Source organism: Congregibacter sp., from assembly GCF_047617445.1.
Lineage (GTDB): Bacteria > Pseudomonadota > Gammaproteobacteria > Pseudomonadales > Halieaceae > Congregibacter.
Genome location: NZ_JBLGBE010000018.1, coordinates 1 through 51,103, shown reverse-complemented (window position 1 = coordinate 51,103; position 51,103 = coordinate 1). Strand labels below are relative to the sequence as shown.

At 54.3% G+C, this 51,103-nt stretch carries 47 protein-coding genes; 20 read left to right on the top strand and 27 right to left on the bottom strand.

All coding sequences use genetic code 11. The features are described 5' to 3' along the window. From folK to ACI9KD_RS06485, 7 genes are all read right to left on the bottom strand, one after another. On the bottom strand, positions 1-490 hold a 490-nt coding region (gene folK / locus ACI9KD_RS06515), incomplete at its 3' end, for a 2-amino-4-hydroxy-6-hydroxymethyldihydropteridine diphosphokinase (protein ID WP_414980353.1). Further along, positions 487-1,770 carry a polynucleotide adenylyltransferase PcnB gene (gene pcnB, locus ACI9KD_RS06510; protein ID WP_414980352.1) on the bottom strand — a complete coding sequence of 428 codons (1,284 nt, stop codon included), beginning with the start codon at positions 1,768-1,770 and terminating at the stop codon, positions 487-489. The genes folK and pcnB, both read right to left, overlap by 4 nt. A gap of 500 nt (positions 1,771-2,270) precedes the next feature. Next, positions 2,271-3,719 carry a sigma-54-dependent transcriptional regulator gene (locus tag ACI9KD_RS06505; RefSeq protein ID WP_414980351.1) on the bottom strand — a complete coding sequence of 483 codons (1,449 nt, stop codon included), beginning with the start codon at positions 3,717-3,719 and terminating at the stop codon, positions 2,271-2,273. A gap of 46 nt (positions 3,720-3,765) precedes the next feature. After that, positions 3,766-4,896 (bottom strand): sensor histidine kinase, encoded by a 1,131-nt coding sequence (locus tag ACI9KD_RS06500; RefSeq protein ID WP_414980350.1) that lies wholly within the window; start codon positions 4,894-4,896, stop codon positions 3,766-3,768. Positions 4,897-4,980: 84 nt separating this feature from the next. Beyond that, positions 4,981-5,847, bottom strand: a complete 867-nt coding sequence (gene gluQRS, locus ACI9KD_RS06495; RefSeq protein WP_414980349.1) for a tRNA glutamyl-Q(34) synthetase GluQRS — start codon at positions 5,845-5,847, stop codon at positions 4,981-4,983. A gap of 23 nt (positions 5,848-5,870) precedes the next feature. Then, a complete protein-coding gene (dksA, locus tag ACI9KD_RS06490; protein WP_414980354.1) occupies positions 5,871-6,356 on the bottom strand; it encodes an RNA polymerase-binding protein DksA in 486 nt (161 codons plus the stop codon). Positions 6,357-6,574: 218 nt separating this feature from the next. Next, positions 6,575-6,898 carry a Rieske (2Fe-2S) protein gene (locus ACI9KD_RS06485; protein ID WP_414980348.1) on the bottom strand — a complete coding sequence of 108 codons (324 nt, stop codon included), beginning with the start codon at positions 6,896-6,898 and terminating at the stop codon, positions 6,575-6,577. An 87-nt stretch (positions 6,899-6,985) separates the two neighbouring features. Between ACI9KD_RS06485 and ACI9KD_RS06480 the strand changes: the two genes are divergently transcribed. Further along, the gene (locus ACI9KD_RS06480) at positions 6,986-7,717 is read left to right on the top strand and encodes a M15 family metallopeptidase (RefSeq protein WP_414980347.1); all 732 of its coding nucleotides are present in this window, start codon (positions 6,986-6,988) and stop codon (positions 7,715-7,717) included. A gap of 29 nt (positions 7,718-7,746) precedes the next feature. On the opposite strand, the gene ACI9KD_RS06475 is transcribed toward ACI9KD_RS06480, so the two are convergent. Continuing rightward, complete coding sequence (locus ACI9KD_RS06475; protein ID WP_414980346.1) at positions 7,747-8,385, bottom strand: inorganic pyrophosphatase; 639 nt, start codon at positions 8,383-8,385, stop codon at positions 7,747-7,749. Positions 8,386-8,544: 159 nt separating this feature from the next. Then, positions 8,545-9,822 (bottom strand): 6-phosphofructokinase, encoded by a 1,278-nt coding sequence (locus tag ACI9KD_RS06470; protein WP_414980345.1) that lies wholly within the window; start codon positions 9,820-9,822, stop codon positions 8,545-8,547. Positions 9,823-9,942: 120 nt separating this feature from the next. On the opposite strand from ACI9KD_RS06470, the gene mpl reads away from it, so the two are divergent. From mpl to ACI9KD_RS06455, 3 genes are read left to right on the top strand one after another with little or no spacing between them, the layout of a single operon-like run. After that, a complete protein-coding gene (mpl, locus tag ACI9KD_RS06465; protein ID WP_414980344.1) occupies positions 9,943-11,319 on the top strand; it encodes a UDP-N-acetylmuramate:L-alanyl-gamma-D-glutamyl-meso-diaminopimelate ligase in 1,377 nt (458 codons plus the stop codon). A gap of 4 nt (positions 11,320-11,323) precedes the next feature. Beyond that, complete coding sequence (locus ACI9KD_RS06460) at positions 11,324-13,939, top strand: efflux RND transporter permease subunit (RefSeq protein WP_414980343.1); 2,616 nt, start codon at positions 11,324-11,326, stop codon at positions 13,937-13,939. Next, entirely contained in the window at positions 13,936-14,526 is a 591-nt protein-coding gene (locus ACI9KD_RS06455) for an LON peptidase substrate-binding domain-containing protein (RefSeq protein WP_414980342.1), read from the top strand. Before ACI9KD_RS06460 ends, ACI9KD_RS06455 begins: the two co-directional genes overlap by 4 nt. A 48-nt stretch (positions 14,527-14,574) precedes the next feature. On the opposite strand, the gene rnt is transcribed toward ACI9KD_RS06455, so the two are convergent. Beyond that, complete coding sequence (gene rnt / locus ACI9KD_RS06450; protein ID WP_414980341.1) at positions 14,575-15,204, bottom strand: ribonuclease T; 630 nt, start codon at positions 15,202-15,204, stop codon at positions 14,575-14,577. 3 nt (positions 15,205-15,207) lie between these two features. Next, entirely contained in the window at positions 15,208-16,257 is a 1,050-nt protein-coding gene (gene pyrC / locus ACI9KD_RS06445) for a dihydroorotase (protein WP_414980340.1), read from the bottom strand. Positions 16,258-16,391: 134 nt separating this feature from the next. On the opposite strand from pyrC, the gene ACI9KD_RS06440 reads away from it, so the two are divergent. From ACI9KD_RS06440 to ACI9KD_RS06410, 7 genes are all read left to right on the top strand, one after another. Next, entirely contained in the window at positions 16,392-17,612 is a 1,221-nt protein-coding gene (locus ACI9KD_RS06440; RefSeq protein ID WP_414980339.1) for an argininosuccinate synthase, read from the top strand. An 87-nt stretch (positions 17,613-17,699) separates the two neighbouring features. Beyond that, complete coding sequence (locus ACI9KD_RS06435) at positions 17,700-19,190, top strand: flavin-containing monooxygenase (RefSeq protein WP_414980338.1); 1,491 nt, start codon at positions 17,700-17,702, stop codon at positions 19,188-19,190. Between the two features lie 207 nt (positions 19,191-19,397). Beyond that, positions 19,398-19,964 carry a peroxiredoxin gene (locus ACI9KD_RS06430; protein ID WP_414980337.1) on the top strand — a complete coding sequence of 189 codons (567 nt, stop codon included), beginning with the start codon at positions 19,398-19,400 and terminating at the stop codon, positions 19,962-19,964. A gap of 500 nt (positions 19,965-20,464) precedes the next feature. Beyond that, positions 20,465-21,100 (top strand): alpha-ketoglutarate-dependent dioxygenase AlkB family protein, encoded by a 636-nt coding sequence (locus ACI9KD_RS06425; RefSeq protein WP_414980336.1) that lies wholly within the window; start codon positions 20,465-20,467, stop codon positions 21,098-21,100. Between the two features lie 42 nt (positions 21,101-21,142). Then, entirely contained in the window at positions 21,143-22,567 is a 1,425-nt protein-coding gene (gene ppnN, locus ACI9KD_RS06420; protein WP_414980335.1) for a nucleotide 5'-monophosphate nucleosidase PpnN, read from the top strand. 49 nt (positions 22,568-22,616) lie between these two features. Beyond that, on the top strand, positions 22,617-23,750 hold the full coding sequence (locus ACI9KD_RS06415) for a PQQ-dependent sugar dehydrogenase (protein WP_414980334.1): 1,134 nt from the start codon (positions 22,617-22,619) through the stop codon (positions 23,748-23,750). Positions 23,751-23,860: 110 nt separating this feature from the next. Continuing rightward, a complete protein-coding gene (locus tag ACI9KD_RS06410) occupies positions 23,861-24,862 on the top strand; it encodes a proline iminopeptidase-family hydrolase (RefSeq protein ID WP_414980333.1) in 1,002 nt (333 codons plus the stop codon). Positions 24,863-25,067: 205 nt separating this feature from the next. On the opposite strand, the gene ACI9KD_RS06405 is transcribed toward ACI9KD_RS06410, so the two are convergent. The 3 genes from ACI9KD_RS06405 to ACI9KD_RS06395 form a co-directional block, all read right to left on the bottom strand. Beyond that, the gene (locus ACI9KD_RS06405; protein WP_414980332.1) at positions 25,068-25,670 is read right to left on the bottom strand and encodes an MSMEG_1061 family FMN-dependent PPOX-type flavoprotein; all 603 of its coding nucleotides are present in this window, start codon (positions 25,668-25,670) and stop codon (positions 25,068-25,070) included. A 22-nt stretch (positions 25,671-25,692) separates the two neighbouring features. Then, the gene (locus ACI9KD_RS06400; RefSeq protein ID WP_414980331.1) at positions 25,693-26,100 is read right to left on the bottom strand and encodes a PaaI family thioesterase; all 408 of its coding nucleotides are present in this window, start codon (positions 26,098-26,100) and stop codon (positions 25,693-25,695) included. A 151-nt stretch (positions 26,101-26,251) separates the two neighbouring features. After that, a complete protein-coding gene (locus ACI9KD_RS06395; RefSeq protein ID WP_414980330.1) occupies positions 26,252-29,362 on the bottom strand; it encodes an error-prone DNA polymerase in 3,111 nt (1,036 codons plus the stop codon). A 184-nt stretch (positions 29,363-29,546) separates the two neighbouring features. Here ACI9KD_RS06395 and ACI9KD_RS06390 point away from each other — a divergent pair, with 184 nt between their 5' ends. The 3 genes from ACI9KD_RS06390 (at position 29,547) to ACI9KD_RS06380 (ending at position 32,201) form a co-directional block, all read left to right on the top strand. Then, complete coding sequence (locus ACI9KD_RS06390) at positions 29,547-30,392, top strand: family 16 glycosylhydrolase (RefSeq protein ID WP_414980329.1); 846 nt, start codon at positions 29,547-29,549, stop codon at positions 30,390-30,392. Positions 30,393-30,457: 65 nt separating this feature from the next. Then, positions 30,458-31,015, top strand: coding sequence for a DUF1415 domain-containing protein (locus ACI9KD_RS06385; protein WP_414980328.1), 558 nt, complete (start codon positions 30,458-30,460; stop codon positions 31,013-31,015). Beyond that, complete coding sequence (locus ACI9KD_RS06380) at positions 31,008-32,201, top strand: NAD(P)/FAD-dependent oxidoreductase (RefSeq protein WP_414980327.1); 1,194 nt, start codon at positions 31,008-31,010, stop codon at positions 32,199-32,201. The genes ACI9KD_RS06385 and ACI9KD_RS06380 overlap by 8 nt, the downstream gene beginning before the upstream one ends. Before the next feature lie 38 nt (positions 32,202-32,239). Here the strand turns inward: ACI9KD_RS06380 and ACI9KD_RS06375 are convergent, their stop codons facing one another. Together ACI9KD_RS06375 and ACI9KD_RS06370 are read right to left on the bottom strand one after the other, a co-directional pair. Next, positions 32,240-33,139: a neutral zinc metallopeptidase gene (locus ACI9KD_RS06375; protein WP_414980326.1), complete on the bottom strand. Its 900-nt coding sequence runs from the start codon at positions 33,137-33,139 to the stop codon at positions 32,240-32,242. A 55-nt stretch (positions 33,140-33,194) separates the two neighbouring features. After that, positions 33,195-33,974 (bottom strand): SDR family NAD(P)-dependent oxidoreductase, encoded by a 780-nt coding sequence (locus ACI9KD_RS06370; protein WP_414980325.1) that lies wholly within the window; start codon positions 33,972-33,974, stop codon positions 33,195-33,197. A 93-nt stretch (positions 33,975-34,067) separates the two neighbouring features. Between ACI9KD_RS06370 and ACI9KD_RS06365 the strand changes: the two genes are divergently transcribed. From ACI9KD_RS06365 to ACI9KD_RS06340, 6 genes are all read left to right on the top strand, one after another. Beyond that, on the top strand, positions 34,068-34,910 hold the full coding sequence (locus ACI9KD_RS06365; protein ID WP_414980324.1) for a lipase family protein: 843 nt from the start codon (positions 34,068-34,070) through the stop codon (positions 34,908-34,910). Then, a complete protein-coding gene (locus tag ACI9KD_RS06360) occupies positions 34,907-35,728 on the top strand; it encodes a class I SAM-dependent methyltransferase (protein ID WP_414980323.1) in 822 nt (273 codons plus the stop codon). The genes ACI9KD_RS06365 and ACI9KD_RS06360 overlap by 4 nt, the downstream gene beginning before the upstream one ends. A gap of 91 nt (positions 35,729-35,819) precedes the next feature. After that, positions 35,820-37,220, top strand: coding sequence for an MBOAT family O-acyltransferase (locus ACI9KD_RS06355; RefSeq protein ID WP_414980322.1), 1,401 nt, complete (start codon positions 35,820-35,822; stop codon positions 37,218-37,220). A gap of 3 nt (positions 37,221-37,223) precedes the next feature. Continuing rightward, positions 37,224-38,420, top strand: a complete 1,197-nt coding sequence (locus ACI9KD_RS06350) for a hypothetical protein (protein WP_414980321.1) — start codon at positions 37,224-37,226, stop codon at positions 38,418-38,420. A 375-nt stretch (positions 38,421-38,795) separates the two neighbouring features. Continuing rightward, positions 38,796-39,254, top strand: coding sequence for a methyltransferase family protein (locus tag ACI9KD_RS06345; RefSeq protein ID WP_414980320.1), 459 nt, complete (start codon positions 38,796-38,798; stop codon positions 39,252-39,254). Between the two features lie 69 nt (positions 39,255-39,323). After that, a complete protein-coding gene (locus ACI9KD_RS06340) occupies positions 39,324-39,899 on the top strand; it encodes a lipocalin family protein (RefSeq protein WP_414980319.1) in 576 nt (191 codons plus the stop codon). Between the two features lie 83 nt (positions 39,900-39,982). On the opposite strand, the gene ACI9KD_RS06335 is transcribed toward ACI9KD_RS06340, so the two are convergent. The 11 genes from ACI9KD_RS06335 to ybeY form a co-directional block, all read right to left on the bottom strand. Beyond that, positions 39,983-40,363: a hypothetical protein gene (locus ACI9KD_RS06335; RefSeq protein WP_414980318.1), complete on the bottom strand. Its 381-nt coding sequence runs from the start codon at positions 40,361-40,363 to the stop codon at positions 39,983-39,985. 279 nt (positions 40,364-40,642) lie between these two features. Further along, positions 40,643-42,070, bottom strand: a complete 1,428-nt coding sequence (locus ACI9KD_RS06330; protein ID WP_414980317.1) for a Y-family DNA polymerase — start codon at positions 42,068-42,070, stop codon at positions 40,643-40,645. A gap of 83 nt (positions 42,071-42,153) precedes the next feature. Beyond that, on the bottom strand, positions 42,154-42,360 hold the full coding sequence (locus ACI9KD_RS06325; RefSeq protein WP_414980316.1) for a DUF2788 domain-containing protein: 207 nt from the start codon (positions 42,358-42,360) through the stop codon (positions 42,154-42,156). A gap of 204 nt (positions 42,361-42,564) precedes the next feature. Next, a complete protein-coding gene (locus ACI9KD_RS06320; RefSeq protein WP_414980315.1) occupies positions 42,565-43,002 on the bottom strand; it encodes an OsmC family protein in 438 nt (145 codons plus the stop codon). A gap of 82 nt (positions 43,003-43,084) precedes the next feature. Continuing rightward, a complete protein-coding gene (gene imuA, locus ACI9KD_RS06315; RefSeq protein WP_414980314.1) occupies positions 43,085-43,978 on the bottom strand; it encodes a translesion DNA synthesis-associated protein ImuA in 894 nt (297 codons plus the stop codon). A gap of 277 nt (positions 43,979-44,255) precedes the next feature. Beyond that, entirely contained in the window at positions 44,256-45,290 is a 1,035-nt protein-coding gene (gene holA / locus ACI9KD_RS06310) for a DNA polymerase III subunit delta (RefSeq protein ID WP_414980313.1), read from the bottom strand. A gap of 9 nt (positions 45,291-45,299) precedes the next feature. Beyond that, complete coding sequence (gene lptE / locus ACI9KD_RS06305) at positions 45,300-45,824, bottom strand: LPS assembly lipoprotein LptE (RefSeq protein WP_414980312.1); 525 nt, start codon at positions 45,822-45,824, stop codon at positions 45,300-45,302. Positions 45,825-45,839: 15 nt separating this feature from the next. Further along, on the bottom strand, positions 45,840-48,299 hold the full coding sequence (gene leuS / locus ACI9KD_RS06300; protein WP_414980311.1) for a leucine--tRNA ligase: 2,460 nt from the start codon (positions 48,297-48,299) through the stop codon (positions 45,840-45,842). Positions 48,300-48,408: 109 nt separating this feature from the next. After that, the gene (gene lnt, locus ACI9KD_RS06295) at positions 48,409-49,944 is read right to left on the bottom strand and encodes an apolipoprotein N-acyltransferase (protein WP_414980310.1); all 1,536 of its coding nucleotides are present in this window, start codon (positions 49,942-49,944) and stop codon (positions 48,409-48,411) included. Then, positions 49,941-50,783 (bottom strand): HlyC/CorC family transporter, encoded by an 843-nt coding sequence (locus ACI9KD_RS06290; RefSeq protein ID WP_414980309.1) that lies wholly within the window; start codon positions 50,781-50,783, stop codon positions 49,941-49,943. The genes lnt and ACI9KD_RS06290 overlap by 4 nt, the downstream gene beginning before the upstream one ends. Next, positions 50,780-51,103: rRNA maturation RNase YbeY (ybeY, locus tag ACI9KD_RS06285; RefSeq protein ID WP_414980308.1), on the bottom strand; the 324-nt coding region annotated here is incomplete at its 5' end. The genes ybeY and ACI9KD_RS06290, both read right to left, overlap by 4 nt.

Genomic DNA, 51,103 nt, shown 5'->3' with positions numbered 1-51,103 from the left:
TCCAATCCAGCGTGGTCGGCGTTAAATCATTGCGAGGGCAGGCATCAAGGCGCTGGGCAAGGCTTGAGCCGTCTGCGAACTGCCAGTATTCCCCTGCAATGTCTGCAAGAGGACGAAGTACGAAATTGCGCTCAAACATCCGCGGGTGAGGAAGCGTCAGACGGTCGGAGTTCAGCACTGTGCTGCCATATATCAAGATATCGAGGTCCAGCGTTCTTGGGCCCCAGCGAAGACCGCGCTGTCGGCCGGCATTCTGTTCCAGCGCCTGCAAGTTCAAGAGCAGGGCCAGCGGTTCCAGTGTGGTGTCCAGCGCTACCACGGCGTTGAGATAGTCAGCTTGGTCTTGAGGACCCACAGGGGCTGAACGATAAATTGGGGAGCGTCCTGCCGCATGGGTCGCTGGTAGCTGCTCCAGGTCATTTGCCGCCTGCTGCAGCGCTTTGTGGCTGTTGCCTAGATTTGCGCCAAGACCAATAAAGCAGCGTGTCACTCGGCAGGATCCGGACGTCTGCGGCCACCTCGGCGACGGCGGCGAGGAGCGCGGTGTTCTTCGGGTGAATCGACAATCTCGATGGGGCCGTGTTCTTCCTGGAGGCGCGTCCAGGTCTCTCCAAGTCCTGCGCAATCTTCCCCGGCTTGCTCTCTTAATAGGAGGAAGTCGTAGGCGGCGCGGAAGCGACGTTTACTCATGAGCTCTAAAGCTCGCTTGCCCTCAGTGCGGGGAAGGCGCAGCTGCATTTCCCAGATTTCACGCATGGGCATGCTAAAGCGACGCGGGATAGCGATGCGCTGACAGGCCTGAGCAACGATCTCCTGCCCAGCGCTGTGCATTGCTGGAACGGGCTTTTCTCCCTGGCTCTCAAGTTGTTGGCGACGTTCGCACACAGCGGGCCATAGTACGGCGGCGAGGATGAACGCGGGAGTGACAGGCTTTTCCTGTCGAATACGGAGGTCGGTATTGCCCATGGCAGCGTCAAGTAATCGATCGTAGAACGGATCGTCGTCGGCTAGTCGGGCGCTATCGGGAAACAAGTGGTCGAAGCAGCGGTACTCGCGCAGCAGTCGCAAGGTAGCCTGCGCATTGCCGGCAAGGAACAGTTTGCCAAACTCGTCAAACAGGCGTGCCGCCGGAATGTCATCCAATAGCGGTGCCAGCTCTGCGATCGGTGCGCCGCTGCCTTTCTCAACTCGAAAGTCCAGCTTTGCTGCAAAGCGCAGACTCCTGAGCATGCGCACAGGGTCTTCGCGGTAGCGTTTGGCTGGATCGCCGATAACGCGCACTTGTCGTGCTTCTAGGTCATCAAGGCCTCCGACCTGGTCGAACACCTCGAAGCTGCCACTGTCGTAGTACAGAGCGTTGACTGTGAGGTCTCTCCGAACCGCATCTTCTTCGAGAGTGCCAAAGACATTGTCGCGCAGTAGAAGACCGCGAGAGGAACGTTTGGCCGCAGTGGAGGTCTGGTCATCGTCATCATGGTGCCCGCGAAACGTCGTGACCTCGATAACTTCTCGGCCGAACCTGACATGCACAATTCGAAAGCGGCGACCGATGATGCGGGAGTTACCAAACAGCGCATGAACCTCTTCCGGGGTGGCGTCCGTGGCAATGTCGAAATCTTTTGGATGTCCGCCCAGTAGGAGGTCGCGAACAGCACCGCCGACAAGGTAGGCCTGATGATCGCGATCTCTCAAGCGAGCCATGACTTTCAGCGCGCCGGGACTAATGTCTTTGCGCGAGACGCAATGTTGATCTCTGGGAATTACTTTCAAGCGGTAATATCTTCTCTGTGCTTCGCTGCTGATCCGTATTGTGGGTCTGGAAAAAACGGTGAGCGTTTAGCTGTCAGGGTCATTCTTGGATGCGTTGCATGGTAGCACAGGCGGGTGTCAGTCCTAGCGCTGTCGTATGAGTGGTAATGCTTTGCTATCACTGAGGTGGGTGCTTAAGTTTCCGCGCCTGTTTACCGCGTAAGGCTAGGGTAGGGGGTGGAGTTTTGGGGGCTCAGAATGAATGAGGGGGAAGTAAAAACTTCCCCCTTCCAGGTTCACTAAACTATTTATTATTATTATTGCGGTGCACATTATTATTATTGCGGTGCGCATTATTTTTATTCTTTGCGCCTGAAGTACAGCAGGCTTTGTGCCATTAGTTAAAAAACTTGTTTAATCAATTGCTTATGTTTTTTGGAGAGTTGTAACAGCGACAGATGTGAATGCTGTTGTTACTAATGTCCACTGTTACTGCGGGTATCAGTGTTGGAGGGTAACGATTAACTCGCCGCTTTGCGCTGACGGCTTCCGCCGGCCTTCTTGCGTGGAATCTCAAAACGCTGGCGGCGTTCCCATAGGCACTTGCGGCTGATGCCAAGTTTTTGTGCCAGTTCTGTCTCGCTCATGGAGTCCTGATGTTCGATGACAAACCTCTGGAAATAATCTTCCAAAGAGAGATCTTCTACTGGATCGCTGTTGCGTGGCGGACGCTTGACGGCTACACCGCTCACCCGGTCCCCACGTAAGCGATTGATGTTGACCAGCTCCAGGTCAATTCCCAGCGCGTCGTTGTCAATTTCTGAATCATCAGTGAGGATTACTGCACGCTCGATGGCGTGCTCCATTTCCCGGACATTCCCAGGCCACTGATAGGTGGTTATTGCCTGAATCGCGCGCGGCGACAAGGTCATGGTGGGTCGACTTGCGCGCGCCACCTGTTTTTCCAGCAGCCGCTCGGCCAGAAATAGGATGTCTTTGCCGCGCTCTCTTAAAGGGGGAAGCTTTAGTCTCAATACGTTAATGCGATAGAAAAGATCTTGGCGAAAGCCGCCTTCGGCCGCCAGCGTCTGCAGATCTCTGTGCGTGGCACAGATGAGCCGAACATTAACTTTGCGCGAGTGTACGGAGCCGATGCGTCGGATCTCACCTTCCTGAATGAAGCGCAGTAATCGTGCCTGTGCTTCCAGGGGCAGCTCGCCGATTTCGTCCAGAAACAATGTGCCGCCGTCTGCAGCCTCAATGAGTCCCATACGATTGGTATTCGCACCGGTAAAAGCGCCCTTCTCGTAGCCAAAGAGTTCTGATTCGATCAAGGTCTCAGGGATCGCGGCGCAATTTACAGATATCAGCGTTTGATCAGATCTTTTGCTCTGGGTATGAATCTCTCGTGCCACGAGTTCTTTCCCGGTACCGGTCTCACCCAGTACCAGCACCGTGGAATCCGTTGGTGCAAATTTTTCAACGTGTCCCGCAAGCGACTGCATGGCGTCGCATTCGCCGATAATCATGGTCACTGCGTTATTGCGGCTGCCGTTGGAGGTGGAGGAGTCGCTCTTCTCGGCTTTGGGTGCCTTTTTGGCTTTTATGCTTTTTTGCTGTGCGTGTTTGTCAATGACGCGCTGCACGGCTTGCAGCATGTCCGCATGATCAAAGGGCTTGGCAATATAATCCACCGCGCCCATGCGCATAGAATCTACAGCCGAGCGCAGGCTTGCATAGCTCGTCATGATCAGCACGGGTGTGGCCCCCGCAAGTGCGATCAGATCAGTGCCGGGAGACCCGGGAAGGCGGAGGTCGCTAATGATTAGGTCGTAATTGGCCAGGGTGAAGTTGCTTTGAGCCTCGGCTACGGACGCCGCTTCGTCTAAAGCATAGCCGTGCCTCTCCAGCAGTCGGCGTAAGGCCGCGCGGATGACTGACTCGTCTTCGACGATCAGTATCTTATGCATCGATAGGGGATCCTTCATTGAGCTGGTAAGCATTCTAGCATTTCCCTCACTCGAAGCGCTGCCCGTAGTCTGCGGAAAACAGCACTACGCGAGCGCGAACGCCATATCCGGGGGAGCTGGGCGAGGGGCTGAGCAAGCTTATCCTGCCGCCCATATCTTCAAGCATGCGTCGGACTAGCGCTAGCCCCAGGCCTGTACCTTCGCCAACGTCTTTGGTCGTATAAAACGGCTCAAACACCTGCGAAAGAACCTTTGGCGAAATGGCTGGGCCCGGATTGTCGACAGTGATTGTGGTGCTGTCGCCATCCTGATAAGCATCGATAACGACGGGTCCTTCTTCACAGGCGGCGCTGCGGGCATTGTCCAGCAGGTTGAGAAATACCTGTAGAAGCAGTTGGCTATCCCCTTGAACTAATAACTCGCGATCGATGACGTTGTCAAAGTTGCCCGCTGGCACATCTATGTCGAGACTCAGGAGATAGGCCGCTTCATCGATACAGTCAGCCAGGTTGCAGGGCACACAGTCGGCGTTCCGGGCCACGCTCCCCGGGTGTGATAGCTGCATGAGTGAGTTCACCGTTCGGGATATGCGATCAGTTTGTTTGAGAATTTCTGAAGCGCCTAACTCTAATTCGGTGGCGTCAGCGCTGTATGCCAAGTTCTGGGCAATACAGGCGATGCCCGTCACCGGATTACCTATTTCGTGAGCCACGCCGGCGGCGAGGCGTCCGATCGAAGCCAGGCGTTCGTTGTGCAAAAGCTCATCCTGAAGCCGCTGATAATCGGTGATGTCCTCTACTAGAATTTGGCGTTTGCGCCCAGGGAGCTGCAGGGCGCTGCTGTGCAAGATGATCCAGCGCTCCCCACCATTATCGTCGTAACCCAGGGACTGTTTTATTACTTTGCCCTCCGGATCTTTGAGTGCTGCGCTGAGCGCGTCAGGCCAGGGGCTTGGGAGGTTCGCGATGCTCTTTGCGATCGCAGCGCCGGCGGATATCCCGCTTAGCTTGGACATCTGCCGATTCCAGCGTTGCACTTTGTGGTCACTGCCTACTACGCACAGGCCCGTGGGCAGCTCCTCAAAGGTTTGCTGATACTCGCGACGTTGACGGTACAGCAATACGAGCGCAATCAGCATTGCGATGGACAGAGGTGCCAGGTATAGAAAATTCATCATCAGCGAGGGGCGACGTCAGCGAAGGTGGCAACAAGAGTCTGCGTTGAGGTGGGGTGCATGGACTGAATGCTACGGGCTCTTCGGCTACGGGTAAACTAGACTTTTTTCAGGATGATCAGCGAGTGCTTCTGGAAGCCATTGTTCGGTGGCCAGCGAGAGTAGCTCGATTGCTGAGCCGGCTGGCATGTTGGCACTTTTTTGTTGAAGAAGTCGCAGAGCATCGCGGAGATTGTCCACGGCGGATGCGTCATGGATCGCTCGCGCACCGGTTTGCTTACTGAGTTTGACGCCCTTGGAGTCCCTTACGAGAGGAAGATGGGCGTACTTTGGAAGCTGAAAGCCAAGATGAGTAAAAATTTCAAGCTGGGCAAAGGTCTGAGAGAGTAGGTCTGAGCCGCGAACTACGTAGTTGATGCCTTGCCAGGCGTCATCCACAACCACGGCGAGCGCATAGGCGTAGAGCCTGTCCTTGCGTCGCAGGACTAAATCACTTTGAGCGTTTGGAGGCTGCTGGGGCCCCAAAATCTGATCATCGAAGCCAGTATCACCATCAAGCTTGATTCGTAGGGATGTGGCCTCGTCCGGTCTAGGGCGGCAGCGACCCATGCAGCTACCGCTGGGGCCCAGTGTTGCGCGAGTGCAGCAGCAGGCAAAGACACGATCGACCGCATCCAAATCAGCGAGAGTTGCTGAGTATTCTTTCAAGCGCGTAGATTGAAAAAGCACCGACTCGTCCCAAAGAAGGCCGTGTGCTTCCAGCGATCGAAGCATACTGTCGGCAGCGCCGGGTACTTCTCTCGGCGGATCTATGTCTTCGATTCGCAGAAGCCAAGTGCCCGCCACGGAACGCGCATCCAGATAACTTGCTAGCGCAGCAAGCAAAGAGCCCATATGCAATGGGCCCGTAGGAGAGGGGGCAAAACGGCCCCGGTAATCAGGCTGGTGAGCCATTAGCCGGGGAGACGAAGCGGGCCTTAGCCCAGTTCCTGCCTTTCTTTGATTTCGTCCAGCGTTTTGCAGTCGATGCACAGCGATGCCGTAGGACGTGCTTCCAGTCGCTTGATCCCGATCTCTACGCCGCAGGCATCACAGAAGCCGTAGTCGTCCAGCTCGATTCGCTCGACGGTAGAGTCGATCTTCTTGATCAGCTTTCGCTCGCGATCGCGAGTCCGCAGTTCGAGGCTGAATTCCTCTTCCTGGGTCGCACGATCCGCAGGATCAGGAAAGTTCGCGGCTTCGTCCTTCATGTGACTTACCGTACGATCGACTTCTTCCATGAGTTCGGCCTTCCAGCGCTTAAGAATGAGCTTAAAGTGCTCACGCTGCGGCTCGTTCATGTACTCCTCACCGCGCTTTGGCTTGTATGGCTCAAAGTTGCGGAATTCGGTGCTATTGCTAGCGCTCTTGGAGCGGGCCTTCTTTGCAGGTGCTGCCTTGGCTTTGCTGGCGACTTTTTTCATGGGCGCTGCGCTGCTGGCGGCCTCTGCTTTCACGGCTTTTTGCTTGGGTGTTGCTTTAGGTGCTGCTTTTGTCGGCATAGTGGTGTTCCAACTGTCTTACTCTGGCTGCCCCGCGAGACAATCCGGCAGGGCGCCTTTCGAAGCGCGCAGAAGCTACCAGAATAGGGCCTCACACGCCAGCAAAAAATCATCCTTGATGGACGAAAGTGCCCGACGACTCAGTCGAGATAAATCTGTTCCCCCGCAACCGTAAATGCGACGGGGCTTAGCGCTTCTCCGATACAGGGGCCGGCCACGCACTCGCCTGTCGTTGTAAGAAACTCTGCGCCATGGCGCTGACAGCGTAGTAAATCCCCACTTTCGTCGCTAATAGAGCCGCCGAGGGGGTCCATGGTCTCGTTTGCATGGGGGCAGTTGTTTTCATACAGAAACAAGTCTTCCCGGTGCTTTGCGAGTATCAGCGATCGCCCCTCGAGCGTTACACTCTGACTGCTATTGTCGGGCATAGACAGTATCGCTGGGCCCATTTCGGAGTCGTTCATGGTCACAAAATCTGTTGGTAGAGGTCTCGTCGGCGCAGTAAGCCACCGGACAGCGAATGAAGGCAAGTTTTCGATGTCGGATTTGCTATGACTCTATCTACTTTTCAGCGACAGCTTTTGGGTCTAGACGAAAGCGCACTGCTTGCTCGGGGGTCGCAGCAGTTGCAAAGACCGGTTTGGGCTGCTTTGGCGCGGCTGACTGAGGCCGCGACTGAGGAAGGCTTTCAGTTAAAGGTTGCCAGTGCCTATCGTTCCTATGATCGTCAACGCAATATCTGGAATGGCAAACTGAGTGGCGAACGTTCCGTAGTTGACGATACTGACCGAGCGATCGATATGACGAGTATGAGTCCCGAGGAGTGTTTTGCCTGCGTACTCCGTTTTTCTGCAATGCCCGGGGCAAGCAGGCATCACTGGGGTACTGATATTGACGTTTTCGACGCAGGCGCCGTGAATGAAAGTTATCAGGTTCAGTTGAGCGCAGCGGAGGTTGCTGTGAATGGCCCCTTTGGCCTGATGCACGAGTGGCTCGATCAGCGGATTGCTCAAGGGCGCAGTTTTGGCTTCTACAGACCGTACGATAAAGATCGGGGTGGGGTGGCCTCGGAACGCTGGCACTTGAGTTTTGCGCCTCTGGCTGTGGACTGCCAGCGCGAATGTAGTGCAGATCTTCTCCGTGCTGTGTGGAGCGATAAGGCTGTGGGAGAAGTTAGCGGCAGGCAGGAATTGAGTCAGCAGCTGGAGTCATTCTTTGAGCGTTTTGTTGCTCGTGTGGCCGAGCCACCAAAATCGGCCCTTGAGTACCTGCCACCGGCGTGATCGCCGGGAGCAGGTCCGAAGAGTTGTGTTTACTCTTTTGCTTGTTTGTGCAGATCGCCGAAGTGATTCCAGTAGTCTTTTTCGGCTGCAGCGATCACTTTGAGCGCCTCTTCACGGCCATAGACATGATCAACCTTGATGTCGATCTTCTTGCCCGGTACCAGCTTGTACGTTGAAAAGTAATGCTGGAGACGCTCAACCTTGATTTTCGGCAGATCCGAAATGTCCTGCACATCGCCCCAGATATTGTCGCCATCAAGGATCGCAATGATCTTGTCGTCAGCTTCGCCATCGTCAATCATCTGTATGCCGCCTACGACGCGTGCGTTGAGAATGATGTCTGACCGGTTAATGTGACGCTCGGAGTAAACGCAGATATCCAATGGGTCCCCGTCTGCGATCTCGACGTCAGGACAAAGCTTGGCCACTTCTTCTGCGCAGTACGTTCTGGGGATGAAACCGTACAGTGCCGGAGGACTGGAGGTCGTTCGCTGGGGACGGTCGACCATAAGGAAGCCCGAGGCCTTGTCCAGCTCATACTTGACCACGTCTGTGGGGAGCATTTCGATGTAAACCTGCACGACGCCATCGGCAGCACCGTCCATTTGTGTGTGCAGGCCGTGCCAGGGGTGTCGGCGCCAGCGATTGAACTCTTCGTTAAGATACATGATGTCTCCTTCAATGTTGTGCGGCGCGTCAGGGGATGTCGATGCCGCGGTGAATTCGGTATGCAAGACTCAGATAAAAAACCGGCGAGAGTGTAACCGCTAGCTTCGCGAAAATCTGTGAGACTTTTATGGCGCCCGTTTGAGAGTCGGGGCAAACAACTAGGTCACATGAAATCGCTTGCGTAGTTTACGCGGTACTAACTCATTCTTGAGTCGAACGTACTGAGGTAATCCCTGGTGATAGCTCGGATACGCTTCGCCTTGAATAAGAGGCTGCAAATACTCCCGAGCTGCCGGAGTGATTCCAAAGCCGTCACGACTGATAAAGCTGCGGGGCATTTTCTTTTCGACATTGGCGACATTCTCAAGCGGCGCCTCTGCAATATGCCAGCTATAGCGCTTGCCTTTGCCGCGCACGATGCTGGGCATTACAGCATTTTTACCTGCGATCGCCATTTCGACGGCCGCTTCTCCCACCGCGTAGGCCTGATCGAGATCGGTTTGAGAGGCGATATGTCGTGCAGCGCGCTGCAGGTAATCAGCGACGGCCCAGTGATACTTGTAGCCCAATTCGCTTTTTACCAAGCTGGCGAGTGTCGGAGCCAGCCCGCCGAGCTGTGCGTGGCCAAAGGCGTCGCGGGTTCCTGTGTCACTAAGGAAGCGCCCGTCGGCCGTTTGCGCGCCTTCTGATGCGACGACGACGCAGTAGCCAAAGCGTTTTACGGAACGCTGCACGCGCGCTAAGAATTTCTTCTGATCAAACGCAATTTCTGGAAATAGGATGCAATGTGGGGCATCGCCCTCTTGATCGGCCGCAAGACCCGAAGCAGCGGCGATCCAGCCAGCATGTCGGCCCATGACCTCGAGAATAAACACCTTGGTCGAACTTGCGCACATGGATGCCACGTCAAGGGATGCCTCTCGCGTAGAGATGGCAACGTATTTGGCGACTGACCCAAAGCCCGGGCTGTTGTCCGTGTGGGGCAGATCATTGTCGATGGTCTTGGGCACATGGATGGCCTGCAAGGGGTAGCCAAGGGATTGACTAAGTTGCGATACCTTTAGGCAGGTGTCTGCGGAGTCGCCCCCTCCGTTGTAGAAGAAGTAACGGATATTGTGCGCCTGAAAAACATCCATTAATCGCTCGTATTCCGCGCGATTACTCTCCAGAGACTTCAGCTTGTGACGACAGGAGCCGAACGCCCCGGAAGGTGTTTGCAGGAGTCCACGGATCGCCTTTTTGCTTTCTTTGCTGGTGTCGATGAGCTCCTCTTGAAGTGCGCCGATGATGCCGTTGCGACCCGCAAACACTTTGCCGATAACGTCGCGATGTAGCCTTGCGGTCTCAATGACGCCGCATGCGGATGCATTGATAACCGAGGTGACGCCCCCGGATTGGGCGTAAAAGGCATTGGCTTTCCGGCTCAAGATGAACATCCTTAAGGAGTGTTAATTAAAGATGTCAATCATACGGGATGTGAGCTTCGCTGTGCACCGTATGGTGCGGCCATAGTGTGATGGCGTGCTAGAATTTCGCTCTTTTTACGAGGATTGGCTGTGCAACAGCGCCTGCACATTTTAGGCATATGCGGCACGTTTATGGGCGGCTTGGCTTTGATTGCCCGGGAATTGGGCTGGGAAGTGAGCGGCTGCGATGCCGACGTTTATCCGCCTATGAGCGATCAGCTTGCCGCGGCAGGTATAGCCCTGCACGAGGGCTTTGACCCGGAGCATCTTCCGGATGACGCATTGATCGTTGTCGGTAATGCGCTGTCTCGGGGTAACCCTGCGGTGGAGGCAGTGCTTTCTCGGGGAATGCCCTACCAATCAGGCCCTCAATGGCTGGCCGAGGCCGTGCTTGCGGATCGCTGGGTTCTAGCCGTGTCAGGTACTCATGGAAAGACCACGGCTAGCAGTATGCTGGCCTGGCTGCTGGAAGACGCAGGACTGTCACCGGGCTTTCTGATCGGGGGTGTGCCACTGAATTTTGGCGTCTCCGCCCGTTTGGGCAGTGGTAGTTTCTTTGTGATCGAGGCTGACGAGTACGATACGGCCTTCTTTGATAAGCGTGCCAAGTTTGTTCACTACCGCCCCCGGACGCTGATTGTGAATAATCTAGAGTTCGATCACGCCGATATTTATCCCGATCTAAGAGCCATTCAGCGGCAGTTTCATCACCTCATGCGCTGTGTACCGGGAAACGGTCGCGTGTTTACACCGCTTGATGTGCCAGTCGTAGAGCAGATGCTGGAGTTAGGCTGCTGGACGCCGCGAGAGACTCTTTCGGTGGTGGGTTCAGGGGCAGATTGGAATGCCACACTTGAAGACGCGGGGGGAACTACCTGGCAGCTCGCAGCGCCCGGCGGTGAGAGCCTGTCGGTGGGCTGGGGGCAGCGCGGCGCGCACAATGTAGCGAACGCGCTGGGTGCCTGTGCAGCGGCTCGTCATGTGGGTGTTACACCTAAACACGCAGTGCACGCTCTTGAGCGGTTTTTGGGCGTTCGCCGACGCCTGGAGCTCAGTGGTGAGGTAAGCAGTGTTCGGGTTTATGACGATTTTGCCCATCATCCGACCGCGATCGCCAGCACGCTCGCAGCCATGAAAGGTGCTTTCGGGCGCAAGCGTGTTTTGGCAGTTATCGAACCACGTTCCAATACCATGCGTATGGGAGAGCATAGAGCTGCGTTAGCGCCATCGACCGCCGATGCCGACGAGGTCTTCTGGTATCAGCCTAAGGAATTGGGTTGGTCCCTCGAGGATGTGGTCGAAAGTAGCACGGTGCCCGCGACGATTAGTGAGAATATCGACGAGCTTGTTGCGCTTATCGTGCGTCAGGCCTTGCCCGGGGATGATATTGTTGTGATGAGCAACGGCGCCTTCGGTGGAATCCATCAGCGTTTGCTATTGGCGCTTGCAGAGCGTCACCAGGAGTAACTTTATGTTGGCCTTTTATGAGCAGCTGGTGCTGCGGCGACCCTTTGTCGTGCTCGGATTGCTCTCTGTGTTGCTGCTGTTGGCACTGCTGCAGTTCCCCAAAATTCGTATAGACGCCTCGGCCGACTCGCTATTGCTCAAAGGCGATCCTGCGTTGGAGTACTTTCGAGAGGTTGGGCGACGCTACAGTAGCGAAGACTTTATCGTAATCACCTGGCGACCCAAGGCACCGCTGCTGTCTGACGAGTCCTTGCAGCCCTTGTCCGCTATGGCGGATGAGCTTCGGACGCTGTCGGGTGTGTCGTCGGTGGTTACGGTCATGGACGTGCCACTTTTACAAAGTCCGCCCGTAGGACTCTCGCAGGTCACCTCGGGGGATCCGCTGCCGTCTCTACAAGATCCGAACATTGATCGTGATTTGGCGTTGCGAGAATTCACCCAAAGCCCGCTCTACAGTGACTTGCTCGTTGGTGCTGAGGGTGATGTCACGGCGATTCAGGTGAACCTTACGCGCCCCGACGGCGATAGTGCGCTGATGCGTGAACGTGAAGAGTTGCGCCTTGCGAAGCGTTCTGGAGATATCAGCGATGAGGCCGTGGCGCGTCTTGCCTTCGTCGAGCAGGATGTAAAGCGACGCAGCGCAGAACAGCTGAGTCAGCAAAGTGCATTGGTGGCCGGCGTTCGCTCTGTGGTAGACGGTTATCGCCAGCACGCCGGTATATTTGTCGGTGGCGTGCCCATGATCGCAGCTGACATGGTGAGTTTTGTTCGTAGTGATTTAGTGGTTTTCGGGAGTGCAATCCTCGGCGTCATGGTGCTGGTTCTGGCGCTGATATTTCGACGTATCAAGTGGGTGGTGATCCCGCTGCTGAGCTGTTCCTTAGGTGTGGCTTACACCCTGGGGATTTTGGGTTATCTCGATTGGCGAATGACCGTTATTTCCTCAAACGTGGTTGCGGTGTTGCTCATTGTGGGGCTGGCTATCGCGATTCACTTGGTGGTGCGCTATCGAGAACTACACCGGGAGCAGCCGGAGTTGGGTCTGTACGAGCGCGTTTGCGAAAGTATGCGCCTGATGGCTGTGCCATGTGTGTATACCGGTATTACCACCATGGTGGCTTTTGTGTCGCTTGTGGTTTCCGGTATTCAGCCGGTGATTGATTTTGGCTGGATGATGACTTTGGGCATTTGTGTGGCGCTGCTTGTGTCATTTACTCTAGTTCCCGCCCTGATGTTGTTGTGGCCCCTGGATCGTGAGCAACCGAGTCGCGACGAAGGCGAGCCCTTCACCCTGCGCTTTGCGCGTGTAGCTGATCACCACGGATCTCTGGTGCTTTGGGGCAGCCTGGCGTTGAGTGTGCTGGTGGTGCTGGGCGTACTGCGGCTTAAAGTCGAAAACCGCTTTATTGATTACTTCAAGGAAAGTACTGAGATATACCAGGGCATGGAGCTTCTTGATGCACGGCTCGGTGGCACCATCCCGTTGGATATTGTGATCGCTGCCCCGGATAGTTCGGCGCCGCTGCCGGGACTGGAAAGTACCGCAACAAGCAGCACGGTCCCCGTGGCCGATGACGACCTTTTCGCTGACGAATTTGACGATCCGTTTGCCAGTGGAAACACTGAGAGTTCGCTAAGTGGCGATACAGACGCGTTTGCGGACGAGGACTTTGCCGATGATGCCTTTGCTGATCAGGACAGCGGCGATGCCTTTGGGGGCAGTAATGTTGACCCGGGGTTCTGGTTTAGCCTGGAAGGCATGCGCTTGATCGACCGTCTGCAAGGCGTGGTCGATGGCTATTCCGAAACAGGGAAAGTCCAGTCTCTGTCCACGACCTTTGAGCTTTTTCGTCAGCTGCTTGGCGACGATATAGGAAGCGTCGAGCTTGCGCTTGCGCGCAATGCGCTCTCTGCGGATATATCCCGTCAGCTGGTAGAGCCGTATTTCAACGCAGAGCGCGACGAAGCGCGGATCACGGTGAGGGTCAAAGAGACCAGTCAGGATTTGCGACGAGCGGCGTTCCTTCGTGATCTCGATCTCGCGCTGCGCGAAGAGGGCGGTCTCGATGAAGGTCAGGCGCGTTTCACGGGCATGCTTGTGATGTACAACAACGTTCTACAGAGCCTCTTTGCATCACAAATACTGACCCTGGGTGCGGTATTCGCCGTTATTTTGATTATGTTCTGGATATTGTTTCGCTCCCTTTCTTTGGCGCTGATTGCCCTCGCGCCAAACCTACTGGCTGCGGGATTGGTGTTGGGGATCATGGGCTTTGCCGGAATTCCTCTGGATATTATGACGATTACCATCGCCGCGATCGTGGTGGGCATTGGTGTGGATAACTGCATTCACTACGTGCATCGCTTTAAACGTGAGTTCCCCGTTGATCGCAACTACCTGGCGTCCATGTATCGCTGCCATGGCAGCATCGGTAGAGCGATGTACTACACGACGTTAACGCTGGTGGTGGGATTCAGCACACTTACCTTGTCGAATTTCAATCCAAGTTTGTATTTTGGCGTGCTCACGGTGATTGCGATGACTGCCGCGGTGGTCGGTGCGCTTCTGCTGCTCCCGCGATTGATATTGCTTTTTAGGCCCTTGGGGCCTGAGCAATGACCGAGATAGCTCTGTTCCCGCTATCGGCGGTGCTCGTTCCCTACGGTCGTATGCCTCTGCAGATATTCGAGCAGCGCTATCTCGACCTGGTGAAGTCATCGATGCGCAGCGGCGACAGTTTTGGCATGTTGCGTATTGAGCGTGGGGTAGAGGTTGGATCTGTGCGACTTCCGGAGCTTGCGAGCATCGGCACCCTCGCATCGATAGTGGATTGGGATCAGCTTGAGAATGGCTTGCTGGGCGTTACTGTGGAAGGTGGTCAGCGCTTTCACCTTGGCGATTTTTGGCGGGAGAACAACGGCCTGATTCGCGCTGAGGTTGAGCTTTTGCCGCCTCTGGAGTCTACGGCCATGATTGATGTCTGGGAGCCTATGCGGACCGTACTACAGGGCTTGGAGGCGCATCCCCATGTTCAGCGTATGGGAATGCCAGCGGATCTACAGGATGCCTGGCAGGTGGCTTACAGCTTGGTGCAGCTGCTTCCGCTTGAGGAAGAGCTCAAGCTCGAATTGCTGTCGCTAACGGCCATCGAGGAGCTCATGCGAGAGCTCGATGTGCTGCTCAATGCCCTGAGTGGAGAGGCTTAGTCAGAGCCTTCAGCCGTGAAGCGTGAATAAAGCCTTCAGCCGCGAAGCTCAGTCCGAAGAGTGCACGCTGCCCGGTGTCCAGCCGCCGAGTATTTGCCACCGGTTAACAATGCTGCAAAACAACTCTGCGGTGCGCTCAGCATCGTACGCTGCGGAATGCGCTTGTTCATTGTCAAAGGGAATGCCTGCTTCCAGGCAGCTCTTTGCCAGCACTGTTTGTCCGTAGGCCAGACCCGATAGCGTTGCGGTATCAAAGTGAGAAAAGGGGTGAAAGGGGTTTCTCTTGATTTCACAGCGCTCTACCGCCGCGTTCAAAAAGCCCGCATCGAAGTGGGCATTGTGTCCTACAAGGATCGCGCGATTACACTCCTGGTCACGTATTTCCCGGCGAACGACCTGAAACAGCTCTGTAAGTGCATCGTTTTCTGAGTGTGCCTCACGAAACGGGTGCCAGGGATCTATGCCTGTAAAGTCCAGTGCTGATTGCTCGATGTTGGCGCCTTCGAAGGGTGCCACGTTAAAGCTATGAGTTTCATGAACCGCAACATGCCCAGCGTCATCCATGCGAATGATCGTTGCCGCAAGCTCTAGAACAGCGTCGGTAGACGACGAGAACCCGCCGGTCTCCATATCAATAACGACCGGCAGAAAGCCCCGAAAGCGCGATTTCATCGCCATGATCTATTCCGCTCCCGCGTCAATGACTTGCCAGCGTAAGGACTCGCCAGCTCCTAGAGGTACCATCTGTTCGTCGCCCAAGGGAATACTCTCAGGCACTGTCCAGCTTACGCGTCGCAGGCAAACCTGATCGCTGTTTCGCGGGCGCTGATAAAAGTCCGGTCCACGAAATGAGACAAAGTCCTCCAGCTTACCCAGAGCGTCTAAATCCTCGAAAACCTCTGCGTACAGTTCCAGCGATGCGTGCGCGGTGTATACACCGGCACAACCACATGCACTTTCTTTGACGTGTTTTTCGTGCGGCGCTGAGTCCGTGCCGATAAAAAAGCTTCTGTCCTCAGAGATGGCGGCCTCGCGCAGAGCGTCCTGATGTTGCTTGCGCTTGAGAATCGGTAGGCAGTAGTAGTGGGGCTTGATACCACCGACCAGCATATCGTTACGATTGAGTCGCAAATGATGCGCGGTAATTGTAGCAGCTACCTGTGCGCCCGAGCTTTTCACAAAGTCCACGGCATCGGAGGTGGTGATGTGCTCCAGCACGACGCGGAGTTTCGGGAAGCGCTCGACGATGGGGGCGAGATGCTCACCAATAAAGACCGCTTCGCGATCAAAGATATCGACACTCGCGTCGGTGACTTCACCGTGGACCAATAAGGGCAGGTCTACCTCTTCCATGGTGGCGAGAATCGGATATAGCGCTTCCAGCGAGTTTACGCCGGCATCAGAATTGGTAGTGGCTCCTGCGGGATATAGTTTCACGGCGGCCAGCCAGTCTATTGCTGCGGCCTCGCGGATGTCTTCTGCGCTCGTGCCGTCTGTCAAATAAAGGGTCATCAGCGGATCAAACTGCCGCTGGGCGCCTTGCATGCTCCGCAGGATTCGCTGGCGGTATTCCGCAGCAAGCCGTGTGTTGGTGACCGGGGGCACGAGATTGGGCATGACGATCACTCGTCCCATATATCTCGCCATGTCGGCACAGGTTTGGGTCAGCGCCGAACCATCACGGAGGTGGCTGTGCCAGTCATCGGGGCGTATTAAGGTCAGGGTGTCCAAAAGATTGGGCCGGGCAGCAGAAGGATGTTGATGCTACCGCAAAGGTGCGGTCGACAAAACCATATAGCGGTCTTATCCGTGCACACAGCCCCCTGCGGCGGTAAACTTGCGCTCTTTTACGTTCGAGGATGAGCATGGCAGACGTCGATAAAGTGGTTTTGGCCTATTCCGGGGGACTAGATACCTCGGTCATCGTGCGCTGGTTGCAGGACAACTACGCCTGTGAAGTGGTGACATTTACCGCCGATATTGGTCAGGGCGAGGAAGTGGAGCTAGCACGGGCCAAAGCGGAGGCGTTGGGGGTCAAGGAGATCTACATCGAAGACCTGCGCGAAGAATTCGTGCGCGACTATGTGTTCCCCATGTTTCGTGCCAACACGATCTACGAAGGTGAATATCTCCTTGGGACGTCGATTGCACGGCCATTGATTGCAAAAAGACTCGTCGATATAGCGACGGAAACTGGCGCCGACGCAATTTCGCATGGCGCTACTGGCAAAGGCAATGACCAGGTCCGTTTTGAGCTGGGTGCCTATGCACTCAAGCCCGGCATTCAGGTGATAGCGCCCTGGCGGGAATGGGACCTGAGCTCCCGGGAGTCTCTGATGACCTACTGCCGGGAGCGAGATATACCGGTGGATTTTGCCGCCGCGGGCAAAAAATCCCCCTATTCCATGGACGCGAACCTGCTGCATATTTCCTACGAAGGCGGGATTCTTGAAGATCCCTGGGCCGAGGCGGAAGACTCCATGTGGCGTTGGAGCGTCAGCCCCGAGGAAGCACCGGACACGGCGACGTACATTGAACTCGAGTTTCGTGGGGGTGACATAGTCGCTATTGATGGGGATGAGCTGTCGCCAGCTACGTTGCTGGAAGAGTTGAACCGCATCGGCGGCGCGAATGGGATTGGTCGCCTGGACATCGTTGAGAATCGCTATGTGGGTATGAAGTCCCGGGGATGCTACGAGACCCCGGGCGGGACGATTATGCTCAAGGCGCATCGTGCGATAGAGTCATTGACCCTCGATCGTGAGGTAGCGCACCTTAAAGATGAGTTGATGCCGCGTTACGCTAAGCTGATCTACAACGGTTACTGGTGGTCTCCCGAACGGCAAATGCTTCAGGCAGCGATTGACCAGTCGCAATCGGTAGTGAATGGGACAGTTCGTCTCAAGCTCTACAAAGGAAGTGTGTCGGTGGTGGGTCGAAGCTCCAAGGACAGTCTGTTTGACGAAAGTATTGCGACCTTTGAGGATGACGCGGGCGCCTACAATCAAGCGGACGCCGAAGGCTTCATCAAACTCAATGCGTTGCGTCTACGCATTGCCGCAGGCCGGGGTCGCAGTTCACGCTAGCTCCTCTATGGTCACAGCAGGCATGGAATGCCTTGCTTATAGCGCTGATAGACTTCAACAAAAGCAATAATTTATGGACGGTAATGTATGAGCGATATTCTTGACGTGGTGGTCATTGGTGCGGGCTTGTCTGGTATTGGCGCGGCCTGCCATCTCAAGCGCAACTGTCCTGAACGCAAGATCGCCATTTTGGAAGCGCGGGAACGCAGCGGTGGCACCTGGGACTTGTTCCGCTACCCGGGTATTCGTTCCGATAGCGATATGCATACACTGGGTTACAGTTTTAAGCCCTGGGAAGATTCAAAGGCGATTGCCGATGGGCCGTCAATTCTTAGCTATGTGCGTGAAACCGCAAAGGAATATGGCGTTGACTCGCTGATTCGCTATCAACAGAAGGTCAAGCAGGCAAACTGGGATAGCGAAGAGCAATGCTGGGAGCTGAGTATCGAAGATGGGGGGGGCTCCGCACACAATCTTAAGACGCGGTTCTTGCATCTTTGTGCTGGGTACTACAACTACAGTCATGGACATCAGCCGGAATTTCCCGGACGTGACACATTTAAGGGTGACTTCATACACCCACAGTTTTGGCCTGAAGATCTGGACTACGACAACAAACGTGTGCTGATTATTGGATCCGGCGCGACGGCCGTGACGCTGGTGCCCTCCATGGCGGAGAAAGCGGCCGAAGTTGTGATGCTTCAGCGTTCGCCGACCTGGGTTGTTTCTCGGCCGTCCACCGACTGGATTGCTAATTTTTTGCGGGCGGTTTTACCCAAAAACTGGGCCTACAACGTGACGCGCTGGAAAAACACGCGTATGCAGCACTGGTTCTACAAGAAGACGCGTAAGCAGCCCGAGAAAGTCCGCCAAATGTTGCTCGATCAGACGAAAAAGGAGTTGGGTGATGCTGGAGATATGGCCGATTTCACTCCTGAATATAATCCCTGGGACCAGCGCCTGTGCCTCGTCCCTGATAGCGATTTGTTTGCGGCCATGCACAGCGGTAAAGCACGAGTAGTGACGAATCAAATTGATACTCTCACTCCCGAAGGCGTGCGCCTTGCCGATGGCACCGAGCTCGCCGCGGACATCATCGTGTCGGCCACAGGACTTGAGCTTGAGCTCTTTGGCGGAATCGATATTCGGGTCGACGGTAAGGTCTTTGATTTTCCGTCCAGCTGGTCCTATCGCGGCATGATGTGCACGGGGCTGCCCAACTTGGTCTCAGTGTTTGGCTACATTAATGCGTCCTGGACACTCCGTGCAGATCTGGTCTCTCAATGGATGTGCGCTCTTCTGGCTCACATGGATGCTACGGGAGAGACGGTGGTCACCCCCGCAGTGGAAGAGAGTCTCCCGCAAATGAGTCCCAGGCTCTGGATTGCCGATTTTTCGGCGGGTTACATGCAGCGTGTCATGCACTTGTTCCCACAGCAGGGCGATCGAAATCCCTGGGTCAATTCCCAGAATTATTTACGCGAAAAGCGTGAGTTTGAAGAAATGAGTTTCGCAGAACCTGCGCTGCGCTATGAGTCGCCTGCGATTTTGAATCAACCAGAGCAAAACGCAGCCTAGTTTTAGGTTAGGGAATAGCGACGCCGCAGGCATTTTTGCGCTGAGATACGGCTTGCTGATCGAAAAAATCGAAGAGCTAGTGCGATAAATATTGTTTTATCGATAGTTGATTCTTCGTTAGGATACTGATCCTCGCAGCGCCGCGACTCGTACACTAGGCTACGATCTCACGGCCATTGTATTTTTTTCTCTCAAGGAGACACAAACGTGACTACACAGGTACCAGAGGCAACATTTAAGACCCGCGTACGGGACGAATCTGTAGGTGGCGACAACCCTTACCGCTGGGAAGAGCAGACAACTGCCGATATCTTTGGCGGCAAGAAAGTTGTCGTTTTTTCACTGCCAGGCGCTTTCACACCAACGTGTTCGTCCAACCACCTGCCGCGTTACGACGAGCTGTACGAAGAGTTCCAGGCGCAGGGCGTTGACGCAATCGTGTGTGTTTCAGTCAATGACGCGTTCGTGATGTTCAAGTGGGGCCTGGATCAGGGCAACAAGAACATCTTCCTACTCCCCGACGGAAATGGCGAATTTACTCGCAAGATGGGCATGTTGGTTGATAAGTCGAATATCGGCTTTGGCATGCGCTCCTGGCGTTACTCCATGCTCGTCAATGACGGCAAGATCGAAAAGCTGTTCTCTGAGGCTGGCTACTGTGATAACGGCGGAACCGATCCGTTTGAAGTGTCTGATGCTGACACCATGCTGGCATACCTCAAGGGTACCGAGTCTGCGGGCGTCTCTGAGCCACGTAAGGCTTTTGTAGGCTAAACGATTTAGCGCACGCTAAATCGAGTGAAGGGGCGTAAGGTCTTCAATGAACCCGCTTCGGTTGTCGAAGCGGGTTTTTTATGGGTAGTCCGCGGTGCCGTCAAGCTGCCTCAGCCCGTTGCATCGATAGCCTTTCATGGCATGCTTGCGCGAATTTAATACGTAACAGGATGCGGACGATGTCTTGGCACCGGCCAGTAACGTTAAGCGGTGAGCACGCTTCTTTGATGCCGCTTTCAGCAAGCCATGGCGCGAAGCTTGCTGCTGCGGCACAAGACGGCGAGGTATTGCGAATTTGGCACACCAATGTGCCGTCTCCCGACGAAATGCCTGGGGCGATAGAGCGCATCGGCGCAAAGTCAGATGGAATTTTACGCAGCCATAGCCGTCACAGTAACGGAACGCTCCCTAGACCTGTGTTTACTCGATTTTGGAAAGTGAGTGTGGCCTGGTGTCAGGGTGCCGCTAGATGCAATGCTGGATAGCTATGGGCAACAAGCGTGAGTGACCTGTTTGCCAGGGATGGCGCAGAGCAGCTCGACTTGCCTGGGGGTGAGCTGCTTATCTATCGGGCCCCGGATCTAGGCGCATCCAGCGATGCTCTGTTTGACGAGCTTCAACGAGAAATAGAGTGGCGTCAGGAGCCTATCCAGCTCTTTGGTAAACGCTACCTGCAGCCTCGTCTACTGGCGTGGTACGGAGACACTGGAGTGTCCTATCGGTACTCAGGGATTCATCATGAGCCCCTGGCCTGGACTCCCGGGCTTGCGGCCTTGCGCGAGCGGATTCAAGAACTCAGCGGAGCGTGCTTTAACAGCGTGCTTGCCAACCAGTATCGCGACCATAGGGACAGCATGGGTCTGCATGCGGATGACGAGCCTGAGCTGGGCTCACAGCCGGTAATAGCGTCTTTGAGTTTGGGTGAAGAGCGCGTGTTCCGGCTCAAGCATCGACATCGTAATGACATCAAAGCCCTGCGTGTGCCTCTGAGCTGTGGCACCCTATTGATCATGCGCGGAGACACCCAGGAAAACTGGCGACATGAGGTCGCCAAGCAAGCGAGACCCTGCGGACCGCGAATTAACCTAACGTTTCGCTACGTGCACTCAAGTTTAGCCCCGAAAACTGACGGATAGCACTTTTACAATGCTGTCACGCCGTCGCGGTATACTTGGCGTATGAATATTCCAGAGCAAGTTGCCGGCGAAACGACCGGCGGTAGTGATACCACTGTCGCGCGCATTGCCCGAGCTTCCGTACGCCCCGTTCAGACTCTCGATCTACTGACCCAGCGTGAAATGTCGAGTCTTGCCAATGCGGATGCAAGTCTGCATGAACTCTTTCGACGCTGTGCGTTGGCGATCCTCAACACCGATGGGTATGTTGATGACGCACGGAAGGTCTATGAGGCTTACGCTGACTTCGAGTTACGCGTGATCCCAGAGCCCCGGGGTTTGAAGTTGGAACTCTTCAATGCGCCAGGCGAGGCCTTTGTGGATGGGAAAATGATCGAGGGAATTCGGCATCACTTGTTTTCAGCTCTGCGAGATATCGTGTACACCGAGCACAAGTTGGCAGAGCAACAAACTTTCGATCTAGGCAGTTCCGAGGGTATCACCGACGCGGTGTTTCGGATTTTGCGTAATGCGAATGTTGTGCGTAGCAACGTACAGCCCGGTCTCGTGGTGTGTTGGGGGGGGCATTCGATCTCTCGCACAGAATACGATTACTCAAAAACTGTCGGCTACTCACTGGGCTTGCGCGGCTTTGATATCTGTACCGGTTGTGGCCCGGGCGCCATGAAGGGCCCTATGAAGGGGGCCGCCATTGCTCATGCGAAGCAGCTCAAAAGTGATACACGGTACGTGGGCTTGTCCGAGCCAGGCATTATTGCGGCAGAGTCACCCAACGCGATAGTGAATGAGTTGGTCATCCTGCCTGATATCGAAAAGCGCCTCGAAGCGTTTGTGCGAGTCGCACACGGTATTCTCGTTTTCCCCGGTGGCGTCGGTACTGCCGAAGAGATCATGTTTTTATTGGGCATTAAAATGCATCCGGCGAATGCTCATATTGAGCTACCCCTGATTTTCACCGGGCCTGCAGGAAGTGCCCAATACTTCGCGCAGATCGACGCATTTCTTCGCCTGTGCCTCGGTGATGAAGTTGCACAGCACTACACTATTATCAACGGCGATGCGGCGGCAGTGGCCGGTGCGATGAAGGCGTCTATTAAAGCAGTGCGGCGTCAGCGTATCGCGCAAAACGAGTCCTTTAGTTACAGCTGGACCTTGCACATTCCAGAAGCGTTGCAGCAGCCATTTTTGCCTTCGCACGAGAATATGGCGGCGCTCTCTCTTCATCGGGATCAGCCAAGTCATCAGTTGGTCGCAGAGCTTCGCAGAGCGTTTTCGGGCATCGTCGCCGGAAACGTCAAAGACTTCGGAGTGAGAGCCGTTGAGGCTCATGGTCCGTACCAACTGCATGGAGAGGGCGAGGTTATTGCCGGCTTGGCCAGCTTGCTGGAGGGCTTTGTTAGTGATGGCAGGATGAAGATTGATCCTTCCACTTACCGCCCCTGTTTTCAGGTGGCCTCGAGCAGATAGTATTGTGACCTCTTTGCTTAAAATGTGTTCGCCAATATAAGGACCTACGATGAAGTACTTACTGAATCCCCTGATACTTTTTGTTGTCATGCTTGCGGTTGTTCCTGCGCAGGCAGAGCTGCCTTTTACCGTGTCGGAGGTCGCTAAATTTGATGACCCATGGTCCGTGGCTGTGATGCCTGATGGACGATTACTTGTGACCGAGGTGAAGGGAAGTCTGTTTATCGTCAAAGAAGATGGGTCGCAGTCTCGCGATGTGGCTGGCATGCCCGACGTACGCTACGGCGGTCAGGGTGGTATGGGTGATGTTGTTCTGCATCCCGACTTTGCGGATAACCATATGATCTATCTTAGTTACGCTGAGGCCGGCGTGGGCGGCACCCAGGGTGCCGTTGTGGCCCGAGCAATTCTCGACGAGTCGGGTCGCCGGCCAAGCCTCAGTGACTTAGAGGTTATCTGGCGGCAATATCCAAAACTGATGGGCTACGGACATTACGGACACCGCATGTTGTTCGATAATGAGGGCTACCTTTGGATAACTTCCAGCGACCGGCAGAAGTTCACAACGGCGCAGGACATGCAGTCCAATGCAGGAAAGCTGGTTCGTTTGCATGACGACGGTTCAGTGCCGAAGGACAATCCATTTGTAGACTACTACTCGGAAAACCCTAAGGTCGATGATGATGGCGTCTACCCACAGATATGGTCTCTGGGGCATCGCAATGTATTGGGTCTTGCTCTCGACTTGGATGGCCGACTTTGGGGTGTTGAAATGGGGCCCGCAGGCGGTGACGAACTCAACCTGATTGAGCGCGGAGCGAATTATGGCTACCCCGTCGTGTCTAATGGTGATCACTATGACGGCCGGGAAATGGCCGATCACGATACACATTCAGAGTTTAATGCCCCTGCTCTTTGGTGGACCCCAGTGATTTCACCGGGAGATATGCTGGTGTATCGAGGTAAAGCGTTTTCCGACTGGCGTGGAAATGCCCTGATTGCTGGTTTGTCGTCCCGTGCGATTGTTCGTGTTGAGTTGGGTGATGATGGGACGGCCACAGAAGTGGAACGCTATGACATGGGGGCGCGTATTCGTAGCGTAGAAGAAGCCGCTGATGGCAGCATTTGGGTGTTGGAAGAAAGCGGAACTAAACCAGGTAGGCTGTTACGTCTTACGCCTTAAGGATATGAGGCGCTAAGCCTGTTCTGCCGCCGGTTTTTGCGATCTGCCACTCTGCGGATGTTTTTGGTGGCACCGTTTTCATGACGACAAACCGCGCTCGGAGCACCACTATGATCAAAACTACGATCCTCGCCCTCGGCATTTTTATGTTCAGCCTCGCGAGTCATGCTGAGTCAGAGCATCGTTCAGGCTTTGTCGAAGTTCAGGGCGGTCCGCTGTGGTACGAAATTGCCGGCGGAGGTGATGGAGTGCCTTTACTGACCGTGCATGGTGGTCCGGGTGGCACCTCCTGTGGCTTGCAATTGCTTTACCCCCTGTCGGACGAGCGAGCCGTTATTCGCTATGACCAATTGGGTTCAGGGCGATCCGGTCGACCTCGTAATCCAGACCTTTGGAATCGCGATCGCTTTGTGGAAGCCCTGGACACTCTGCGTAATGAGTTGGGCCTTGAGCGCATGCATCTTCAGGGACACAGCTGGGGCGGAGCGCTGGCGGCCTACTATGTATTGGAAAAGGGTACACAGGGGATTGTCTCTTTAACCTTATCGTCACCTTTGATTAGTACGCCTTTGTGGATTCGCGACGCCAATGCATTACGCGCCACACTGGATCCAAAGGTACAGGCGGTGCTGGACAAGCATGAGGCCGATGGCAGCGTAGAACATCCGGATTACGTTGCGGCAACCGATATCTTCTATTCGCAATTTGTGTCCCGCGGAGACGCTAAAGAGGAGGTGGATTGTCCGGGCGCGCCTTGGAATTCCGTGATCTATAAGCAGATGTGGGGCCCCACGGAATTTTATGCTACGGGCAGCTTGCAGGATTTTGATCTGATACCGCGTCTTGGTGAGATTGATGTGCCTACCTTGTTCGTCACCGGTGAGTTTGATGAGGCCCGACCAGAAACAATACAAGGTTTTGCCCAGTTGGTACCTGGGGCCCGCTTCGAAGTTATTCCGGGGGCCGGTCATCGGTCGATTAGTCGTGAACCCGAGCTCTATCGGGACTTATTGAGAGGTTTTATGCGCGACGCTGAGCTCGACGTTCGAGAGATTGCTAAAGGCTATACGGCAGCCTGGGATAGCGGCGACCCTGATCAACGACCGCACTGAGCACAGTGGGTACGAAGCATGGGTTCTTGGTGAGGACGGCCTAATTGCGGACTCCCTTGGTAGCTTGGATGCCGAGGACCACGAACTCCAACTGGCCAGCCAGTAGCACTTAAGACCGCTTGCCTCATTGGTAAGCACCTGCGGTATGCGGAGTCAGCGGAAGTTGCTCACCAAGAAGTGCTTTTGCGGTTCCTGATTTTTAGGTTCACCACATTCGATCCTTTGAATACTCCGTGTACCCCGCGTCGTATTCCTCTGCATCGAATTCAGCCTGCACTTCCTTAATGAAGGTTCCAGCGGTGGGGGCCCGGGCGCTTTCATCGACGGATTGCCACAAACGTGAACGCATCAGTGCCTTGGCGCACTGAAAATAGACTTCGGCGACCTTAACTACGGCAACGGTTTTGGGATGCACGTCTTTCCGTTCAAAATGATGGGTAATACTCTCGTCTGCGGTCAACACCGCCGAGCCGTTTACGCGTACAACGTTGTTGCTGCCAGGGATCATGAACATCAGACTGACACGTCCATCCTGGACGATGTTTCGTAGCGAATCTAGTCGGTTGTTTCCTCGCCAGTCCGGAATCCAAATTGTGTTCTGATTCTTTATCTTAACGACAGAGCCTGTATCGCCTCTCGGACTCGCATCAGTCCCGGCAGGGCCAACGCTTGAAAGAACAACAAAACGTGAGGCGTCAATCCACTTGCGATATGCAGGGGTTATGTGGGTTCTGACTTTCGTTATGGCTCCCGGTACCGTGGAGTCGTAAAGCGCCTCTAAGTCCTCGATTCGATCAATGATCTGCATCTAGATTCTCTATCTGCGTTTGTTATGTCTTGATTACGCTAAACACGCCGCTTGCCCGCACGATTCGCTTGGAGTCCACCAGGAAATAGCAATTGGCAAAAGCCATGCTTTTACCGACTTTCTGCGTGTCTGTGTGCACCTCAATCCAATCGCCTAGTTTGGCTGATCCAGCATAATCGATACTTAAGTTTGCGGTAACAAGGGGAACCGGCTGCTCTCCTTGAAAGGCGGCGTTGTAGCCAAGAGCAACATCGGCAAGGCTACTGAATACGCCGCCGTGTACCAGTCCGCGAGCGTTACAGTGTTTTTCTTCTGCTCGTAGCCCTATGATCAAAGTGGCTTTCGTTTTCTTATTAAAAATGGGCCCTAACAATTCCAGGTAAGGACTGGTTCTAAATATGGGTTCAAATCCTTCCGGGATATCGCTCATTGCAGTGCCTTTGATAGTTCGTAGAAGTCATTAACATTTGCAGTGTTATTTTTAGGGTTTGCGTGGTTTTTCCCCAAAGCTATGGATTTTCACCCGCGTCATCAATGCACAACCACAATCTTCTACATCCGATCAAATTATGCATCGGTCCTTAATGAAAGTCCCGAGACTTTAGTCCGAGATTTCCCAAAGCGTCACTGTGATCAAACAATGCACCGGCGATGATGTGTGTGACGCCATCACGTTTTTGCAAAGTGCCTTTGATCACAAGCAGACGACCTTTCATGAGTGCCTCACGAAAGTTCTGTTGCACAGTTGGCCACACGACCACGTTGTTGTTACCGGTTTCGTCTTCCAGAGTCAAAAAGAGTACGCCGGAAGCAGTGCCGGGTCGTTGCCGACAGGTCACCAGTCCGGCGATGCGCACAAAGCGACCATCGCTGAGTGCCGCGAGATCTTGCTGACGCTTACAGGTGTTGAAAGGTTTTTGGTCGCGAAGCAATGCGAGTGGGTGCGCCCGGAGCGTAACGCCAGTGCTGCGGTAGTCGGCGATAACCGACTCGGCAATCGCGGGTTCTGGCAGGCTGACATCATCATTTAGGGCTGTCCCTGTCGCCTGCAGTTCGTACTCAAGTAGCGGGCGTGAGGGCTCCAGGGCCATGAGCTGCCAGCGCGCTTGATGCCGATGACCGCTTAGGCTCGCTAGTGCATCGGCGTCTACCAGTGCCTCCATATCTCGACGATTTAGCTCCGCCCGTCGGCGTAAATCAGAAATCTGGCGATAAGGTGAACGCTTACAGGCGGCACTGATACGCATTGCTGCATCTCTGGATAAGCCTTTGATCAAACGTAGACCCAGTCGGATGGGAGCATGTGTGCCTTGTTCGCCATCGTCGAGCAATTGATGATCCCAGTCGCTATGATTTACATCCACAGGTAGCGGGATGACACCATGGCGGCGGGCATCCTGAATGAGCTGTGAAGGCGTATAGAAGCCCATTGGCTGGCTGTTCAATAGTCCAACGTAGAACGCGCTGGGGTGGTGGCATTTGAGCCATGACGATACATAGGCAAGCAAGGCAAAGCTCGCCGAGTGCGATTCAGGAAAGCCATAGCCACCAAAGCCTTTTATCTGGTCGAAGAGTCGTCGTGCGTAGTCTTCGCTATAACCCCGGCGCAACATACCTTGCGTGAGTTTTTGTTCGAAACTCAGTAGCTTACTGTTGCGACCCCAGTTAGTGATTGCTCGGCGTAGTTGATCAGCCTCACCGCCGGTAAAGCCTGCGGCGACCATAGCCAGGCGAATAATTTGTTCCTGAAAAATAGGCACGCCCAGCGTACGCTCAAGAACATTTTTCACCGCTTCGTCGGGATAGCTGACGTCCTCTAAACCCTGTCTGCGACGTAGATAGGGATGCACCATATCCCCTTGAATAGGGCCGGGACGTACGATGGCGATTTCAATGACAAGGTCATAGAAGCATGCGGGCTTTAATCTAGGCAGCATGCTCATCTGCGCTCGGGACTCAATCTGAAAGACACCGATAGAATCTGCGTTCTGCAGCATGCGATAGGTCGCAATGTCTTCGGCGGGAATATCCTGAAGCTGGCGGATGCGCGGGTCATAGCGATTTACCAGTGCCAGAGATTTGCGGATCGCCGAGAGCATGCCCAGTGCTAGAACGTCGACCTTCAGTAAACCTAATGTTTCGATATCGTCTTTGTCCCATTGGATGACGGTGCGATTCGCCATGCTGGCATTTTCTATGGGTACTAGCTGCGAGATAGGGCCTCGAGATATCACAAAGCCGCCGACATGTTGGGACAGATGCCGTGGAAAACCCATGATCTCCTGTACCAGTTGATAGAAGAGCTGTGCCGTATTGGGTTCGCCGTCCTGACGCTCGGTTTTCAGCCCATGCTCACTGAACCGTGCCTCTAGATCGCGTTGCTTATCCCACCAGGAAAGAGACTTTGCTAAGTCATCGACAAAGATGGGGTCTAGTCCCAGCGCCTTGCCGACATCACGTACAGCACTGCGAGCCCGGTATGTGATCACGGTGGCTGCAAGGGCCGCCCGACGCCGACTGTATTTGTCATAGATGTACTGGATGACTTCTTCCCGGCGTTCATGCTCAAAGTCCACATCGATGTCTGGAGGCTCGTCGCGCTCTCGGGATATAAAGCGCTCCAAAAGCAGAGAGATTTTTTCTGGAGATACTTCGGTAATAAACAGGCAATAACAGACCACAGAGTTCGCTGCTGAGCCGCGGCCTTGGCAGAGAATGCCGCGCTCCCGTGCGAAGCGAACGATGTCGTACACGGTAAGGAAGTAGTATTCGTAGTCCAGCTCAGCAACCAATGCGAGCTCTTTTTCAATGCGCTCTCGGATGACTGAGGGTGTTCCATCCGGCCAGCGCTGGTTAGCACCCTGCCAAGTAAGCTCCCGTAGATAGTCCCGGGCGTTATGTCCATCGGGAACTACTTCTTCGGGGTATTCATAGCGCAGCTCCTTAAGACTGAACTGACATCGCTTGGCGACATTGAGAGTTTCTTCCAGTAACTCAGAGGGAAAGAGGCGTTCTAGCTGTCTGACACTACGTAAATGCTGCTGTGCATTGGGAAGTCGACGACTACCCAGTTCAGGAACACTGCAGTTGAATCGTAGGGCAGTCATGACATCGTGAAGGGGCTTGCGGTTTGCGCTGTGCATCTGCACATCACCGCAGGCAAGGAGCGGAAGTTGAAGCTTTCCGGCCAGGGTTTGCAGCGCACGGTAACGACGTAGCTCGTCGTTACCCAGCAGGTAATGCACGCCGATCCAGACTCTTTCTCGACACAGTCTTGCCAGCTGTTTTCCGTAACCGCGATTAACGTCGCTGTCTTCCTTTGGTAGCCAAATGAGCAGACAGCGTTTGAGATGGAAGATCACATCACGGAGGGTGACTTCGTATTCTCCTTTGGGGCTGCGACGTCTTCCCAGGCTAATTAAGCCTGATAGCTCCCCGTAGGCAATCCGATTGGGTGCGAGTGCTACTAAATGTATACCCTCGCTCAGCTTGAACTCACTGCCTATGATGAGTGGGATGTTGTGTTCCGTAGCGGCCACATGAGCTTTGACTACGCCTGCCAAAGAGCACTCATCGGTAATGGCGATACCGGCATAGCCGTTCGCCGCAGCCTGCGCGACGAGTTCCTCCGGGCGGGAGGCGCCGCGGAGAAAGCTATAGCAGGACAGGCAATGGAGTTCGCAATAGGACATAAAGGATGGGGCTTCGTTTATTTAGATTGTCGGAATAGCGTGTGCAAAGCTCATTAATAGTACTGTATATACATACAGTATATGACGAAAGGCAAGGAAATCCATGTATGCTTAACAAGAGAGTGACAAGGAGATGTGCGATTCCGAATTTACTGTGAATGTTCGGGATAGCTAAGACTACGTTATGAAAAAACTCATCCAACCGATTGTGGCGATTGCTGCAATTTGGAGTCTCGGAATGAGCGTCTCGCTTGCCGAAGACATTTCAGGCACGGCTTGGCAAGTTGATTTTTTTGACGACTTTGACCGATTTGACCCAAAGAACTGGCAGGACCAGCAGGTCTTTGTGAATGGAGAGGATCACTGTTACGTACCGGACAACCAGTTCAATACACGGGAAGTCAGCGACGGTACCTTGAAGCTGCGAGTAGTAGATCTCGGGGAAAAGCGCCCCTGTGACATCGTGAGTAAGAAGGGGGTAAAGCATCCGGATACTCAGTATGTGGCCGGGCGCATCGCCTCGAAAAACCGCAAGGAGTTTGTGAAGGGACGTTGGACCGCAAGGCTCAGGGTCGAAAATAGCGGTCAGTCCGGCATGTTTCCAGCCTGGTGGTTGTTGGGCGCTTTGAATAACGAGCCCCCAGTACAGGAGCCCGACGAAATCGTATGTTGGCCCATGTACGGGTCCGGTGAGATCGATATTTTTGAGCATCATGGCGATGGCGGTCCGGACCACTATGCGGCGCGAGCCATCAAGAGCAATGGTGCCTGCGATGATGGTGATTGGCAGGCTTTAATGCTGGTGCAGGAAGCCAGTCTTGACGATTACCACGAGTACTCGGTGGAGTGGTTGGGTGGTGACGTTATTTATCGCTTGGATGGTGTTGAGGTCTACCGAAACGAAGGAATGAGCGATGCGTTGTCAGAACCATTTTTTGCGATCCTCAACTTCGCGAAGATCAACGACTCTGCAATAAGCGATGATTGGGTGATGGAGGTGGATTGGGTAAAGCACGAGTATCTGCCGTAGCCGATTCATACACTTAATCTGTCAGTTTTTGCGTGGTGCTCAGTCGTTCATCTGAGCATACACAAGTGGGAGTTATACCCCTGAGTAGTCATGCCTTAGCCGCGTCTCGTGTTTGGATAGAACGCGTTGTGGTTCAGTACAACCTATGTCCTTTTGCAAAGCGTGAGCTGGATAAGGGCAGCGTAAGATTCTTTCTCTGCGATGCAAAAGATGAAGAACTATTGTTGCGAGCGCTGGAGATGGAGTTACAGCGGCTTGAGCAACACGCTGAGATTGAAACAACCTTCATAGTGCATCCCGATATACTGGGTGACTTCTATGAATTTAATGACTTTCTGGGGCGTTGTGAGGCCTTACTCAAGCAGCTGCAGCTCGAGGGAATCTATCAGGTCGCCAGTTTTCATCCGCAGTATCAGTTTGCCGGCACGGGCCCCGATGACGCTGAGAACTACTCCAATCGCTCACCGTATCCCATGCTGCATCTGCTTCGAGAGGAAAGTGTAGAACGTGCTGTTGCGGGGCATCCTGATATTGATTCGGTACCTGTGACCAATATCAACACGCTGAACAAACTTGGCAAAGAGGTGCTTGAGGGTTTATGGCAGCGCTGTTTCGATGAATAAGGACGTGTTGACTCACGATGTGATTGTTGTTGGCGGCGGTGCAAGCGGCCTCATGTGCGCCATCAGTGCGGGGTATCGCGGCTTGCGGGTTCTGCTGCTCGAGAAGGGGCCAAAGGTTGGGCTCAAAATTTTGGTGTCCGGAGGTGGACGCTGTAATTTCACGAACCTGTTTGCCGATCCCCGGGAGCATTACCTCTCCGAGAATCCTAATTTTTGTATCTCCGCGATGAAGCGGTTTTCACCGTCAGACTTTATACAAATGGTGGAGACAGCCGGTATCGACTATCACGAAAAAAAGTTGGGGCAGCTATTTTGTGACAACAGCGCAAAGGAAATTGTGGCTATGTTGTTGCAGCAGTGCGCTTATGCGGGGGTAGAGGTTCGCCTGCGTCAGGAGGTTGAATCAATTAGTCCTAACGAGGGGCATGGCTTTGGCGTTGCCACGAACGACAACCAGTACCTGGCAAACAAAGTCGTTATCGCCTCGGGGGGATTATCCATGCCCAAGATCGCTAGTGACTTGGCATTTCGCACCGCCAAGGATTTGGGTCTCAAGCTACATACACTCCGCGCTGCGCTGGTGCCTTTGACATGGAACTCCAGTGACAAGGTGAGCTATGAGCCTCTCTCCGGGATTTCCACAGAAGTGGTTGCGAGCTGTGGGGGCGAGAGCTTTCGGGAGAACTTGCTGTTCACCCACCGGGGCCTCAGCGGTCCGGCCATACTGCAGATCTCGTCATTCTGGCGTGAAGGGCTGCCGGTGGATATCAACTTGCTTCCTGATATTGACGCGCCAGCCTGGCTTATCATGGCGCGGGAGGCTAATCCACAGCAGCGATTGGTGGCCTTATTGAAGATGCATCTCCCCAAGCGTCTGGTAGAGCTGATGTCTGATAGCTGGTTTGAAGATCAAAAGGTTGGCAGTTTCTCTCCCCCGGAACTCACGGCTATCGGTGAACGTTTGAATAGTTGGTCCTTTATGCCCGGTGGAAGTGAAGGGTATCGAACGGCGGAAGTCACGCTTGGGGGCATTGATACCGACGAGGTGTCCTCAAAAACCTTTGAACTGAAGCGAGTGCCTGGCATGTTTGCTGTAGGCGAGGCATTGGATGTTACCGGTTGGTTGGGCGGTTACAACTTTCAATGGGCCTGGGCATCCGGCTGGTGCTGCGGCCAGCACCTGTGACGCGTTACAGCTAGTCTTCTTTGTGTCCCAGCAGCAGCCTAGAGCCGGTCTGCATTAAAGGTATCGCAGCTACTTAGCGAGCCTTGCTCCAACCCCATCGTAAACCATCGCAGACGTTGCTCAGCACTGCCATGGGTGAACGAGTCCGGCGTTACACGACCCTGTGCCTGACGCTGCAAAGTGTCATCGCCAATGGCTGTTGCCGCGGCAAGAGCTTCTTCTACATCTCCAGTCTCCAGAATTTGCCGGGCCCGGTCAGCATGGTTGGCCCAGAGTCCGGCGAAGCAATCGGCCTGCAGTTCCTGGCGGACGCTCAAGCGATTTGCTTCGACCTCTGATGCACGTTGTCGCGCGACATGGTTGCGCTCACTAATTCCCAGCAGCATCTGAACGTGATGCCCGACCTCATGAGCAAGTACATAGGCCTGGGCAAAGTCTCCCGGGGCTCCATAGCGACGACTGAGCTCCTCAAAGAACGAAAGATCCAGATAGATTTTTTTATCCCCGGGGCAGTAGAAGGGTCCCATGGCACTTTGCCCCAGACCGCAGGCTGAGCGAGTCGAGTCGCGATAAAGCACCAGCTTGGGCTCGACATAAGAGGTAGGGCCCTTGGCCAGGAGCATGCTCCAGGTGTCCTCTGTGTCTGCGAGGACCGTCGCCATAAAGTCGACTGTCTGTGCTTCCTGTGCAGATTGTTCTACGGGTACGTTCGTCGACGAAGGTGATTCGCTACCCATCAATCCCAGCAGTGACTTTAAATCGGTGCCCGTAAAGAGCATAAAGCCTGCGGCAATGACGATCACCATCCAGCCTCCGCGACTGCGGGTGAGCTGCATTATCAGCGGCACCATCGAAGATCGAGTCCCGCTGGACCTGACAGCCCGCCGTCCTCTGCGATCGTCAATATTGTCGCTGCGTCGATTACCTTTCCAGCGCATGAGTAGTTCCTTCGCTTATTGCTACATCCAGTTTGCAGAAGTCGGCGTCAATAATTCACTGGGCGGTGTAACCGCCGTCAATCACCATCTCTGAGCCGGTCATAAAGCTCGCCTCATCGGATGCAAGAAAAGCCACAGCGTTTGCGATCTCTTCTGCCTGTCCAAGGCGTCCCAGAGGATGCGCGGCGACCAAAAGTTCACGCATGCCAGCGGCGTCTTCATGATTTTGCAAAGCTTGATCCACAAGCGGTGTTTCTACAAAGCCTGGATGCACTGAGTTGACGCGAATCTTCAGGGGAGCCCATTCTAATGCCGCGGATTTGCTTAGCAGACTCACGCCGCCTTTGGAGGCGCAATAGGCGGCAGCACCGGGTAAGCCAACCTTACCTAGGATGGAGCTGACGTTGATCACTGAACCGCCACCACGCTTTTCAAGGGCGGGGCCAGCGTAACGTAGGCCCAAAAAGACGCCGTCCAAATTGACCGAAAGTACGCTATGCCATTTACTCAGATCGAGATCCATTAGGCCTGTGTTGTCTCCGGGAATGCCGGCGTTGTTGACCAGAATATCCAGGCCACCAAAGTTTTCTACTGTGAGTGCGATTATTCGCTCCCAATCATCAGGCTGCGTGACGTCATGCCGGATTGCGATGGCCTTGCCGCCAGTGGCAACAAGCTCTGAAGCCAATGCTGCTGCACCTGATTCGTTGATGTCGCTCAACACGAGAGCAGCACCGTTGGCTGAGAGTTTCCGGGCGGACGCTTCGCCTATTCCTGAGGCAGCTCCGGTAACTAGTGCGACTTTGCCAGCCAATTTGGGTTCCGCTTCGCTCATCAACGATTTCCTTATCCGATATTATTCTCGCAAGGCCTCAGCATACCGGCATAATGCTAAAACGAATATTTATCTCATTGAGAGGTATGGCGTATGAAGTACGAGGAGCACTTTAAGGCCTTGCGACCTAATGACGCTTACGATCCTCAGAATGCGCTGTCTCTGGCGCTGGCCTGTGCACTTTCCTACGCGAGTCAGCGTCCCATCAAGAAGTGTGTCGAAAAGACCTGGTGCTATGAGTTTCTTGCCTTGGTGTCGCGCGAGAAAAAACCGGATATTGATACTCAGTGTTTTCTCATGGCCGATAAGGACAATATTGTTGTCGTTTTTCGCGGCGGTGATTCCTCAAGTGACTGGTTTACAAGTTTTCAGGCCTCGCAGGACCCTGGGCCTTTCGATACAACCGGCGCTCACGAGGGCTTTCAGGATGCCTTGTTCCCGGCTGTTATTAAGTTGACCGAAATGCTCAGAGCTGATGCTGCTAAGCCTCGCAGAGTCTGGATCACCGGACATAGTCTGGGTGGAGCCTTATGCTCACTGTATGCCGGCATGCTGTTGGAAAACGGCATTGATGTTTATGGGATTTACACATTTGCCAGTCCACGTCCGGGCAACGCAAAATTTGCCTCAGAGTTGAATAAGCGGCTCAAAGCTCCTCACTTTCGCATTGTGAATTCTGGTGATCTAGTGCCGCATCTGCCCCCGGAGCCTTTTTTTAGTCATCCTGGAAATCGGGTCATACTTAAGCATAACCACAAGAAGCGGACCAAAGGCTCGTGGTTAGATGAGCGTATTGCAGCGTTGAAGAACTTTGTCGACATGACGGGGAAGCGATTTGACATCGCTGACAACCATCGGTTGATTAAAGGGGACGATAGTTATGTTCCAAGACTCATAGAAGATCTTGCACGCGAAGAACGGCGGAAAAAACAATGAGTGAGCCCCGCGAGCCCGGTCTCACCGATGTGCCCGAAACCATGTTGTGGACGTTGCACAGCCGGGCCGTAGAAGCGATGCGGCCAGACAGTGTGTTTCCCGACGCAAAAGCGGTAGAGATCTATCAAAGTCTTGATTACGACTTTGAACGCAGCTTTGGACGAAGCAATCCCATGGCTGCGCTGCGCGCACGCATGTTTGATCGCTCAGTGTCGACGTTTATAGCTGAGAATCCCGGCGGGAGCATCGTCAATCTTGGCGAAGGCCTGGAAACTCAGCGCTATCGAATATCCGATGATTCATGCGCCTGGTACACAGTAGATTTGCCAGCGGCCATAGAAATCCGCGAGCGATTCATCGCGCCTGATGAACGACATACGCATATTACGCTCTCGGCTACAGATCGGGCCTGGATGGACCGTATTCCTGAAGACCGGCCCGTTTTGATAGCAGCTCAGGGCTTGTTTATGTACTTTCAGGAGCAGGAGGTGAGGGGCCTACTCAATGATATTGCGGCCCGTTTTCCTCAGTGCCAGCTGGTTTTTGATGTCATTCCCTACTGGGTGTCTCGCGCTTCAGTATTAGCTAAAGGGCTGCCTCTTACGCGTCACTATCGAACGCCGGTAATGCCTTGGGGCGTGCATCGATTTTCGTTACGCACAAAGCTCAAGGGCTGGGTTAGGCGGCCCTGCAACATAGATCTGGTCGACTATCCGCGATTTCCTCGGGGTGCACTAAGGTTGGTCAGCTGGGTCGTTCCGATGCTGCCGGGCGCTAGGCATTGGGTGCCCCTGGTTGCGGAGATTCAGCTGCTTTGAGTTAAGGAGACGGCGGTTTGGTGCTCGCAAATCGCAGGGCGGCCTGCTATAAGACTGCCGGTCTTTGCGAGAGCCCCTTGTCACCTCAATTATGATTTTTTCAACCACGTCGTTTTTGTTTGTTTTCCTGCCGCTGTTTCTGCTTTGTTATGCAGTGCTGCCGTGGCGAAATCTTACGGCGCTGGTTTTTAGTCTGCTGTTCTTTGCCTGGGGCGAGGGCGCATACGTTCTCTTGCTACTAATGACCGTTGGCTTTAACTATCTGATTGGGCAGCGGGTGGAGGAGGGCCGAAGTCGTTCGCGTTTTCTTGCCTTGGGCGTGACTGTAAACCTCTTGGTTTTGGGCTACTACAAGTACTTTGGTTTCCTGGTTGCCAGTGTTCTGGAATTACCGATACCCGAGCAAGACATACCCCATCTTCCTCTGGGGATCTCGTTCTTCATTTTTCAATCCATTTCTTATCTCATTGACGTGTATCGAGGTGATTCGCCTAGAGCAAAGTCATACTTTGATCTGGCGCTCTATATAGCGATGTTCCCGCAACTTATCGCAGGGCCAATTGTGCGTTACGCCACTGTCGCCCAGGCGATCAGGCATCGGTCGATTTCGGCCTACGACGTGTATCGTGGCGTGATTTTATTTGTGCTGGGATTGAGCTATAAAGTTCTGCTTGCCAATAATGCTGCGGAGGTTGCTGATGCCGCATTTGGGCTTGCTCCGGCGCAGCTGTCCACGGCAAACGCCTGGGTTGGCATCTTGGCTTATACCCTGCAGATTTTCTTTGATTTTGCCGGATACTCTCTGATGGCTATTGGGATTGGCCGGGTGATGGGTTTTCACTTCCCCAAGAACTTTGATTTCCCGTATACATCTCGATCAATTACGGAGTTCTGGCGCCGCTGGCACATGTCGCTGTCATCCTGGTTTCGCGATTATTTATACATACCGCTCGGTGGAAACAGGCAGGGCAATCTAAGGACTTACGTCAATCTCTTTACCGTGTTCCTGCTTTGCGGTTTGTGGCACGGCGCTGCTTGGACGTTTGTGGTCTGGGGTGTTTTTCATGGTGTCATTCTGGCTGTGGAGCGCGCGGGCCTTGGTCGCATGCTTTCAAGGCTTCCAAGTCCTGCGCAGCACGGATATGCGCTCTTGCTGGTGATGATCGGTTGGGTGGTTTTTCGCGCAGAAAACTTTGCGCAGGCGAGCTACTATCTCCAGGCGATGTTCTCTTCGGTTCCTGGAAAGGGCATCAGCTTCGTGCGCCTTGTCAGTACAGAGAACCTGATCTTTATGCTCTTAGGCCTGCTGTTTGCCATGCCGGTGCTGGAGCGTACGAAGACATTTAGAAATGGCGAAGATAGTGCCGATGCTCGTAGCGCACACCCTGCGCGATTTGTTCTGAATGGCTTTGTGGCTCTCGCGTTGTTTCTTTTCTGTTCGATGTACATTATGTCGGGCACCTACAATCCATTTATTTACTTCAGGTTTTAGCCGGTGAGCAGTCATGAGCAAAGTGAAATCGTAGAATTCGGCGGCCGTGCGCGGCTCATTATTGTCTGTGTCGCCTTTACGTTTCTTTTGCCGGCACTGGCCGGCTTCTTTACGAATCATCAAGCCCGTCAGAACTGGGAAAAGCGTGAGCTGGCATCGCTGCCCAATGTGATGCAGGCGCAGTCCTCTAAAGACTTTTTCAAGGGTCTCGAGGGTTTTATTGACGATCATATCGGCTTCGCAACGCCCCTCAACAGGATCTATCGACAGTTTCAGTTTTATGTATTCAACGATAGCCCCATTGCCAATGTTGATGTGGGCGACGATGGCTTTGTGTTTTTTAACGCCCACAGCGCAACGCGACCCTATGCAGCTATCAAAAAGCTGTGCAAACCCAGTGCGCCACATGTCAAAAAAACCGAGAGGGCTATGGCGTCGTTTGCTGCGGTGGTACGTGGTTACGGAGCGACTATCAGTTATGCGATAGTGCCCTCCAAACCGCTGCTATACCCGGAGAATCTGCCTGCGACAGTGCCTGCTCCGCACAGAAAGGCCTGCATGTCTCTTGACCCTATGGACAGTGCCGCGGGACAACTTAGGAAAGGCTCTTCGGGGAAAAACTACCGTGTTCACTTTCCCGTCGAAAAGCTGCTCTCCATGCGTGATCAGCCTGCTTTTTATCCGCCGGGGAATTTTCATTCTGCGAGCATGATCAACCACGAATTTGCTGGGGGGTTGTTGCAGTCCTTAGGCATTGATCCTGGTGCGGCGTATTCCAAAGGCGCCAAGTTGAGTGTGATCAGTGCCGACATGCGTGCGCTAGGCTTCGTTCGTCGGGTGCAGGCATGGACTTACCCCTACGCGGATTACCGGGTTAGCGTTAAGCGCGGCGAGCCCGATTGGGTTACACGCTATTACGTCCGGGCACGGGATTTTGGCAGCTATGTATCAGCGAAGCCGGCGTCGAATCGCTCGGCTTTACTGTTGTCGAACTCCTTTGGCGCGTTTGTGGCGCCACATTTAGCGCCGGGCTTTAAGTCACTGACGCACATTAATCTCAATGCTTTGCAGGAGGCGGAAGCCACGGTATTCCTGCAGCAGCTGATGGAGAGAGTGAAGCCCGATGACGTTATCGTACTTTTCCACGATGGCGGAATACCCAGCTCCCCGCTATACATGCTGGCCAATGCCCTGATCTAGCCCGACGGTGCTGTGCGACTCGCGTTTAGCTTTGACGGGAGTGCTGACCGTATCTGAGGATTCCTGCTCTCCCGTGATGTTCCAGACCAGCCTGATTCGGCCGAGCATGACGCAATGCTCAGGATGTTGTTTTTCGTTTCATTGTTGCTGGTAGGGCAGGGGTCTGTCGCGTCAAAACCGAGTCAGGTGTTTGAGCGCTGCGTTTACTTAAGTAACAAGATTGAGCATTACACCCAACTGCGGCGCCGGGGTGGTTCTTATACTCGCATGGAGTCCTGGCGTAAGTCGCGTAGCCGCTACGAGGAGGAGTTTCATGTTTTGCGCTGCCGCAAATTCAGTCATCAGTTACGCCGTAGAAAGCGTTAAGCTCTCAGCATGAATTTTGAGCTCAGGCTGCCACCGGTCCTTCAGCTTCTTGTCGCAGGGGCCGCCATGTGGGGTATTGATCGGGTGGACTCTGTATCCGCGCTTACCTTATCGTTTGCAGGGTGGCTGTCGGCGGCTCTGTTGATTATGGGGGTTGCGATTGCGCTGCTTGGGGTTAGTGCTTTTCGACGCGCAAGCACCACCGTTGATCCACGGTACCCAGGGCAATCGACCACCTTGGTGACTGGCGGGGTTTATCACTGGACGCGAAACCCTATGTATTTAGGCATGTTGCTGGTTCTCCTGGCCTGGGGTCTATATCTGGCCAGCGGATTGTCGTTTTTGGTGGTTGTGGCGTTTGTGGCGTACATGACACGCTTTCAGATAGTTCCGGAGGAGCGGTTTATGACGCAAACGTTTGGAGAGGCGTATCTCCTGTACCGGCGCAGCGTTCGTCGTTGGTTTTAGGCTGTTGTCGCTTCTTCGCTGCGGTATGGGTTGCGATGTTCCATTGCTTAGACAAGAGAAGGGTTAGAGATGGTTAGCGTATTGAGTAAGGGCTTGGGGCGAGTAGCGCGTTACAGCGCGGTAGCCGGTTTGCTAGCGATGCTCTCAGCCTGTCTAGGCACGCCCGATGGCGTTGTGCCGGTGCAGAACTTTGAAGCCGAGCGGTATTTTGGACGGTGGTACGAGATTGCGCGTCTCGATCATAGCTTCGAGCGGGACTTGATAAATGTCACTGCAGAGTACGCTTGGGGCGAGGATGGTGCGGTTCGAGTATTTAACCGGGGCTATGACAGCAAGGACCGAGAGTGGAGTGAGATTGAGGGTAAGGCGCGGTTTGTAGGGCCTGAGAGTGAGGCGCATCTAAAAGTGTCGTTTTTCGGCCCCTTCTACGCGTCTTACGTTGTGTTTGATGTAGAGCGCGAGAATTACGGTCACGCCTTTGTGTCTGGTTTTAACCGGGATTACCTGTGGTTACTTGCCCGCACACCTACGGTCTCTGATGCGGTTCGAGCTGAATTTCTAAAGAGCGCGTCAACGCTGGGGTTTGATATCGACGAATTGATATGGGTAGAACATTCACCGGTTGACGGTCAAGACAGGCAGTAGTGGGCCTGGGAGAGGGTATATAAATAAGGTCCTCGCACAAATGTGCAGGACCTTATTGCTAGCTACAACTTAGCGTAGTGCGCTCAGAAGCCTTTGACTTTCAGTAACTCCCAGTTACCCGACTGATTGTCACGCTCAATGTAACGGTAGCGAACCTTGCTGCCGTGAGCGGCGTTTTCAACATTGCTAGTGTCTGGACTGCTTATGTACTGTACGCGGCGACTTTTGCTGCGACGGTTAAGGTGGCATCCGGCTTCGGTGCCTCGGCGCGCGTTGCTGAAGTTTACGTATACCGATTGTCCGAGTTCCTCGGCTTTGCGCATATCTACTGTGCCTTCGAGAATGCAGTCCTGAGTGATTTCAGCGCTGGCTTGCAGTGGCAGTATTGATAGCCCCAATGCGGTTGCTGTGATCAACAAGCTGCTTTTCAGCAGGCGGAGATTTGATTTTTGTGTGTTGTACATTTGTGTCTCCTTCGCCTCACGGCGATGCGGGTCATGCAAACTCTTTGATTCTTCGGGTCGTTCTTATCCTTCAGATTCTGTGGTTTTTGCCTGCACCTAAAGTTAAAATTTTATGCCTAGCGGTCACTTCGGTAGTCACTTTGACTGGTAAAACTGTCACATAAATGACATATAGCTATGATAGGCAGAGGATCAGTTTACGCCTACTTTGACCCAAAAACCTATATTTTTCATGAATTTGTAACAAAATTGTCATAATTGCTCGAGCTTTTTTGTCTGTTAGGCAAAGAACCCCTGCATGAACCAGCGCTGTTGCCGGCGTTCATGGAACACCCAAAAGCGCTGGCCCTGAGTGTTGCGAGCTACAAAGTAATCACGACTGGTACTGCGTTCCCACCAACCATCTTCAATGCGTTCAGGCCCGTAAATCAGTTCTAGTCGGCTGCCCCAGAACAATAGTTCCTGGTCTTCATGACGCAGTAATTCAGGTTCTGACAGTAGCCAGAAGGGTCGCTGAGCAGTGTTTGCGCGGCGCAGGGTGTTTCTTGTTCCGCTGGGTGCTTTTGTTGAGCTGTGTTCAGGTAAATGTGCATCCCGGTGGTGGAGGCTATTGACCGCCTGGGAGCCTAAGCGGTTGCTGAGTAAATCTACTAGCTGGCTGCTTGATTCCGACTGGCTTGCTTGTCGAAAGAGGTCTCCGCTGGTGGGCTGCGCTGACACCAGTTGGTCCGCGCGCAGTTGTACCAGCTCCACTTCCTGTGAAAAGGGTTGCCGCTCCAAGCGTAGTCGGGTCAGGCGATACCAATCCTGTCGCGGCGTACGGGCTTCGCTGGTACGTACAGTCAGTGATTCCCGGTAACTGTTTAATCCCGAAAAGTGCCAGATTATCTGCTGGGTTTGCAGTTGCCGCTGGCGTAAATAATCGTCTAATGATGTTAGAAGTTGCTCTAGCGCGGGCCCCAGTTCGTCCTGATTGCGAACGGGATAGCCCAGGGGATAGCTGTCTGCAAAGCAGCTTGGAGGTTCAAAATGGACCGGCGGAGCTATGACTTCACCGCTTAGGTGCTGCAGTAGTTCCCGAAATTGGTTGCCGCAGCGCCGAGTTAGAGACGCGTTGGGTAGTGCCAGGATCTCTCCAAGCGTTTTGAATCCACCTCGCTGTAAAGCGACGAACTGCTCATGCAGTGGTTCTAGGGTTTTTAAGGACAGATTCTCGAGGTGTTCGCGCTGTGAATAGTCCTTTGATGACCGGTCGTCGTTTGATGTATGTGAAAAGGCCCAAGCAGCCAGTGGTGTTGTGCCCAGCGCAATGTCGGCGCTGTAGCCACGGCCAGCTAAACCCTGTCGACAGTGTCGAAGAATTGCTTCGCTGCCCCCAAAAAGTTTGAGGGAGCCGCCAATTTCGAGCATCAGGCAGTCATTTCTGAATGGATACAGATGCGGAGTAATGCCGTAGGCCCAGCAGCAGAGGCTCTCAAGGGCCTGAGTTTCTGCCTTGAGATCCCGGGGAAGTAGCTGCAGGGGGGTGTCTCCAGCAAGCGCGCGGGCGCTGGCAGGATCCATGCCGGGCTCAAGCCCTATGAGGCTGGCCGTTGCGTTGACGACATGAATTCGCTGTCGATCTACTACGGCGAGGGCTTGGGGGCGTCGCTGAGGAAGGCATTGAACAGCCAGTTCGCTAAGGCGGAGGCATAACCAGAGTTGCATACTGAAATTCTAAGTACTGTATATTTATACAGTACTTAATTTTTCGGCCTGTGGCGATACCCAGTAGGCCAAAAGGTCGTTGTTCAGTTCATGCCGCGCTCTAAGAGATAGCTAATCGCTATTTTGATTACAAAACCAAGTACACCTAGCGCAAGAGCGAGATAAAGAATCATCGTGCCAAAAACGCCGGCATTACTGCTCTTGGCAAGATCCCAAATGATGAAAATCATAAACAGGATTAGGCCACCGCCCCCGATAGTGACACCGTATTCTGTCAACCATTGATCCATTGGTGTTTTCCATGGGCGGAAATTAGCGTTCTCACGCTTATATGGCTCTGCGTGACAGAGCGTGTCTCAGGGGTCTGAGGGCAGGAATATCATCCACCACTGCCATAGTGTGGATAGATCCCGTTCTAGCGATGCGAGGGTTCCTGTAGGCCGCTCTGGAGAGCTTCGCGGTGAGGTGCAGTGATGACCACCGCTCGCGGGAATCTAATTGTCTACTGTGATCGTTGTGCTTAGTGTGCTATTTGCGATGAGTGAGTTTGTGATCAGGCAGCTTTGCTCGGCTTTGTGCAGTAGTTTCTCGGCCTTTTCGATATCCATGCCGGCGGGAACCCTTAATGAAGCTTCTACGCTAATAGCGGTGAATTGCGTAATACGCTCTACTCTGTCCAGTGTACCGGAAGCGCTACATTGGAGGTCGCTCCAGTCCAGTTTGGATGCTCGGGCAATGGCCCGAAATGACAGAATAAAGCAGTCTGCAACGGCGGCCATGAGTAATGCTTCTGGCGACCATTTGTCGCCGGGACCACCAAATTCAGGCGGTGGCGCCGTTACGATCTCTGGCAAATTGTCTGCCTTGAGTACGACGGGGCTGTCTGCTGTCGCACTGCCGCTTACCTGATAGTGATGAGGGAAATCCTGCACGCTGGGTTCTCTCTTTTTTATTGAATACCCTCATTTTAGGCCAGAGCGTTGATCACTGGGAATAGCTAGGTCTTTCTGCCGATTACGATGCTGCTCGACTTGCTGGAGGCACTGCGTCTTTGGGTAGCTCCCAAAGCTGGGGTTGATGTGGCACGTCATCTTCCGGTGGCAGGTAGACATCAATGCCCTGCAACCCGCTACGCTGTTTGAGGATATGAACCTGGCGGTAAGCACTCATCTGTAAGCGCAGAGCAGCCGGAGCGTGTTGGTGTGCGGCCTCCTGGGACCTAAAAAGTACGGCTAATGTATTACCCCGTGCGGCCGCCAGCTGGAGTCTTCGCAACTCGGCGTAGCGGTATTCCCCGTTGCCCAGCCAACTAAAAACTACACTACAGGTGCCGCTGCGCAGAGCTTGTTCGGTGCTCCATAGCAACTCTTCGCGCTCGCGAGGGTGTACTAAGAGCACTTTTTGGGTATCGACACCGCGGGCCGAAAGTAAAGGTGCATAGGGTGTGTAGGGTGGCGCAATAAATGCCTGCCAGCGCTCTTGCTGACTGAGCTCTTCCATGGCGGGGAGGAATAGACCCATAGCGCCCATACCTGAGGCATCACTGAGTACTTCGATGCAGGTTCCCAGAGGCCATCCCTGCTCGCACAGGCGTGCATCCAGTGCCCCAAAGCCGGTGGGAATACGCTGGTGGTAGTGGATATCATTGTTTGCCGCGCCATCGCTGTGCTGATGCTTGCCCTGAGTGGTGTCAATGGCTGGATCACAGGCACGATTGCCGTATCCGAGCCAGGTATCCCGGCGGCTGATAATGCCGTGCAAGCTCTCGGGAATGTCCCTTCCCGCTAAACGCCCAGACAGGTGATTGACTGGATTACTGTGTGGATTGCTGTGTGGATTGCTGTGTGGATTGTTAAGGGGGTTTTTAAGAGGGTTGCTGTGTAAGGTGCTGCCTGAATCCTGATACATGGTCGCTCTCCAAAAGTACTGTATATAAAAACAGTAGTCTGGAAGCGCCCTTCGTGCAAGTAAATACTTTTGACCTGTCGCCTATTAAGACATGTCAGCTATGAATATGTTTTTGCAGTTGCTTATCCTTCGAAGGCTTGTTGGTGCTGGCAGCCACTATCACCGATTTCATCCTAAGCAGCTTTGGAGTCGACCCAGATGTGATGTTTGACCGTGAGAGACTCCGTGCCCTCGAGCAGGAGTCCAGCAGGCACCTGTTGTTAGCGGCGTTGCCATGCTAGGCCGATCTGCGCAGAGTTGGCTTGCCATCCCGGGTAAGACCTACGATGAGCCATTCGGTTTGTTCCCAGGGATCCCCCTGGGCATAGCCCTTGATGCACCCATCAACGTGACTTGCCAGAGACAGCAGTTCTTCGCAGCTTGCTACCGTGTGTCGGCGCATGGCGGCCTGGATCACGGATTGTCGGTTTTTCCAAACGCGGGCTTCGGTGAGTGCCTGCATGGGTTGACGTCCAGCTGCTACGGCTTGCAGAAGAGTTCGCAGTAAGCGTAGTTCGCGGACCAGTCCCCATAGTAACGCCGGAGGCTGGGTTCCCTCAGAGCGCAGTCCGTGAAGCATACGAAGGCTGTCCTCAGATCGTCCAGCCAGCGCAACGTCAATCAAGGTAAACACATCGAAGCGCGCGCTGTTGGCCACCGCGTCTGCAACCTGCTTTGCCGTTACCGTGGCGTCGCCCGCCAGCAGGCGCAGTTTTTCAAGTTCCTGTACAGCGGCAAGAAGATTTCCTTCGACCCGTTCAGCGAGCAGGCTCAGGCCTTCAGGGTCGATGGATAAATTGATGCTCCGGGCTCGGCCCTCAAGCCAGCGCGGGAGTTCATCCGCATTCACGGGCCAGAGCTGTATCGTGGCGCCAGCCTGATCAATAGCTTTGTACCATTTACTGTTAGTGCTGGCTTTGTCGATCTTGCCTGCAACGATCAGCAGTATGTCGCTCTCAGAAGCGTGAGAGAGATACTCCAACAAGGCTTTACTGCCCTCGGCGCCAGGCTTGCCGTTTGGTATGCGCAGCTCGATGAGGCGTTGTTCGGCGAACAGCGACATGCTGCTGGAATCCTGAGTCAGGTCTTGCCAGTTAAAGCCTCGATCACTGCTGTCCACGACATGTCTTTCATGGCAGCCCGCGCGCCTCGCGGCTGCGCGGACCTGGTCCGCACACTCTTGCACCAGTAGGGTTTCGTCACCACTGACGAGGTATACGCGGTGCAGAGTTCGATCGAGGTCTTGGGCGAGTTTTTCGGGATAAACGCGCATGGGCCTTCGTTACTCGACGTTAGCAGCGAAGAAGCTGATTCGACGTAGAATTTGACCAGCGAGCTCGCGCCGGAGTTCGTCACGCAAAACGCGCACTTCTTCTGCCTTACCGACAACGTTCTGTGGATCATTCTCCATTTGCTTGTTCACGGCAGCGGTAGAGCGCTCCATGACCAAGGTGCCTGCGCCATCAAAAACCATAAAATCAGCGCGCATTTGCAGATCAAACTCGGCAGCCCTGGCTTGAGCGTTTACCGATAGATTGCGTTGACTGAAGGATTCGGGTCCAAGACGGAGTATGTGTTTTGCGTCTGCACGGGCTACCCAAATGATCCCGCTGGCACTGAAGCTGGATTCGACGATTCGGGTGAGCTCTCCATTAGGGTCGTTGGAGGCCAAGTGCATGCTGCGCCACTCTGCGGGTAGCGCTGAGCCACCTCCGGTGCCTCGTAGCTGAAAACCGCAGGCCGCAAGTCCCAGGCACAACACTACTATGGCTAAGAGGCGTTCGAGTCGTTTGTCGCGGCGATTCATTGGCATAGCGCTAGTTTAACCGACCACGATGTTGACGAGCTTGCCGGGCACCACGATGACCTTGCGTACCGCCTTTCCATCCATAAAACGCTGAGCATTTTCCTGTGCCAGAGCTGCTGCTTCCAGAGCGTCTTTGTCGGCATCTGCAGGGACTTCCATGCGCGCACGTACTTTGCCGTTGACTTGCACCACGATCTCCAGAGATTCGCGCACCAGTGCGGTCTCGTCCACTGATGGCCAGGCTGCGTAGGAAACATCCCCGTCACCGCCCAGAAGTCCCCAAAGGTGATGACAAATATGTGGAACGATGGGCACTAGCATGCGTACTACTGCATCCAGGCCTTCGTGCATGACCGCGCGGGATTGCGGCTTGTCCCCGGAAAGACGTCCCAGCTCGTTACACAGTTCCATAATCGCTGCGATGGCCGTGTTGAAGGTTTGGCGCCTGCCCATGTCATCACTGACTTTGGCGATGGTTTCGTGAATCTTGCGCCGGGCATCACGCTCCGCATCACCGAGTGCGTTGCTGTCCACTTCCGGAGCAGGGCCCTGATCCGTATGTTCGTGTGCGAGTCGCCACAGGCGCTTAACAAAACGGTGCGCACCTTCAACGCCATCTTCAGACCACTCCAGAGACTGGTCAGGCGGTGCGGCGAAGAGACTGAACAGGCGCACGGTATCGGCGCCATGACTATCAATGAGCGACTGTGGATCTACGGTGTTGCCCTTTGACTTCGACATCTTGACGCCGTCTTTGAGCACCATGCCTTGAGTCAGGAGGCGAGTGAAGGGCTCGTCAGAGCTTAAAAGCCCCTCATCACGCATGAGCTTGTGGAAAAACCGCGCGTAGAGCAGATGCAGAATCGCATGTTCGATGCCACCGACGTATTGATCTACCGGTAGCCAGTAATCTGCCTGTTCTTTGTCCAGCATGCCGTCGGCATACTCCGGGCAAGTGAAGCGTGCGTAGTACCATGACGACTGCACAAACGTGTCAAAGGTGTCGGTTTCTCGCTCGCAGGCCTGACCATCAAGGTCGAACTTACGCCACTGTGGGTCCGCTTTGATGGGCGATGCCACGCCATCCATGACAACGTCTTCCGGGAGCAAGGATGGCAAGCGATCCGCTGGGATGGGTATTTCGCCACCGTCAGGAAGGTTGAGCATTGGAATGGGTGTGCCCCAGTAGCGCTGGCGTGAGACGCCCCAATCGCGCAGGCGATACTGCGTGGTGATTTTACCGGCACCCAGTTCTTCCAGTCGCGCCGCTATGCGCTCGACCGCATCATCGAATCCCAGTCCATCAAAATCGCCTGAAGCAATCAGTGCGCCTTTAGCGGTATACGCGTTTTCAGACACATTGGCGGCTTGGCCCTGCTCATCACAAATAACGGTCTTGATAGGTAGGTCATATTTGCAGGCAAACTCGAAATCTCGTTCGTCATGAGCTGGCACAGCCATGACAGCGCCAGACCCATAATCCATGAGTACATAGTTCGCGACCCACACGGGTAGCTGTTCTCCAGTGAGGGGATGAATGCACCGAAGTCCCGTGTCCATACCGCGCTTTTCGGCCTGGGCCATAGCGGCTTCTGCTACCGAAGATTGCTTGCAATTCTCAATAAACTGCTGCAGTTCAGGATTGCTCGCTGCGAGTGCAAGACTGATGGGATGCTCTGCCGCGAGACTGACATAGGTCACGCCATACAGGGTGTCCGGGCGAGTCGTGTATACCTCGATACGCTCTTGCCCGGCGATGGCGTTTTCCAGACCAAAGGCCAGTTCTACGCCGCGACTCTTGCCGATCCAGTTGCGCTGCATGGTGCGCACGGCATCGGGCCAGCCGTCGAGGTTGTCCAGATCGCTAAGCAGTTCTTCTGCATACGCCGTGATGCGGATAAACCATTGCGGGATTTCCCGGCGCTCAATAAGTGCTCCGGAGCGCCAGCCACGACCATCGATAACCTGTTCGTTGGCGAGAACTGTCTGATCCACAGGATCCCAATTAACTGTGGCCATTTTTTTGTAAACAAGGCCTTTTTCGTAAAGTCGGGTGAAAAACCATTGCTCCCAGCGGTAGTACTCGGGCGTGCAGGTGGCCAGTTCCCGCTCCCAATCAAAGCTGAACCCCAGTGCTTTGAGCTGCTCGCGCATATGTCCGATATTGCTGTAGGTCCACTTTGCTGGCGCGGTTTTGTTGGCGATGGCGGCGTTCTCGGCCGGCAGACCAAAAGCATCCCAGCCCATGGGATGGAGTACGTTTTTACCCAACATTCGCTGATAACGCGCTATTGCATCCGAGATGGAGTAGTTGCGGACGTGTCCCATATGCAGCTTGCCGCTGGGGTAAGGGAACATCGACAGGCAATAAAATTTCTCACCCTCGAGGGTATCTCGAGCGGCAAAGCTGCGATTCTCTGTCCAGAACGTTTGGGCGTCACGTTCAAGGTTTTGGGGGTCGTAGTAATGTTCCATGGGCTTTGTCAGGCGCTACGTAAGGGCAGTTGGGAGGTGCGATCGAGCGCGCTTATCCACCTGCGAAAAAGCGCGCATATTAGCAGTAAACCCGTTTTTCGGCGAAGCCTCAGTCGGTGCTGTCGCTATCTCGCCAGAGTGTCCTGTGCAGAAGTCCCATGCTGCCCAGCAGTAATCCCAGGGCGATCAACAAGGGGAGGGAGCCAAAGCTGGTAAATGGTGTGCTCCCCAGCATCAACTTAGCGTCGCCCACTAGCGTGCTCTCTACGAACTGCTCTGTGCGTGCGACGATTTGACCGCGGTGGTCAATGATCGCCGATACACCGTTGTTGGTTCCTCGAAGCAAGTAACGTCCATTCTCCAAGGCGCGCATACGCGCCATTTGGAGGTGCTGGAGCGGGCCGATAGATGCACCAAACCAGCTGTCGTTGCTAATGGTAACCAGCAACTCCGCCCGTTGTGCGCTTTGTGCCACCAGTTCGGGGTACACAATTTCATAACAAATCAGGGGGGCGACGCGGTGATTGCCTGCTTCGAGCGGTCCTTGCTGGCTCGCACCCTTACTGAAATTTGACATCGGCAGGTCAAAAAAATCGATGAGACCCCGAAGCTGTGCCTCCAGCGGGACGTACTCGCCGAAAGGCACAAGCCGCTGTTTGTCATACTGCCCTTTGCCCTGGCCCAGAGCGATGATGCTATTGAAATGCCGGCCCTGGGTGTCGCGCGTGGGAATGCCTGTTATGAGGACAGTGTCGCTGAGGCTTGCGCGCCGCGCGATGGGATCCAGAAAATCGCCCGCAAGATCAGCGGTGCGTGGAATAGCCGACTCCGGCCACAGCACCAGATCATGAGCGAACATCGGGCGCACCGCGCGTTCATACTGGCGAAGAATTTTTTGGTAGTTACGTCGATCCCACTTTTGCTCCAAAGGGATGTTGGGTTGATAGATGGCGACACTGATGGGGAGTTCGCTGGCGGGTGCAACCCACTCAATGGGCTTGAGCATCAGGCCACCACCCCAGAGTGTGGCGAGCAATCCGCCATAGCTGAGTACCGTTGCTGGTTGAGGGCTCCTCCAGGTCAGAAATACACAGCTGGAGGTGAACGCGACGGCAAATGAGAGGCCGTAAACGCCGCTTATGGGCGCCCAGCCAGCCAGCCAGGTGTCAACATGAGCATATCCGAGGTACAGCCAGGGGAAGCCCGTGAGTAGCCAGCTGCGGACCCATTCACCAAATACCCAAAAGGCTGCAAAACCCAGCAGCATCCCTCCCGGAAGTGGTCGGACTATGCGTGTGTACAGCCATGCCTGCAGTGCGTGAAGAAGCGCCAATCCTGCACAGAAGATCAGCGTCAAAACCGCCGCCAGGGGGACTCCTGCGTTGCCGTGAACGTGAATGCTGACGTAAACCCAGGACGCACCAGAGCCAAACAAGCCTAAGCCGAACAGCCAACCACGCCATATGGCTTGTCTCGGCGTACAGCTCGCGAGCAGGTAGGCGTACACGGCGCAGCCCAGAATTGCGGTCGGCCAAAGGTCAAAGGGAGCCAGAGAAAGCGTGATTAAAGCGCCGGCAAGCGGCGCTAACATCAGGACCTGCCAGCGGGGCAGGGCGCTCGTGGAGACGCTGGCTGCGTCGCTCATTCCGCGCCGGGTGGACGTAGGCGCAGACTATGAATTTTTCGCTGGTCGGCGTTGATGACCTTGAATTCAAAGCCTTCGATATGTGTGATCTCGTTTCGCGTTGGCATGTGTCCAAAGGCGTGCATAACGAGACCGCCAATGGTGTCGAATTCGTCGTCGCTGAACGCTACGGCGAAGTAGGCGTTGAAGTCTTCGATAGGTGTGAGTGCTCGGACGAAAAAGTCGTCATCGGCAATCCGGCGAATGAACTGATCTTCCTCTTCATCCGTTTCGTCTTCGATTTCGCCAACGATCTCTTCCAGTACATCTTCGATAGTCACGAGGCCCGCGACGCCGCCATACTCGTCTATCACGATAGCCATATGATTGCGGTTTTCACGGAACTCTCGCAGTAAAACGTTCAGTCGCTTGCTTTCTGGCACCACCACGCTTTGCCGGAGAAGCTCGCGAATATCAAAATTCTTGCGATCCTCTGAAAGTATTTGAGGGAGCAGGTCCTTAACCAGCAGGACTCCCAGAATATCGTCCGGACTTTCACCGATTACGGGATAGCGGGAGTGCTTGCTCACAGAAATATGCTGCAATATTTCCTCAAGCGTACTCTCGGATTTGATCACGACCATTTGTGGTCTTGGAACCATAATGTCGCGCGCCTGCATGCCACTGACCTGCATGGCGCCATCGATGATGGAGAGTGAGTCTTCCTCGATGATGTCGTTTTCCATAGCCAGCTGAAGGATCTGTTTTAGATCCTCCCGGCTCCGAGGCTCCGAAGAAAATGCCTGGGCGATTCGGCCCAGGAGGGATTTTTCTTCGTTGCCGTTGCGGTCATCGTTCATCCGGACGTTCCTTGTGCCAGATGTGCTGGGTCGGCGTAATAAGGGCAGGGCCAGCCAAGAGTGGCTAGCGCCTGAGTTTCCAGCAGTTCCATGTGTGTCGCCTCAGCGTCAGATTCGTGGTCGAAACCCAATAGGTGCAACATGCCGTGAATCAGCATGTGGTCCCAGTGCGCAGCGAGGGGTTTACCCTGTGTTGCGGCTTCTTCTTGTACGACAGGGGCGCAAATAACGATATCGCCCAATAGGTCCAGGGTGACATCCGCCGGTAGGTCGGCCGGGAATGATAGTACGTTGGTAGGACGGTCTTGGTCGCGATACTG

Coding starts and splice junctions, on each gene's coding strand:
- ACI9KD_RS06505 (WP_414980351.1), bottom strand. CDS start 3,719: ATGCATAAGATACTGATCGTCGAAGACGAGTCAGTCATCCGCGCGGCC.
- ACI9KD_RS06500 (WP_414980350.1), bottom strand. CDS start 4,896: ATGATGAATTTTCTATACCTGGCACCTCTGTCCATCGCAATGCTGATT.
- gluQRS (WP_414980349.1), bottom strand. CDS start 5,847: ATGGCTCACCAGCCTGATTACCGGGGCCGTTTTGCCCCCTCTCCTACG.
- dksA (WP_414980354.1), bottom strand. CDS start 6,356: ATGAAAAAAGTCGCCAGCAAAGCCAAGGCAGCACCTGCAAAGAAGGCC.
- ACI9KD_RS06485 (WP_414980348.1), bottom strand. CDS start 6,898: ATGAACGACTCCGAAATGGGCCCAGCGATACTGTCTATGCCCGACAAT.
- ACI9KD_RS06480 (WP_414980347.1), top strand. CDS start 6,986: ATGACTCTATCTACTTTTCAGCGACAGCTTTTGGGTCTAGACGAAAGC.
- ACI9KD_RS06475 (WP_414980346.1), bottom strand. CDS start 8,385: ATGTATCTTAACGAAGAGTTCAATCGCTGGCGCCGACACCCCTGGCAC.
- ACI9KD_RS06470 (WP_414980345.1), bottom strand. CDS start 9,822: ATGTTCATCTTGAGCCGGAAAGCCAATGCCTTTTACGCCCAATCCGGG.
- ACI9KD_RS06460 (WP_414980343.1), top strand. CDS start 11,324: ATGTTGGCCTTTTATGAGCAGCTGGTGCTGCGGCGACCCTTTGTCGTG.
- ACI9KD_RS06455 (WP_414980342.1), top strand. CDS start 13,936: ATGACCGAGATAGCTCTGTTCCCGCTATCGGCGGTGCTCGTTCCCTAC.
- rnt (WP_414980341.1), bottom strand. CDS start 15,204: ATGGCGATGAAATCGCGCTTTCGGGGCTTTCTGCCGGTCGTTATTGAT.
- ACI9KD_RS06440 (WP_414980339.1), top strand. CDS start 16,392: ATGGCAGACGTCGATAAAGTGGTTTTGGCCTATTCCGGGGGACTAGAT.
- ACI9KD_RS06435 (WP_414980338.1), top strand. CDS start 17,700: ATGAGCGATATTCTTGACGTGGTGGTCATTGGTGCGGGCTTGTCTGGT.
- ppnN (WP_414980335.1), top strand. CDS start 21,143: ATGAATATTCCAGAGCAAGTTGCCGGCGAAACGACCGGCGGTAGTGAT.
- ACI9KD_RS06415 (WP_414980334.1), top strand. CDS start 22,617: ATGAAGTACTTACTGAATCCCCTGATACTTTTTGTTGTCATGCTTGCG.
- ACI9KD_RS06410 (WP_414980333.1), top strand. CDS start 23,861: ATGATCAAAACTACGATCCTCGCCCTCGGCATTTTTATGTTCAGCCTC.
- ACI9KD_RS06405 (WP_414980332.1), bottom strand. CDS start 25,670: ATGCAGATCATTGATCGAATCGAGGACTTAGAGGCGCTTTACGACTCC.
- ACI9KD_RS06400 (WP_414980331.1), bottom strand. CDS start 26,100: ATGAGCGATATCCCGGAAGGATTTGAACCCATATTTAGAACCAGTCCT.
- ACI9KD_RS06395 (WP_414980330.1), bottom strand. CDS start 29,362: ATGTCCTATTGCGAACTCCATTGCCTGTCCTGCTATAGCTTTCTCCGC.
- ACI9KD_RS06390 (WP_414980329.1), top strand. CDS start 29,547: ATGAAAAAACTCATCCAACCGATTGTGGCGATTGCTGCAATTTGGAGT.
- ACI9KD_RS06380 (WP_414980327.1), top strand. CDS start 31,008: ATGAATAAGGACGTGTTGACTCACGATGTGATTGTTGTTGGCGGCGGT.
- ACI9KD_RS06375 (WP_414980326.1), bottom strand. CDS start 33,139: ATGCGCTGGAAAGGTAATCGACGCAGCGACAATATTGACGATCGCAGA.
- ACI9KD_RS06370 (WP_414980325.1), bottom strand. CDS start 33,974: ATGAGCGAAGCGGAACCCAAATTGGCTGGCAAAGTCGCACTAGTTACC.
- ACI9KD_RS06365 (WP_414980324.1), top strand. CDS start 34,068: ATGAAGTACGAGGAGCACTTTAAGGCCTTGCGACCTAATGACGCTTAC.
- ACI9KD_RS06360 (WP_414980323.1), top strand. CDS start 34,907: ATGAGTGAGCCCCGCGAGCCCGGTCTCACCGATGTGCCCGAAACCATG.
- ACI9KD_RS06355 (WP_414980322.1), top strand. CDS start 35,820: ATGATTTTTTCAACCACGTCGTTTTTGTTTGTTTTCCTGCCGCTGTTT.
- ACI9KD_RS06345 (WP_414980320.1), top strand. CDS start 38,796: ATGAATTTTGAGCTCAGGCTGCCACCGGTCCTTCAGCTTCTTGTCGCA.
- ACI9KD_RS06340 (WP_414980319.1), top strand. CDS start 39,324: ATGGTTAGCGTATTGAGTAAGGGCTTGGGGCGAGTAGCGCGTTACAGC.
- ACI9KD_RS06335 (WP_414980318.1), bottom strand. CDS start 40,363: ATGTACAACACACAAAAATCAAATCTCCGCCTGCTGAAAAGCAGCTTG.
- ACI9KD_RS06330 (WP_414980317.1), bottom strand. CDS start 42,070: ATGCAACTCTGGTTATGCCTCCGCCTTAGCGAACTGGCTGTTCAATGC.
- ACI9KD_RS06325 (WP_414980316.1), bottom strand. CDS start 42,360: ATGGATCAATGGTTGACAGAATACGGTGTCACTATCGGGGGCGGTGGC.
- imuA (WP_414980314.1), bottom strand. CDS start 43,978: ATGTATCAGGATTCAGGCAGCACCTTACACAGCAACCCTCTTAAAAAC.
- holA (WP_414980313.1), bottom strand. CDS start 45,290: ATGCGCGTTTATCCCGAAAAACTCGCCCAAGACCTCGATCGAACTCTG.
- lptE (WP_414980312.1), bottom strand. CDS start 45,824: ATGAATCGCCGCGACAAACGACTCGAACGCCTCTTAGCCATAGTAGTG.
- leuS (WP_414980311.1), bottom strand. CDS start 48,299: ATGGAACATTACTACGACCCCCAAAACCTTGAACGTGACGCCCAAACG.
- lnt (WP_414980310.1), bottom strand. CDS start 49,944: ATGAGCGACGCAGCCAGCGTCTCCACGAGCGCCCTGCCCCGCTGGCAG.
- ACI9KD_RS06290 (WP_414980309.1), bottom strand. CDS start 50,783: ATGAACGATGACCGCAACGGCAACGAAGAAAAATCCCTCCTGGGCCGA.